The sequence below is a fragment of the Nocardia sp. NPDC004123 genome (assembly GCF_053603795.1).
In genome coordinates this window covers 337,509-395,179 of record NZ_JBSGGG010000001.1, presented here as the reverse complement: position 1 = coordinate 395,179, position 57,671 = coordinate 337,509, and the positions used below count along the sequence as shown (strand labels likewise).

At 67.6% G+C, this 57,671-nt stretch carries 44 protein-coding genes and 2 pseudogenes (2 of these 46 cut by a window edge); 32 read left to right on the top strand and 14 right to left on the bottom strand.

Annotation, left to right across the window (positions count from 1 at the left end):
* The 3 genes from ACWEQQ_RS01765 to ACWEQQ_RS01755 form a co-directional block, all read left to right on the top strand.
* On the top strand, window positions 1-26 hold the end of the coding sequence (locus ACWEQQ_RS01765; RefSeq protein ID WP_452346797.1) for an MFS transporter. Its footprint begins 1,342 nt before the window's first position; the window shows 26 of its 1,368 coding nt (coding positions 1,343-1,368); its start codon lies off the left edge, out of view; its stop codon occupies window positions 24-26.
* A 181-nt stretch (window positions 27-207) separates the two neighbouring features.
* Window positions 208-1,140, top strand: coding sequence for a DMT family transporter (locus ACWEQQ_RS01760; protein WP_452346872.1), 933 nt, complete (start codon window positions 208-210; stop codon window positions 1,138-1,140).
* 56 nt (window positions 1,141-1,196) lie between these two features.
* Window positions 1,197-1,850 carry a MauE/DoxX family redox-associated membrane protein gene (locus ACWEQQ_RS01755; RefSeq protein WP_452346796.1) on the top strand — a complete coding sequence of 218 codons (654 nt, stop codon included), beginning with the start codon at window positions 1,197-1,199 and terminating at the stop codon, window positions 1,848-1,850.
* 48 nt (window positions 1,851-1,898) lie between these two features.
* Here the strand turns inward: ACWEQQ_RS01755 and ACWEQQ_RS01750 are convergent, their stop codons facing one another.
* Complete coding sequence (locus ACWEQQ_RS01750) at window positions 1,899-3,443, bottom strand: Rieske 2Fe-2S domain-containing protein (protein ID WP_452346871.1); 1,545 nt, start codon at window positions 3,441-3,443, stop codon at window positions 1,899-1,901.
* A gap of 45 nt (window positions 3,444-3,488) precedes the next feature.
* Window positions 3,489-4,331, bottom strand: a complete 843-nt coding sequence (locus tag ACWEQQ_RS01745) for a hypothetical protein (protein ID WP_452346795.1) — start codon at window positions 4,329-4,331, stop codon at window positions 3,489-3,491.
* Window positions 4,332-4,430: 99 nt separating this feature from the next.
* On the opposite strand from ACWEQQ_RS01745, the gene ACWEQQ_RS01740 reads away from it, so the two are divergent.
* Window positions 4,431-5,177, top strand: a complete 747-nt coding sequence (locus tag ACWEQQ_RS01740; RefSeq protein WP_452339284.1) for a lysophospholipid acyltransferase family protein — start codon at window positions 4,431-4,433, stop codon at window positions 5,175-5,177.
* A gap of 64 nt (window positions 5,178-5,241) precedes the next feature.
* On the opposite strand, the gene ACWEQQ_RS01735 is transcribed toward ACWEQQ_RS01740, so the two are convergent.
* On the bottom strand, window positions 5,242-5,490 hold the full coding sequence (locus tag ACWEQQ_RS01735; protein ID WP_452339283.1) for a hypothetical protein: 249 nt from the start codon (window positions 5,488-5,490) through the stop codon (window positions 5,242-5,244).
* On the bottom strand, window positions 5,487-5,723 hold the full coding sequence (locus tag ACWEQQ_RS01730) for a hypothetical protein (RefSeq protein ID WP_452346794.1): 237 nt from the start codon (window positions 5,721-5,723) through the stop codon (window positions 5,487-5,489). The genes ACWEQQ_RS01735 and ACWEQQ_RS01730 overlap by 4 nt, the downstream gene beginning before the upstream one ends.
* A 482-nt stretch (window positions 5,724-6,205) precedes the next feature.
* Between ACWEQQ_RS01730 and ACWEQQ_RS01725 the strand changes: the two genes are divergently transcribed.
* Both ACWEQQ_RS01725 and ACWEQQ_RS01720 read left to right on the top strand, forming a co-directional pair.
* Window positions 6,206-7,051 (top strand): helix-turn-helix domain-containing protein, encoded by an 846-nt coding sequence (locus ACWEQQ_RS01725; RefSeq protein WP_452346793.1) that lies wholly within the window; start codon window positions 6,206-6,208, stop codon window positions 7,049-7,051.
* A gap of 6 nt (window positions 7,052-7,057) precedes the next feature.
* Window positions 7,058-7,282: a DUF397 domain-containing protein gene (locus tag ACWEQQ_RS01720; RefSeq protein ID WP_452346792.1), complete on the top strand. Its 225-nt coding sequence runs from the start codon at window positions 7,058-7,060 to the stop codon at window positions 7,280-7,282.
* Between the two features lie 9 nt (window positions 7,283-7,291).
* Here ACWEQQ_RS01720 and ACWEQQ_RS01715 read toward each other — a convergent pair whose 3' ends face one another.
* The 5 genes from ACWEQQ_RS01715 to ACWEQQ_RS01695 are packed head-to-tail and all read right to left on the bottom strand — an operon-like array spanning window position 7,292 to window position 13,458.
* Entirely contained in the window at window positions 7,292-7,948 is a 657-nt protein-coding gene (locus ACWEQQ_RS01715; RefSeq protein WP_452346791.1) for a hypothetical protein, read from the bottom strand.
* On the bottom strand, window positions 7,945-9,627 hold the full coding sequence (locus ACWEQQ_RS01710) for an ABC transporter family substrate-binding protein (RefSeq protein WP_452346790.1): 1,683 nt from the start codon (window positions 9,625-9,627) through the stop codon (window positions 7,945-7,947). Before ACWEQQ_RS01710 ends, ACWEQQ_RS01715 begins: the two co-directional genes overlap by 4 nt.
* A 44-nt stretch (window positions 9,628-9,671) precedes the next feature.
* Window positions 9,672-11,531 carry an ABC transporter ATP-binding protein gene (locus ACWEQQ_RS01705; protein ID WP_452346789.1) on the bottom strand — a complete coding sequence of 620 codons (1,860 nt, stop codon included), beginning with the start codon at window positions 11,529-11,531 and terminating at the stop codon, window positions 9,672-9,674.
* On the bottom strand, window positions 11,528-12,481 hold the full coding sequence (locus ACWEQQ_RS01700) for an ABC transporter permease (protein WP_452346788.1): 954 nt from the start codon (window positions 12,479-12,481) through the stop codon (window positions 11,528-11,530). Before ACWEQQ_RS01700 ends, ACWEQQ_RS01705 begins: the two co-directional genes overlap by 4 nt.
* Window positions 12,481-13,458: an ABC transporter permease gene (locus ACWEQQ_RS01695; RefSeq protein ID WP_452346787.1), complete on the bottom strand. Its 978-nt coding sequence runs from the start codon at window positions 13,456-13,458 to the stop codon at window positions 12,481-12,483. The genes ACWEQQ_RS01700 and ACWEQQ_RS01695 overlap by 1 nt, the downstream gene beginning before the upstream one ends.
* Before the next feature lie 260 nt (window positions 13,459-13,718).
* Between ACWEQQ_RS01695 and ACWEQQ_RS01690 the strand changes: the two genes are divergently transcribed.
* The gene (locus ACWEQQ_RS01690) at window positions 13,719-14,519 is read left to right on the top strand and encodes an HAD family hydrolase (RefSeq protein ID WP_452346870.1); all 801 of its coding nucleotides are present in this window, start codon (window positions 13,719-13,721) and stop codon (window positions 14,517-14,519) included.
* A 4-nt stretch (window positions 14,520-14,523) separates the two neighbouring features.
* Here ACWEQQ_RS01690 and ACWEQQ_RS01685 read toward each other — a convergent pair whose 3' ends face one another.
* Window positions 14,524-16,719: an N-acetylmuramoyl-L-alanine amidase gene (locus ACWEQQ_RS01685; RefSeq protein ID WP_452346786.1), complete on the bottom strand. Its 2,196-nt coding sequence runs from the start codon at window positions 16,717-16,719 to the stop codon at window positions 14,524-14,526.
* A gap of 166 nt (window positions 16,720-16,885) precedes the next feature.
* On the opposite strand from ACWEQQ_RS01685, the gene ACWEQQ_RS01680 reads away from it, so the two are divergent.
* Window positions 16,886-18,310, top strand: a complete 1,425-nt coding sequence (locus tag ACWEQQ_RS01680) for a SpoIID/LytB domain-containing protein (RefSeq protein ID WP_452346785.1) — start codon at window positions 16,886-16,888, stop codon at window positions 18,308-18,310.
* 17 nt (window positions 18,311-18,327) lie between these two features.
* On the opposite strand, the gene ACWEQQ_RS01675 is transcribed toward ACWEQQ_RS01680, so the two are convergent.
* A complete protein-coding gene (locus ACWEQQ_RS01675; protein ID WP_452346784.1) occupies window positions 18,328-18,828 on the bottom strand; it encodes a MarR family winged helix-turn-helix transcriptional regulator in 501 nt (166 codons plus the stop codon).
* A 107-nt stretch (window positions 18,829-18,935) separates the two neighbouring features.
* Here ACWEQQ_RS01675 and ACWEQQ_RS01670 point away from each other — a divergent pair, with 107 nt between their 5' ends.
* Both ACWEQQ_RS01670 and ACWEQQ_RS01665 read left to right on the top strand, forming a co-directional pair.
* Complete coding sequence (locus ACWEQQ_RS01670; RefSeq protein WP_452339272.1) at window positions 18,936-19,874, top strand: EamA family transporter; 939 nt, start codon at window positions 18,936-18,938, stop codon at window positions 19,872-19,874.
* A gap of 29 nt (window positions 19,875-19,903) precedes the next feature.
* Complete coding sequence (locus ACWEQQ_RS01665; protein WP_452346783.1) at window positions 19,904-20,542, top strand: NAD(P)-dependent oxidoreductase; 639 nt, start codon at window positions 19,904-19,906, stop codon at window positions 20,540-20,542.
* Between the two features lie 116 nt (window positions 20,543-20,658).
* Here the strand turns inward: ACWEQQ_RS01665 and ACWEQQ_RS01660 are convergent, their stop codons facing one another.
* Complete coding sequence (locus ACWEQQ_RS01660; RefSeq protein WP_452339270.1) at window positions 20,659-21,390, bottom strand: S1 family peptidase; 732 nt, start codon at window positions 21,388-21,390, stop codon at window positions 20,659-20,661.
* Between the two features lie 285 nt (window positions 21,391-21,675).
* On the opposite strand from ACWEQQ_RS01660, the gene ACWEQQ_RS01655 reads away from it, so the two are divergent.
* Together ACWEQQ_RS01655 and ACWEQQ_RS01650 are read left to right on the top strand one after the other, a co-directional pair.
* The gene (locus ACWEQQ_RS01655) at window positions 21,676-22,128 is read left to right on the top strand and encodes a DUF4189 domain-containing protein (protein ID WP_452346782.1); all 453 of its coding nucleotides are present in this window, start codon (window positions 21,676-21,678) and stop codon (window positions 22,126-22,128) included.
* A gap of 113 nt (window positions 22,129-22,241) precedes the next feature.
* A complete protein-coding gene (locus ACWEQQ_RS01650; protein ID WP_452339268.1) occupies window positions 22,242-22,997 on the top strand; it encodes a MerR family transcriptional regulator in 756 nt (251 codons plus the stop codon).
* Between the two features lie 206 nt (window positions 22,998-23,203).
* Here the strand turns inward: ACWEQQ_RS01650 and ACWEQQ_RS01645 are convergent, their stop codons facing one another.
* Window positions 23,204-24,436 carry a hypothetical protein gene (locus ACWEQQ_RS01645; protein ID WP_452346781.1) on the bottom strand — a complete coding sequence of 411 codons (1,233 nt, stop codon included), beginning with the start codon at window positions 24,434-24,436 and terminating at the stop codon, window positions 23,204-23,206.
* A 376-nt stretch (window positions 24,437-24,812) separates the two neighbouring features.
* Here ACWEQQ_RS01645 and glf point away from each other — a divergent pair, with 376 nt between their 5' ends.
* The 20 genes and pseudogenes from glf (at window position 24,813) to ACWEQQ_RS01545 (ending at window position 55,141) form a co-directional block, all read left to right on the top strand.
* Complete coding sequence (gene glf / locus ACWEQQ_RS01640) at window positions 24,813-26,009, top strand: UDP-galactopyranose mutase (RefSeq protein ID WP_452346780.1); 1,197 nt, start codon at window positions 24,813-24,815, stop codon at window positions 26,007-26,009.
* Window positions 26,006-27,952: a glycosyltransferase gene (locus tag ACWEQQ_RS01635; RefSeq protein WP_452346779.1), complete on the top strand. Its 1,947-nt coding sequence runs from the start codon at window positions 26,006-26,008 to the stop codon at window positions 27,950-27,952. The genes glf and ACWEQQ_RS01635 overlap by 4 nt, the downstream gene beginning before the upstream one ends.
* On the top strand, window positions 27,949-28,533 hold the full coding sequence (locus ACWEQQ_RS01630) for a phosphatase PAP2 family protein (RefSeq protein WP_379393091.1): 585 nt from the start codon (window positions 27,949-27,951) through the stop codon (window positions 28,531-28,533). Before ACWEQQ_RS01635 ends, ACWEQQ_RS01630 begins: the two co-directional genes overlap by 4 nt.
* Window positions 28,534-28,559: 26 nt before the next feature.
* Entirely contained in the window at window positions 28,560-29,507 is a 948-nt protein-coding gene (locus ACWEQQ_RS01625) for a decaprenyl-phosphate phosphoribosyltransferase (RefSeq protein WP_379387520.1), read from the top strand.
* Window position 29,508: 1 nt separating this feature from the next.
* A complete protein-coding gene (zomB, locus tag ACWEQQ_RS01620; protein ID WP_452346778.1) occupies window positions 29,509-31,494 on the top strand; it encodes a flagellar motor control protein ZomB in 1,986 nt (661 codons plus the stop codon).
* 271 nt (window positions 31,495-31,765) lie between these two features.
* On the top strand, window positions 31,766-32,809 hold the full coding sequence (locus tag ACWEQQ_RS01615) for an alpha/beta hydrolase (RefSeq protein WP_452346777.1): 1,044 nt from the start codon (window positions 31,766-31,768) through the stop codon (window positions 32,807-32,809).
* A 336-nt stretch (window positions 32,810-33,145) separates the two neighbouring features.
* Window positions 33,146-34,234 (top strand): alpha/beta hydrolase, encoded by a 1,089-nt coding sequence (locus tag ACWEQQ_RS01610; RefSeq protein WP_452339260.1) that lies wholly within the window; start codon window positions 33,146-33,148, stop codon window positions 34,232-34,234.
* 289 nt (window positions 34,235-34,523) lie between these two features.
* Complete coding sequence (locus ACWEQQ_RS01605) at window positions 34,524-35,570, top strand: alpha/beta hydrolase (protein ID WP_452346776.1); 1,047 nt, start codon at window positions 34,524-34,526, stop codon at window positions 35,568-35,570.
* Between the two features lie 204 nt (window positions 35,571-35,774).
* A complete protein-coding gene (locus ACWEQQ_RS01600; RefSeq protein ID WP_452346775.1) occupies window positions 35,775-36,779 on the top strand; it encodes an alpha/beta hydrolase in 1,005 nt (334 codons plus the stop codon).
* 355 nt (window positions 36,780-37,134) lie between these two features.
* Entirely contained in the window at window positions 37,135-38,178 is a 1,044-nt protein-coding gene (locus tag ACWEQQ_RS01595) for an alpha/beta hydrolase (RefSeq protein WP_452339257.1), read from the top strand.
* A gap of 118 nt (window positions 38,179-38,296) precedes the next feature.
* Window positions 38,297-39,649, top strand: a pseudogene (locus ACWEQQ_RS01590) (alpha/beta hydrolase-fold protein); the annotation flags it as partial.
* A 193-nt stretch (window positions 39,650-39,842) separates the two neighbouring features.
* On the top strand, window positions 39,843-40,820 hold the full coding sequence (locus ACWEQQ_RS01585; RefSeq protein ID WP_452346774.1) for an alpha/beta hydrolase: 978 nt from the start codon (window positions 39,843-39,845) through the stop codon (window positions 40,818-40,820).
* 273 nt (window positions 40,821-41,093) lie between these two features.
* A pseudogene (locus tag ACWEQQ_RS01580) lies at window positions 41,094-42,881 on the top strand (alpha/beta hydrolase-fold protein); the annotation flags it as partial.
* Between the two features lie 511 nt (window positions 42,882-43,392).
* Window positions 43,393-43,929, top strand: coding sequence for a DUF732 domain-containing protein (locus tag ACWEQQ_RS01575; protein ID WP_452339255.1), 537 nt, complete (start codon window positions 43,393-43,395; stop codon window positions 43,927-43,929).
* Window positions 43,930-43,967: 38 nt separating this feature from the next.
* The gene (locus ACWEQQ_RS01570) at window positions 43,968-44,909 is read left to right on the top strand and encodes a cutinase family protein (protein ID WP_452339254.1); all 942 of its coding nucleotides are present in this window, start codon (window positions 43,968-43,970) and stop codon (window positions 44,907-44,909) included.
* Window positions 44,910-45,381: 472 nt separating this feature from the next.
* Window positions 45,382-47,304 (top strand): long-chain-fatty-acid--AMP ligase FadD32, encoded by a 1,923-nt coding sequence (fadD32, locus tag ACWEQQ_RS01565; protein ID WP_452339253.1) that lies wholly within the window; start codon window positions 45,382-45,384, stop codon window positions 47,302-47,304.
* A 168-nt stretch (window positions 47,305-47,472) separates the two neighbouring features.
* The gene (gene pks13 / locus ACWEQQ_RS01560) at window positions 47,473-52,614 is read left to right on the top strand and encodes a polyketide synthase Pks13 (protein WP_452346773.1); all 5,142 of its coding nucleotides are present in this window, start codon (window positions 47,473-47,475) and stop codon (window positions 52,612-52,614) included.
* Window positions 52,615-52,668: 54 nt separating this feature from the next.
* Entirely contained in the window at window positions 52,669-54,213 is a 1,545-nt protein-coding gene (locus ACWEQQ_RS01555) for an acyl-CoA carboxylase subunit beta (RefSeq protein ID WP_452346772.1), read from the top strand.
* Between the two features lie 127 nt (window positions 54,214-54,340).
* Window positions 54,341-54,817, top strand: a complete 477-nt coding sequence (locus ACWEQQ_RS01550; protein WP_452339250.1) for a hypothetical protein — start codon at window positions 54,341-54,343, stop codon at window positions 54,815-54,817.
* A gap of 117 nt (window positions 54,818-54,934) precedes the next feature.
* Entirely contained in the window at window positions 54,935-55,141 is a 207-nt protein-coding gene (locus ACWEQQ_RS01545; RefSeq protein ID WP_354851037.1) for a DUF5988 family protein, read from the top strand.
* A gap of 81 nt (window positions 55,142-55,222) precedes the next feature.
* Here ACWEQQ_RS01545 and ACWEQQ_RS01540 read toward each other — a convergent pair whose 3' ends face one another.
* Window positions 55,223-57,671: the 3' portion of an arabinosyltransferase domain-containing protein gene (locus ACWEQQ_RS01540; RefSeq protein WP_452346771.1), read on the bottom strand. It continues 911 nt past the right edge of the window; 2,449 of the gene's 3,360 nt are visible here — the last part of the coding sequence; the start codon falls outside the window, past its right edge; its stop codon occupies window positions 55,223-55,225.

Genomic DNA, 57,671 nt, shown 5'->3' with positions numbered 1-57,671 from the left:
CTGCACGGGATTCGGAGCAGCCCTGATCCGGAGCGGCAGGGCGGCGGAGGTCATCGGACGCTCGGGGTTGGCCCGACATGGTTGCGGGTCGTCCTGTGCCGGAACGGGATCCGAGCCCAGTGCGGTGCGGTGTGTCGGAGCGACGCGCGACATGATCCGGTTGGTCGGTGCGGTGCCGGGGAAGGCGGGGACAATCGGGCGGTGGCAATGCGGCAGTGGGCGGGGTTGGGGTTCGGGGGGTCCATCGGCGCGGCCGTGGCCGTTCAGGCGCGGATCAATGGGGAGCTGGGGCAGCGGCTGGGCGATGGGATTGCGGCGGCCACCATCAGTTTCGGGAGTGGATTGCTGATCCTGGCCGTCGTGTACGCGGGCAGCGGGCGCTTGCGGGCGGGGGTCGGGCGGGTGCGGGCCGCGCTCGGTACCGGGGAGTTGCGATGGTGGCAGCTGCTGGGTGGGCTGTCGGGCGCGTATTTCGTTGCATGTCAGGGGCTCACGGTGGCGACCATCGGGGTGACGGCGTTCACGGTGGCCGCGGTGGCCGGGCAGTTGGTGAGCAGCCTGGTGGTGGATCGGCTGGGTTTGGGCCCGGGCGGACCGACGCCGGTGACGGCCGGGCGGATCGGTGCGGCGGTGCTGGGGCTGGTCGCCGTGCTGCTCGCGGTGCTCGGCCGGAGCGGCACCGGCCCGGTCGCCGGGCATTCGACGGCCTCGATGCTGCTGGTGGCGTTACCGCTGGTCGCCGGCCTGCTGGTGGCTTGGCAGCAGGCGGTGAACGGCCGGGTCGGTGCGGTCGGCGGACCGCTCTCGGCGACGCTGGGCAACTTCGCGACCGGCACGGCGGCGCTGGTGGTCATCGAGGCGGGCGTACTGGTCCGGCGCGGTGGTCTCGGGCCGCTGCCGAGCGAACCGTGGCTGTATCTCGGTGGCCTGATCGGCATTTCGTTCGTGGCGCTGGCGGTGCTGGTGGTCCGCTGGATCGGGGTGCTGCTGCTGGGCCTGACCTCGGTGGCGGGCCAGCTGCTGGCGTCGCTGGTGCTGGACGTGGTGGCGCCGACCGGGATCGGGCTCTCGGTGTCGGCGATCATCGGCTGCGTGCTGACCTTCGTGGCGGTCGCCGTGGCCGCCCGATCGCGCGGATGAAATCTGTTCCCCGGATTCGTAATTCGCTGTCCACATGAGTGTGCGATGGTGCGATCATGGCTATCGACTACGTGGTGTGGGTCGCGCGTCTGGTGCTGGCCGTGGTGTTCGGCCTGTCGGCGTGGGGAAAGCTCGCCGATGGGCCCGGCACCCGGAAGGCGGTGGGGGAGTTCGGGATCCCGCTTGCCTGGACACCCGCGGTGGCCTGGGCGCTCCCGGCGGTGGAGGCCGTGGTGGCGGTGGCGCTGCTGCCGCCGTGGACCGCGGCCGGTGCGGCGCTGGTGGCGATACTGCTGCTGGGAATGTTCACCGGTGCGGTGGTGCGCCTGCTGCGCCAGGGAAAACGCCCTGTCTGTTCATGTTTCGGGGCCGCCAGCGCCGCCCCGATCGGGCGAGGCACGGTGGCACGCAATATCGTGCTGATCGTCCTGGCCGGCGTGACGGCCGTGGCGACGCTGGCGGAGCCGCAGGTGCCGGGCGGTCTGCCGGTGGACCATGTGGTCGCGATGGGGGTGGCGGCCGGATTCGGTGCCGTGCTGGTATCCCTCTGGGGTGAGCTGCGAGCCCTGCGCCGCCGCCTGGACGAGAAGGGGCTGCCGCCGGGTGCGGGCGCGCCGGAATTCGAGGTGCTGAAGACCGCGGGCGCCCGGGCCGGAGACCGCGCTGCGGTATCGCGTGCGCGGGACTCCCTCAGGCGTCCGCAGCACTGAGCAGGCCGGTGGCGGCCGATGCACCGGGCATCGGCCGCGATCACCGCATCAGACCAGTTTCTTCGAGCGCAGCTCGTGGCCCTTGGAGGTCTTGCAGCGGCCCGATTCCAGATCCCACTGCCAGCCGTGCAGGTTGCAGGTGAGCGTATTGCCCTCGACCACACCGAATTTCGACAGGTCGGCCTTGAGGTGGGGGCAGCGGCGCTGCACTTCCCAGCCGCTGAGCGCGGTGGAGGCGGAATCGTCGTGTGCCTCGGCGAACCAGCCGTCGGCGTAGGCGATGCGCTCGTCGGTGAGGCACTTGAAGAAGGTGTAGAGGAATTCGTTGTAGCCGCCGATGCGCCAGGTGGTGAAGCGCGTCGACAGGAAGATGGTGTTCACCCAGTCCGGCTCGTCGTCGCGCAGCACGGTGCGCACCAGCTGCGGGTCGATGCGGAATCCGTAGCGGTACTTGCCTTCTCCCTCGATGGGCTCGCGCACCACCCGTTTGGGGAAGTCGAGCACCACGGTCTCGCCGCCCATGACCAGGCCGACCGGGTAGCCGATGCCGTCGCAGATGAGGTCGCTCTGCGCCATGATCGGCTCGAACTTGGCCTTGAGCGCGGGCAGCAGCGGCTCGCCCTCGGCCGGGGCCCAGGTGGCCTTCTCGGCGGCCAGCACCGGCGCCATGCGCTGGGCCATGGCCTCGATGTAGGCGGCCTTGTCGCCGTAGATGGTGTCCGGGTCGACCGGGTGGGTGAGCGAATTCAGTTCCTTGCCACACAGATCCGCGGTCGAGCCGGGGATCATGAGCAGCCCGCCCTCGTTGCCGTGGATCTTCATCTGGTCCAGGAAGACGATCTGGTCGGGGAAGATATTGCCCTCGTCGCCGCGGTCGTCGTTGAGGTAGCGCAGCTCGTCGTCGAGGAAGACCGGCGGGCCGGCCGACGGGACGACCCAGGTGGCCCCGACCTGTTCGATGTAGGAGCGGCAGCGGTCCATGCCGCGCTGGCGCTTCTGCTTGCCGAAGTTGGCCTTGGTCTTGGTCGGAATGTCGTACACCATCGGGTACCAGATGGCGCCGGAGTACTGCAGCAGGTGGATGTCCACGTGCCCGAAGGCGTCGTGCAGCATGTCCATGTCGACGGGCCGGGCGTCGTTCATGTTGAAGCACACGGTTTCCCCGTCGGCGACGACCAGGGCGGAGTCGCCGATCGGGCCGTCGGCGGGCGCGCGCAACGCGATGATCATGATGTCCAGGTCGCCGCCTCGACCGGTGACGGTGGTTTTGACCGAGTCCTCGGTCTCCACGAACTTGGTGAAGCCGAGCTTCTCGAGCTCCCGCTTCAGGTCCGGCACCGGGTAGTCGGGCAGCAGGACGGTGGCGTCCTTGTTGACCTTGTCGGCCAGGTGCTTGGCGTCCCAGTGGTCACGGTGCAGGTGCGAGACATAGAGGAAATCGCAGTTGCCGAGCTCGTCCCAGTCCAGCTGGGTGTTGTCGGGGAACGGGAACCACGATCCGAAATAGGCCGGATTGACCCACGGATCGCAGAGGATCGTTCCGGCAGCGGTTCGAATGTGGAATCCGGCGTGTCCGACGCTGGTGATCTGCACGAGCTTCATTCCTCCCTGACCGTTACCAGCCACCCAGAGTACTGGCTAGCCGGAGACGTCGCCGATGCAGTAACCCTCGGAGCCCGACTTCAAGGTGTATATCTGCTTTGTCTGGTCCCCGGCGGCGGTGGTGACGGGGACCGACACCGTGATGTACCCGCCGCGCGGCCACTCCGACTTGATGGACTGGTCCACGAAGGTCCTTACCGCCCCCGGCTTCGACGGGTTCACCGCCAGCGGCGCGGTGGCCGGTTTCCCGGTGCCGTCCGGATCCCAGGTCCGGCCCGCGGCGCAGACCAGTGGATACGCGTCCTCCCGGTCAGTGGGATGCAGCGGCCGGCCCATGGAGCGAGACAAGAAGCGCCGCACCGTGTGTCGCGCGTCGGCGTCATTGAAGCCGAGTTCGCCCCCGGTCGGGTAGACGTGCGGGCAGGCATAGCCGGTGGCGATGTCGCGGTCCTGCGCGGTCACCGTGACCTCGGCGTTCTGCCAGGTCACGGACTGGCCGCTGGACACGCCCGGTCCGGCGAGCGCATCGATGATGGTCTGCGGCTCGGCGTACATGCTCCGAATATTGGGTGGCGCCATGGTCCAGCAGCGGTCGGCCAGTTCGTCCAGCCCCCTTCCCTGCAGGTCGGCCGCCCAGCGCGCGACGGCCGGCGCCGCATTCGGTTTCCCGGGCGCCGCCCCGACGCCGCCGCTCACCGCCGCGACGGGGCTGGGGCTACTGCTGGTTTCACTGGACATATCCAGGTCGGCCCCGAAATCCGTGCCCTCGATTCCGGCTTTCGAATCGCAGCCGCCGGCAAGGCAGGCCGCGCCGACTATCAGCGTCCCGAGCAACCCCTTGTGGATTTGTGCACGCAACGCTGTCCGGCCGTTTTCCACTCGTGCGAACCTCTTTCAGTGTCGAGAAGTCACATCAATTGAATTGCTGTTACCGGGATCACTGGATGCCGCGCGGGCAGCGACTAGGCTAGCGGAACTGTGGAACCCGTCTATTACCCCGTCATCGGCCTGGCCCGCACGATCTTCGCGCTGCAGGGCCTGAAGTTCACCGTCAAGGGCGACGAAAACATTCCGGCGACCGGTGGCGCGGTGATCGCGATCAACCACACCGGGTACATGGACTTCACGTACGCCGGTCTGCCCGCGCGCACCACCGGGCGGTACGTCCGCTTCATGGCCAAGAAGGAAGTCTTCGACAGCTCCGTCTCGGGGCCGATCATGCGTGCCCTCAAGCACATTCCGGTGGATCGTGCGGCGGGAGCGGAGTCCTACCACGAGGCCGTGAAGCGGCTGCGCGCCGGCGAACTGGTCGGCGTCTACCCCGAGGCCACCATCAGCCGCAGCTTCGAACTCAAGGAGTTCAAGTCCGGCGCGGCCCGCATGGCCATCGAGGCCGGCGTCCCCATCATCCCCATCGTCATCTGGGGCGCCCAGCGCGTATGGACCAAGGGCTTCCCGAAGCGCCTGGGCCGCACCAACACCCCCATCTCCATCGCGGTCGGCAAGCCCATCTCCCCCTTCGAGCCCGCCGCGGCCCTGACCGAGCAGCTACACAAGACCATGTCGGAAATGCTCCTGGACCTGCAGAAAGACTACGTCCATGAGCCCGGCGCGTACTGGGTGCCCGCGCGCCTGGGCGGCAGCGCCCCCACCCTCGAGGAGGCCAACGCCATGGACGCCGCCGAGGCTGCCGAAAAAGCAGCCCGCCGCGCTCAGACCGAATAGCTCTCTCGAAACCGGAAACGGCCCGTCGCGGGGTGGAGCACCCCCGTGACGGGCCGTGTCCCGTTCAGCGATCGCTCGCGCGGAACAACGGCCGTACGGTCTTCCTACTGCGTGCGCGGGCATCGAATTTCTCGAAATAGCTTGTGTCGTCGGTCTTTCCCCGACGCAGATGCGCGATCATGAACCGCTCGCCGTTCGACAGGGTGATTCCGTGGTCGGTGGCCCGATCGACTCGGCATTCGACTGCCTCTCGTCCGGTCACTCGAAAGCGAACAACCGCAGTTGGTTCGGCCCACGATGGCAGTTTGTTCACGGCCGGGAATCCTCCTTCCGGCCTCGCCCGCACTCGTCGAGCAGGTACAGCCGCAGCGCACAGCCCGCCCGTCGGCAGGCGTCGTTGTCGTGCGCTTGTAGGAGGGCCTCGATGTCGCGGTCCGAGAGCGCCACGTGTGCCGACGGTTTCGCATGCCAGGCCGGGTGGCGGCGAATCGATTCCTCGGGATCCCGCCTCGGGAAGTTTCCAGGGGCCACATAAGGATTCGTCATCTCATCACCCGGCCCGATGCCTGCCGTGCACCCGATGCCGATTCTCTAGCGGCACCCGACGCAGCTCGAAGCCACCGGCCACGAGCACCGGATCACCCGTCTTCGCCGGAGCGGGGAGGCGGTCGTCGCCGACGCTCCAGCGCACACCTGCGACGAGAACGACGCAGGAAGCCACAACGAGAAGAAAAGTCCATGTGTCCAAAGGCATTTCGACATACCTCGAGTCAGCTGGTTGAGATTTTCGGATGAGATTCAGAGCGTCCAGGCGGTCGAAGGACGGCTACTCCAGACGCACCTCAAGGAGACGCCTCGCGCAAGAAAGTGGCAATGGCATTGCGGCAAACCCACGAGCTTCACCCAAAAGCCCTGGAACATTGCCAGAATGGCTGTACGCGGTTGCCATTATTCATACGCATGAGGGGGTAGTAGTCGTGGTAAATGCGAACCAAGCGCCAACCTCGGTCGCACGTAAGCAGGTCGGTATGCAGCTGCGCGAAGCGCGCGAGAGAGCCAACCTGGACCTCAAGGATGTCGTTGATGAGATCGGACCCGGGTGGAGCGTCAGCAAGCTCGGTCGCATCGAGCGTGGTGAGTCCGGCCGAATCAGTCTCCCCGAAGTGGACCACCTCGCGAAGATCCTCGACATGGATGAGGACGCCCATACGAATCTGACCGCCCTGGTCAAGCAGGCTGCCTCGAAATCCTGGTGGTACAAGTACCGCGACGTCGTTCACAGCGGCTTCCGGATCTACGCCGACATGGAGGCCTGTGCACAACGACTCACGATGTACAACAGCAATATCGTGCCCGGTCTGCTCCAGATCCCCGAGTACGCTCGCGCATTGGACCGTATCTACTTCAGGAACGATCCGGAGACCGTCCTCAACCGTCGGCTCCAGCTCAAGCTGGAACGCCAAACCTTCGTCACCAGAAGAACCAAACCGGTTGCGGTGCAAGCCATCCTGCACGAGTCGGCGATACATACACGGGTCGGCGGACCGGCCGTGATGGAATCCCAGATCGAGCATCTCGTGGAAATGAGCAAGCGAACCAACATCGACCTGCGAGTCGTGCCCTTCAGCGCTGGACACCCGCTGGGAACGGCTGTCGGTTCGTTCACACTCATCGAGATGAAGCCTTCCGGCGGCGTCGAACAGCAGCCGGTCGTGTACTTCGATTCACTTGTCGGGGCCGCGTGCCTCGAGGATCCTGACAGCATCGCAACACACACTGCGGCAATCGGTTCGCTCCGGGCGGCCGCGCTGGATGAAGTCAGTACCCGCACCCTACTGCGGCGAATCGGCAAGAACGCAAGACCGAAGGGATAGCGCACGATGTACAACCTGTCCGGCACAGACACCCGGGTTCGTAATGCCCACTTCCGCAAGAGCAGCAAAAGTGGCAACGGACCCGACTGTGTCGAGGTTGCCTTCCTGGCCGACGGCGCTGTCGCCGTACGCCACTCGAAAGCCAGAGACGGTCATGTCCTCGTTTACACGCCCGGCGAATGGGATGCCTTCACCGCGGGCGTCCGGAACGGCGAGTTCGAGCGGCCGTAATCGGCGTGGTCAGCTCGGATCGGAGCCGCGAACGGCCGAAAGCCAGGTAGCCGTGGCCGCCGCCACCAGGGTGGCGGCCACGAAGGCCATCGATCCGCCGCCCGCCACGTACACCCACAACAGACCCGCGAACGGTCCGACGACAGCGGACTGCGCGTCCAGCAATATCCTGCGCCCCGGCCCGGTCCGGCCGATCGCCTCGGGATCCGGCCGCGTCGGATTGTCGATCAGCCGCCCCACCGGCTCCGAATTCCGCAGTCGCCCAGAGGGATACACCCGCAGTTGGCCGACACGCACTGTTCGCCCGGCCAATTCGGCCGTGTCCGGTGGGAGCGTCACCAGCCCCGGGTCGAAATACACCGGCAGCCACAAGTTCTTCCCGCCGATCGTGAACTCCAGCCACGACCGGCTCACCAGCCGATGCTGCTGCCGCACCCGCCGTACCGCGACCTCGCGACCGTCCTTGATGGTGGTCAACCCGGCGGGCAGGTACCCGACCGCGACGGCGAACCGGATCCCGGTGTAGCCCAGAATGATCGCGGCCACCGTGCCCAGCATGGCCACCTGCTCCGAATCGGCGAACGGGACCCAGGCGAGGGTGATCGCCAGGGTCCCGATCGTCACGAGTGCCGGATAGGCCAGGGGGTGGCCCGTCCGGGAATTCACTTCAGGAAGCCGATTTTGGTGTAGTCGAGGCTGGCCAGACCGGCCGCGCCGTAGTTGGCGAGGTTGGCGCGAACGGCGAGATTGCCGGGCGACTGCATGAGCGGCATCGAATGGCCTTCGGCGAACACCTGCTTGTCGACCTGGTTCGCCAGGTCGATCGCCTTGTCGGGATCGAGTTCGGAGACGGTCTTCTCGATCAGGTCGTTGAGCTCGGGCGAGCCGACTCGGCCGTAGTTGCCCTGGATGTTATCGGGGTGGTAGCCCCAGATCTGGTCGATGCTGCCGAGCGGGAACAGGTCGCCGACCCAGCTCCAAAAAGCGATATCGAAATCGCCGGGCTGAATGACCTTGGTGAAGAAGTCCTGGCCGGGCTTGGTGTCGATGGTGAGCTTCACACCGATCGCGGACAGATTCTGCTGCATGATCTGCGCCATCTGCACCCAGGTGTCGTCGTTGTACATGACGTCGCGGATCTCGAGCTTGCGCCCGTCCTTCTCCCGGGTGCCGCCGCCGGCGGGCACCTTCCAGCCGAGATCGTCGAGCTCCTTGGCGGCCTCGGTGGGGTCGAAGGCGGGCGCGTTGTCCTGGTAACCCTTCTGCCCGGCCATGTAGATGTGGTTGTTCAGCGGCTTCGGGTCGTTCACCAGACCGCTCTGGATCGCGGTCGCGATGCCCTGCCGGTCGACGGCCTTGCTGATGGCCACGCGCAGCTTGGGGTCGGCGAGAATCGATCCGGGCGCGCCGTTGAAGGTGAAGTGCGACCACTGGTTGCCGGGTGCGCGGCGGATGGCAATGCCATCGGTGCTCTGCGCGGTCTTGAGATCGTCTCGGCTGCCGATGCCGACGGCGTCGATCTCATTGTTCTGCAGGGCCGGAATCAGCGCCTGGCTGTTGAGGACGCTGAACGTGATGGTGTCCAACTTCGGCGTCGCGCCCCACCACTTCGGGTTGTGGCCCAGGACGATTCGGCCCTGGCCGCGGTCGGTGGACTGCACGACGAACGGGCCGGCGGTCGTCGTGATGGCGTCGACCAGGCTCTTGTTGAAGGCCTCCGGCGTGCTGGTCACGGACTTGGGGTAGAGGAAGGAGTTGCCCGCGAACTGGCCCTTCCACTCCGCGAAGTGCTTGTCGAAGGTGATGACGGCCTGCCGGTCGTCAACCCCGCGCTCGACCTTCCCGACGCGGTCGAAGCCCTGGTTGTTGGCGATCAGGAAGTCCTTGTTCTTGCCGCTGAGCGCATTGGCCTGGGAGGCGATGTCCTCCCAGATGATCGGCGACCCGTCGGACCAGACGGCCTTCGGATTGATCGTGTACGTGACCTGCTGCGGATTCGTATTCGTCAGCTGGACATCGGTGAAGTAATTGGTGTCGACGGACAGATTGCCCGCCGCGTCGGACACGAACGCGCGCGGCATCATCGACCGCTCCACGCCGGTGATCTCGATTTCATTGCCGTCGATGTTCAGCGTGTTCCAGTTCGCCGGATACGCCGAAATGGCCAGCCGCAGATTGCCGCCGTCCTTCAGGTCCGCGACATCGTGCGGGTTGATATCGCTGGTGGTGCCGAGTTCGGCCTTGCCCTGCGGGGAGGTGTTGTCACCGCCACCGCATCCGGTCGCCACCATTGCCACGGCGACCAGTGGGACCGCGAGCCTCGAGCCGATCGAGCGAATCCTCACCGGTTGCTCCTTCCGTCGGAGTATTGCTGGAACACTGTGCGCCCCTATCCCGAAACGACCGGGACCGGGACAGCGTCGATGAGGGCGCGGGTGTACTCGTGCCGAGGATCGCCGAAAACCTGCTCGGCCGCGCCGTATTCGACGATCCGACCGCCATACATGACCGCGATGTCGTGCGCCAGATTGCGCACCACCGACAGATCGTGTGACACGAACAGATACGACAGTCCGCGCTCGGCCTGCAGGTCGCGCAACAGGTTCAGCACTCCGGCCTGGATCGAGACATCGAGCGAGGACACCGGCTCGTCGAGCACCAGGATCTCCGGATCCAGGGCGAGCGCCCGCGCGATATTGATGCGCTGCTTCTGCCCGCCGGAGAAGTCGGCGGGATAACGGTCGGCGTGCTCGGGGCGCAGGCCGACCAGATTCAGCAATTCCCGTACCCGGCGCTGGATTTCGTCGCGCGAACGGCCGTCGATGCGCAGCGGCTGGGCGAGCGCGTCGAAGATCGGCAGCCGCGGGTCCAGCGAGGCCGACGGATCCTGGAACACGATCTGGAGCTTGCGCCGGATTTCGCGGCGGCGGGTCTTGGTGAGGGTGGCGACATCGCTGCCGAGCACCTCGATGCGACCGCTCTCCGGTGCGACGAGCTCCATGATCTGGGTCAGCGTCGTCGATTTCCCGGAACCGGATTCGCCGACCAGTGCGAGCGTGCGGCCCGACTTGATCTCGAAGCTGACACCATCGACCGCCCTCACCTCACCGGTCCGGCGTTTGAACACCACACCGGAGGTGATCGGGAAGGTCTTCTTCAACTCCGAAACCCGCAGGACCACTTGCTCATCGGTGGGGACCGGGACTTCGGCGGGCGGCACCTCGCGGCGATACGCCGTGAACAGGTCCGCGGATCCGACCTCGGCCACCCGGATGCAGGCGGCGCGATGGCCGGGTTCGGTGTCCTGCAGGGGCGGTTCGGCCGCCCGGCAGTCCTCGACCGCGACCGGGCACCGCGGTGCGAAGGGGCACCCCGGCGGCAGCGCGTGCATGGCCGGTGGTGCGCCGACGATGGGCACCAGCGGTACCCGCGCCGGTCCGTCCAGCCGTGGGATGGAACCCAGCAGGCCGACCGTGTACGGCATCCGAGGTGCGCTGAAAAGCTCTGTGGTGCGGGCGGTTTCGACGATCCGTCCCGCGTACATAACCGCGACCCGGTCGGCGAGCGTGGCCGCGATACCCATGTCATGGGTGATGAAGACGACGCCGGCGCCGGTGATGTCGCGCGCCTTCCGCAACAGATTCAGGATCTGCTTCTGCACCGTGACATCCAGTGCGGTGGTGGGCTCGTCGCAGATGATGAGCTCGGGATCATTGGCGATGGCCATGGCGATCACCACGCGCTGCCGCATACCGCCGGAGAACTCGTGCGGAAAAGCCTTGGCGCGCACGGCCGCATCGGGGATGCCGACCAGGTCGAGCAGTTCCACCGCCTTCTCGGCGGCCTCGTGCTTGCTCATCTTCCCATGTGCCAGCAGCGCTTCGGCGATCTGGTCACCGACCCGGTACACCGGCGTCAACGCCGAGAGCGGGTCCTGGAACACCATGGAGATCTTGCTGCCGCGCAGTGTGGACAACTGCCGGTCATCCATGCCGAGCAGTTCCTGCCCGCGCAGCCGGATAGACCCCTGCACCCGCGCCTGATCGGGCAGCAGGCCCATGATCGCTAGTGACGACACCGATTTTCCGGAGCCGGATTCACCGACGATGGCCAGTACCTCGCCGTCCTGCACGGTGTAGCTGACACCGCGCACGGCGTCGATGCGGCCTTCCTCACCGGGAAAGCTCACGCGCAGATCGGAGACCTCGAGCAGCGGGGCGGTGGTGGTGCGAACCGTCTTGTCCGTCATGCCTGGGCCTTTCCGGCGTTCTCGGCCTTGCTCGCGCGATCCTTGCGGCGCGAGCGCGCCCGCTTCGCGGTCGGGTCGAAAGCGTCGCGCAGACCGTCACCGACCAGGTTGGCGCACAACACGATCGTGATCAGGAACGCGCCCGGGAACATGAACAGCCACGGATAGGTCAATGCCGACTTGGTGCCCGCAGCGATCAGGGTGCCCAGCGAGACGTCGGGCGGCTGCACGCCGAAGTTCAGGTAGCTGAGTCCGGATTCGCCGAGGATCGCGGCACCCACGGCGAGGGTGGTGTCGATGATCAGGATGGAGGCGATATTGGGCAGGATGTGCGTGGTGATGATCGTCCGGGTGGACGCGCCCATATACCGTGCGGCCCGGACGAATTCGCGATCCCGCAGGCTCAGTGTGAGCCCGCGTATCAGGCGCGCGCTGATCATCCAGCTGAACACGGACAGCAGCAGAATCAGCAGCAGGATGGATCCACTGCCCTTCATGCGCGGCGCGAACAGGGCCACCATGATGAAACTCGGCATCACCAGCATCAGGTCGACCAGCCACATGATGGCGGTGTCGGTCCATCCGCCGAGTAGTCCGGCCACCGATCCCAGCACGGCCGCGATGGTGCTGGAGATCAATGCGACCGAGAAGCCGATGATCAGCGACTTCTGCAGTCCGCGCAACGTCTGCGCGAGAATGTCCTGACCGATCTGATTGGTGCCGAACGGATGTCGCGAACTGGGTGGCTTCAGCAGGGCCGTGTAATCGAGCTGCTGGTAGTCGTATTTGAGCAGTGGCGGTAGCGCGTAGCAGAGGATCAGCATCAGCAGCAGGACCGCTAGAGCGATCACCGACACCTTGTTGCGGAGGAAGCGCCGAACCACAAGTTTGCGGCGGCCCGCCGCCATGGGTTCGGGCGTGCCCGCGACGATGATTTCGGTTTCGGTCATCAGGCACGCACCCTGGGGTCGAGAATCGCGTAGACGATGTCGGAGAGCAGGCCCGACAACAGGATCACCAGGGCAGCGAACGCGGTGATGGTCACCACCGGGTACAGGTCCTGCGCGGTGATCGAATCCACCAGCCATTCACCGACGCCGTGCCAGCCGAAGATCTTCTCGGTGAAGACGGCGCCGGTGACGAGTCCGCCGAATCCGTAGGCGAACAGCGTTGCCATGGGGATGAGCGCGGTTCGCAAGCCGTGCTTGAACAGGGCACGGGTGCGGGTGAGGCCCTTGGCGCGGGCGGTCCGGATGAAATCGCTCTGGAGCACGTCCAGCATGGCGTTGCGCTGATAACGGCTATAGCTGGCAGCCGCGCCGAGGATCAGGCCCAGCGTTGGAATCACCAGATGCTGGAGGCGATCCACGAACTGGTTCCATGCGCCGTGCACCGCGTTCGCGGAGGTCTCACCGGTGTAATAGAAGACCTGTGTCCCGGTCAGCGTGTTGGTCTCCAGCGCACCGTATTTCAAGAACGTCGCCAGCAGGAATACCGGAGTGCTCAGCAGCAGCAGGGAAAACACGGTGGTGACGTAATCGCTGAGTTTGTATTGCCGGATCGCGCCCGCCGCACCGATCAGCACACCCAGCAGGGTGCCCAGCACGGATCCGATGATCAGCAGCCGCAGGCTCACCCCGATGCGGCGGGGCAGCTCCTCGCTCACAGGCTGTCCGGCCATGGTCTTGCCGAAATCGCCGTGTGCCACGATGCCGCCGACCCACTCCGCGTAGCGCTTCGGGATCGGCACATCCAGTTTCAGCTCATCGCGTTTGGCGTCGATCACGGACTGCGGCGGCCGGGGGTTGCGATGCTCGAGACTGTCGAGTGGGCGAAAGGTGAGGGACGCGAGACTGAAGGTCAGGAACGACGCCAGTACCAGCAGCACGACATAGTTCAGCGCACGTCGCAGCAGAAAACCGGCCATCATTCCCTTTCGGGGTCGAGTTCTGACCCAGATCATAGGGAGTGAGAACCGTAAACGCGGGGTACGGACCGCGGACGGCACGGCAATCCGTGTGTTATTGCGCGCGTCCTGGTGGCTGTGGGGGTTGGCGGGGTGGCGTGGTGCGGAGCGATGTCCGAAAGGTCTCTTTTGTACGGCGAGGTCCGGAATCCACGGGCGCACCGGTCGTGGCTCGAGGCAGGATGGAGTAGGTGACGCTCTTTCACCTGCCCAAACCCAAGATGGTCGCCTCCGATGTGGACGGCACGCTCATCGACCACCGTGAGCAGGTGAGCGCCCGCACCAAGGCGGCGATCAACGCCCTCCTCGCGGACGGGGTGCCGTTCGTGCTCGCCACCGGAAGGCCGCCGCGCTGGATCGATCCGGTCGTCGATGGGCTCGGCTTCTCGCCGCTGTGCGTGTGCGGCAACGGTGCGGTCATCTACGACAGCGCCGCGGATCGGGTGCTGGACACCCGCACCCTGGATATCGAAACCCTCACCTGGGCCGCCGATCTGGCCGAGCGCCTGCTGCCGGGCTGCGGGTTGGCCGCGGAACGGGTCGGTTCCAGCGCGCACGACGCGGCCACACCGCAGTTCGTCAGTTCGCCCGAATACGAGCACGCCTGGCTGAATCCGGACGACACCCAGGTCTCCCGCGAAGAAGTCATCTCCGCGCCCGCGATCAAGATGCTGATCCGCCTACCCGGTGCGTCCAGTGCGGACATGCGCGCCGTACTGGACCCGCACCTGGCCGGCCGTGCCGACCTCACCTACTCGACGGACAACGGCCTGATCGAACTGTCCGCCCCCGGCGTGACGAAGGCCACCGGCCTCGCGACCATCGCACAGCGCCTGGGCGTCCAGCACAGCTCCCTCATCGCCTTCGGCGACATGCCCAACGACGTCCCCATGCTCCTCATGGCCGGTCACGGCGTCGCCATGGCCAATGCCCACCCCGAGGCCATCGCCGCCGCCGACGAGGTGGCCCCCTCCAATATCGAGGACGGCGTCGCCCGCACCCTCGAACGCTGGTGGTCCTGACCGTCTAGTTCGGCGCGGCCGCGGGGATGGGGGCGGCCTGGGCGGGGATGGACTTGCCGGGGATGGGGTCCTGGACGGCGCCGTAGTTCTTCAGGATGGTGGTGACGATTCCGGTGATCTTGTTGAAGATCAGGGCGCCGTTCTGGAAGTCGGTGCGGAAGCCGTCCTGGACCGGATATTCATTGCTGGTGGGCAGGCCGAGAAGGCCTGTGCCCGCGCCCAATTGCAGGAAGCGCTCCAGAATCTTGCCGACCACCGTGAAGATCTGACCGGTCGGCGAGGAATACACGTAGCCATTGGTGAATTGGCCGTACTGGCCGCCGTCGGCCAAGGCGATCGGTTCCGCTTTCGGTTGTCCCAGTGGGCCGTTCGCGCCGCCCTGATCGTTCCAGTAACGGGCCACCGGGCTGCGGTCGAGCATGTTCAGGATCTTCTGGGTGAGATCGGCCAGGGCGGCCAGATCCGCCTGGCCGTCGGCGTCGGGAGCGGGGGCGGGTTGCGGATTGCCCGCGTTCTGGCCGGGACGGACCCGCGTCGGACTCGGATCCTCGGGCGCGTTCGTGCCGGCCGCCACGTCCTCGGCGATCTGCCGGATCTTGTCCATCAGCGCGTAGGCGGCGTCACCCGGGCAGGTGGTGTTGCCGACATCGCGGTGCGCGAAGATGTTCGGCAGCTTGACCGCCTGTCCCAGAGCGTATTTCGTGTAGTCACTGCCCTCGGAGTACATGGTGGTCTGACCCTCGGGATCGATGCCCGCCACCTTGGCCCGCCAGCCGATGTACTTGCCGATCGCCTGGAGGGACACGTCCGTCGGAGTCTCGTCCTCGTAGTCGCCCATCAGCGCGACGCCCGCGGTATTGATATTGAAGCCGCCCGCGTGCGCGCCCTCGACCGGCTTGTCCAGGCCGCCGTAGCGGCCCTCGAAGATCTGCCCGTACTTGTCGACCAGGGCGTTGTAGCCGATGTCGCACCAGCCGAGCGTCTTCGCGTGATACGAGTAGATGGCGCGCACGATGCCCGCGGACTCGGCCTTGGTGTAGTCGTTGCGACCCGCGGTGTGGTGCACCGTGATCGCGGAGACGCCGTCGTCGTAGGTGGGTTCCTCGCAGCGCAGCGATTCGTCCGCGCCCCACTGCGCGCGGGTGATCACCTTGGGCCCGCCGCCGGGCAGCGGCGCCGCCACCGTCTGCAGGTTCTCGTCGATGCTGCCGCGGCCCGGATCGATCAGCACCGCGGCCAGCTTCTCCAGATTGATCTGCGCCGGATCGGCCGAACCGTCGTCCAGCGGTTTGGGGTCGGCGGGCGCGGCGGCCGGGTTGCGGGTCACCAGCATCTGCACGGTCTTGGTATTGCCGACGTAGATCGGCTCGGTGCCGGTGCGCTTGCCCGGCGCGGGATGGTCCCTGCCGTTCTCGGTTTCGGCGTCGTACCAGGGCCCCCAGGTGCCGTCGGGACGCTGGGCGCGGAGCTTGGTGGTGGTGCCGGCCAGGTCCGCCGCGGTGAGCGCGACCATGCTGAACGGGGTGTCCCGGGTCAGCTCCTTGACCTGTGCGCCGACCTTGTCGATCAGATCGGTGGGCACCGCACCCGCGTTCAGGGCGGGGGTGCGCAGGTCACCGGTGAGGCCGGGCACGGGATGCGGGCCGGGGGCGGCCGGGTTGTCGGCGGTCGGGATCGGCGGCCCGGGGACCTCGGGCCCGGGTTCGGCGATGAAGCCGGGCGCGCCCGCGGCCGGGCCGGTCGGCCGGGCGGAACCGGGGGTGACGATGGTGGCGTTGGGGAGCGAGCCCGGGAGGGTGGGGCGGGTGACGTGCGGCCCGTTGTCGGACGCGGGCCCGACGGGCTGCTGCGGCGATTCGCTCAGCCGCGGTAGTGGAATCTCGCTGGGTAGTTGGACGCCCGGAATGAGATTCGGCGGGATCGGAATCGATTTGGGCAGCGGCAGCATTCGCAGATCGGACAGCCGCAGGTCGGGCAGGTCCAGCCCGGTGAGCTCGCGCAGCGGCAGCACGATGTCGGGCGCCGAGTCCAGGGCGACTTCCGCCATTTGTGCAGGTATTGCTGCCCAATTGCTTTCATCGGCGTTCCGGACATCTCGGGAATCGCTCAGCGCCAGAATGCCGACGGGAGCGGACAGCGCGAGGACGGTGATGACCGGGAGCGCATACGCGGGTTTCGGTCTGTGATAAGGCACAAGCATCTCCCATTCAGGTAAATCCGTCTAACCGCGCCCGGAGCACAAGCTTGCTACTTGGCGCATCAACGATCACACTAGTCCCTACTGTCACATTCCCTGAACGTATGGTTGAGGCTTAGTTTCGGGGTAACTCGAATGTAGCTTCGCCTCTCGACAGAACGGGTATGACATGCCGAACGGGTACCTAGCCAAGCGCCGTAGACGGCGCGGTCTGCTCACCCTCTCCCTCGCCGTCGCGGCCACCACCGGCGGCACCGCAGTACTGGTCTGGGCCTGGCCCGACAATGCCTTCCTCTTCACCGCCGGCGCCGGTCACGGGCGCGGCCTGAGCCAGAACGGCGCCTTCGACAAGGCCGTCGCGGGCTGGAACGCCGACCGCATCCTGGCCACCTATTACGCCGGAGCCGATCTCGCCGACGTCGGCCGGGCCACGGTCCGGGTCCGCCTCATGGAGCAGGACGACAAGAGCCTCGACCTCGCCTCCGACTCCGTCTTCTACGTCGCCGGCCGCCGCGTCATCCCCGGCCAGGCCGCGCATCTGACGCCCACCGCCACCGGCGCCGACGTCACCATCACCCAGGGCTGCGACGGAAACGCCCTCTGGGCGGGCAGCACCGACGACCCGTGGGCCTACCCCGTCACCGACGGCACCGACCGCCCCGCCAACGAGCAACTCGAGATCTGCGGCGGCAACGCCTACCGCGGCGTCCTCGGCGTCGCCCTCGACAACGGCTCCCCCCGCACCGTCAACGAGGTCGACCTCGACGACTACCTCAAGGGCGTCGTCCCCGCCGAAATGGTCCCCGGCTGGGCCGACCAGGGCGGCGCCGAGGCCCTGCGCGCCCAGGCCATCGCCGCCCGCTCCTACGCCCTCGCCGAAGACCGCTACTCCTACGCCCAGACCTGCGACACCACCGACTGCCAGATGTACCTCGGCACCGACAAGGAAGACTCCCGCACCACCAGCGCCGTCGAGGTCACCTCCGGCCGAGTCCTGGTGCGCGACAACCACATCCTGCGCGCCGAATACTCCGCCGCCCCCGACGGCGGCCTCCCCACCCCCGCCTCCGCCATGGAGGTCGGCCCCGCCCTCACCGACTTCCCCGCCGCCGCAACCCCCGCCGACCCCAACCTCCCCGACCCCCAGTCCCCCCAAACCCAGCCCACCCCAACAGAATCCGACCCCGCCGCCCCCGCAACCCCGGACGCCACCACCACGAACCCCGTCACCCCGGGTGCTGCGACCCCGGACGCAACGGTCCCGACCTACCCCGACCCGGCCAACACCGTCCCCGGCGCCCGAACCCCCGTCACCCCGGGCAATGTCCCCCCGGCGATCCCGCAGCGCCCCACCCCCGACGACCGCTCACGGATCACCATCCCCCTGCCGTCCCCCGGCAGCGCCGACCCCAACTCCACGCCCTCCAACCCCCGCACCGCCCCGGCCCCAGCGAGCTCGGGCCCGGCCAATCTGGTGATCCGGACCGCGACTCCGGCCCCCCGGCCCGCCTCCACCCCCAACCCGCCATCCTCGTCGGACCCAGTCCCGGCCAACGCTCCGGCGCAACCGATCCCTCCTGCCTTGGCGCACTAGCGGTTTCGTCCAGTAGTTCAGTCCAGGGTGAGGTCGCCGAGGGATTCGGCGAACTTGCGGAGTAGGGGGATGAGGGTTTCGCGGTCGGCCGGGGAGAGGTCGGCCAGGAGGCGTTGTTCGTTTTCCATGTGTAAAGGGAGGATTCGGTCGATCAGGGCTCGGCCGGAGTCGGTCAGGTGGACTTGGATGGCTCGGCGGTCCTTGGGGTCGGGGACGCGTTCGACCCAGCCTTTGGCGGTGAGGCGGTCGATGCGGTTGGTGATGGCGCCGGAGGTGATCATCGCGGCCTTGTTGAGGGCGCCTGCGCTGAGGCCGGATTCGTTGCCGGAGCGGCGGAGGGTGGCGAGGACGTCGAATTCCCAGCGTTCCAGGCCGTGGGTGCGGAAGAAGTCGGAGAGCTCGCGGTCGACGATGCGGCCCAGGCGGGCGAGGCGGCCGAAGATCTCCATGGGGGAGGTGTCGACGTCGGGGCGCTGCTGACGCCAGGCGGCGGTGATCTGGTCGACGGCGTCGGGCACCGGCGGTCTCCTCTCGGGGCGGAATAAATCTCAACATTGAGATACTTGACGGTGAGGTATCTAGATGATGTTATCTCAACGTTGAGATTATCAATGAGGAGCTATCGATGACCACCGCACGCGCCGGAGCCGCCGGACTCGCCGGGACGCTCGCCCTGACCGGGCTCGCGCCACTGGTCTGGGGGTCGACCTACGCCGTCACCACGACGTTCCTGCCGCCCGAGCGGCCCATGTTCACCGCGCTCATGCGGGTGCTGCCGGCGGGACTGCTGTTGCTCGCCATCACGCGGAAACTGCCGCACGGGCAATGGATTCCACGCGCGCTCGTGCTGGGCGGGCTGAACATCGGAGTATTCACCGCGCTGTTGTTCGTGGCCGCCTATCGGCTGCCGGGCGGGGTGGCGGCGGTGCTCGCCGCGGCCGCGCCGCTGTTCGCGGTCGGTTTCGCCGCCCTCGGCCTCAATGAGCGGCTCACCGTGCGCAAGGTGGCGGCGGCGCTGATCGGGCTGGCCGGCGTGGCACTCGTAGTACTCAGGGCCACAGCCACTCTCGACACGCTCGGCATCATCGCCGGGCTGGTGGCCGCCATCGCCATGGCGGGGGGCACGGTGCTGACCAAGCGCTGGGGACGGCCCGAGGGCATCGGCCCGCTGGCCATGACGGGCTGGCAGCTCACCGCCGGCGGACTCCTGCTGCTACCGGTCGCCGCCATCGCCGAGGGCGCGCCGCCCGCGCTGGACGGCCGGGCCATCGGCGGCTACCTCTACCTCGGCCTGATCGGCACCGCCGCCGCGTACGCGCTGTGGTTCCGCGGCATCGCCAAGGCCAATGCCACCTCGGTGGCCTTCCTCGGCCTGCTCAGCCCGCTGTCGGCGGCTGTCATCGGCTGGGCCGCGCTCGGTCAGGCGCTGGCCCCGCTGCAGATCCTGGGCATGGCCATCGCGCTGGGCGGCACCCTGCTCGGCCAGACCGGATCCGCGCCCCGCACAACGGAACCCGCGCCGCAGACCGATGACGACACTCCCAAGAACCGCGTCGCGGCGTGATTCGAACCCTCGATAAGGAGCGAAAGACCATGCAGATCACAGTGTTCGGAGCGAGTGGAGATGCCGGGAGCCGGGTCGTGGCCGAGGCGCTGAGCCGGGGCCACCGGGTGCGGGCGGTCGCGCGCACCGCCGAGCGGCTGCGGGAGCTGCCCGCAGAGGTCGAGGTGTGGACCGGCAATGCCGCCGATCCCGCCGATGTCGAGAAGGCGGCGGCCGGCAGCGATGTCGTGGTCAGTGCGACCCGCCCGGCCCCGGGCCGCGAGCACGAACTGGCCGAGGCCGCCGCCGCGCTGCTGGAGGGCCTGGCGGACAGCGGGATTCGGCTGCTGGTGATCGGCGGCGCGGGCAGCCTCACCGTCGCGGGGACCGGCAAGACCGTCACCGAGCAGCCGGGCTTCCCGGCCGAGCTGGTGCCCATCGCCGAGGGCGGCAGCCGCCAGCTCGAGGTGTTCCGGACGACCCCGCACGCGGTCAACTGGGCCTACGTCAGCCCGGCCGCACTGTTCGAACCCGGCGAGCGCACCGGCGCCTACCGCCTCGGCCGGGACGACCTGCTCACCGACGACCAGGGCAATTCCTCGATCTCCATGGAGGACATGGCCATCGCCGTGCTCGACGAGATCGAGCAGCCCGCGCACCACCGGACCCGGTTCACCGTCGGCTACTGAAGATTCACCGTCCGCTACCGAAAAACCGCACGGCACAACCGAATACCTGTCGAATGCGCCGCGGGGCGTGACCGGAGGACCCGGTCACGCCCCGCGGCGTAGAACTGTCTCGGAGATCAGGCGACGTGGAAGCCCGCGCCCGCTCCGCCGTGCCGGTCGATATCCGCCAGCACGGTGCTGATGTTGGTGGCCAGCTCCGGCTCGTGGATCAGGTTGCCGCCGCCGGTGCACAGCGGCAGCTCGATGCTGACCGGCCCGGCGTCGAAGTCGGTGCCCGCCACCACCATGCCGATCAGCTGGTCGCCGCGCAGCACCGGCGCGCCGGAGTCACCGTGGTTGGCGCACACCTGGCTGCGGAAGTAGGTGGACTTGGTCTCCCAGACCGGGCCGCAGGTGAAGCCGGTGGTGCGGCCGTTCTTGCAGACGTTCTCACCGATCTGCGGCGGCGCGCCGACCGAATTGATGACCGACTGCGCGACCTGACGGGTCGGGTTCACCCGGTCCGGGTTGAACACGATGATGCCCCAGTCCATCTCCTCGCTCTTCTCGGCGACGACGCCGATGCCCCCGGAGCGGGTGTACTCGGCCGCGACGCGCGCGCCGACCTCGCCGCAGTGGCCGGCGGTCAGGCCCACGAGCTGGTTCTTGTTGTCGTAGCCGATGGCGGTGATGGTGCAGTCGTTGACCGAGCTGGAGTCGGTGAGGTCCTCGACATAGACGCCGGAACCACCGCCGAGCACCACCGGTGCGGCCGCGTCCGCGGGCCCGGCGAGCAGGAGCGTGGAGCTCACGGCGGTGGCGGCCACGGCCGCCCAGGACAGAACTCGGGCGCGGCCCGCAGACAACATTGGGTTTTCCTCATCCCCCGAATATCGAAATTCGTGCGCGCGCGGAAATCGGGAGTCCGGTAGCGCGCGCGTGGAGCATGTCACGCCCGCCTACCCGGCGCAAGTCACGTCCGGACCGACCGATTCGATGGCCTATTCGGAACGCTTTGCGCGGCAGCCGGTTCCGGCGCGAAACCGACTTGGCCGTGTCGGTGGCCCGTGATAGAACTCCGGCAGTGGTGATCGCACCACGGGAGTGCAACCGGAGCGGCCATTTTCGCCGCTGCCGAATGGGGAGAATTTCCAATGGCTTTTTCGGGCAAACTCGCCCTGACCATGTTCGTTTCCGCTGCCGCGGTGCTGGTTTCGACGGTGGGGGCCGGCACCGCGAGCGCGGAGCGCGGACCGGACGGCTCGCTGTACGGCTCGCTCGCGATGAGCACCGACGGCGGCACCTTCTACGGCGCGGCCTGGAACTACCCGAGCTGGGGCGGCTCCGACGCCGACGCGCTGGGCCAGTGCGGGCACCGCGGCTGCAAGATCATGGTGCAGTTCCGGGACGGCTGCGGCGCCATCGCCGAGAGCGACGATCACACCTACTACTACGGCGGTTCGGGCAGCAACCGCGCCGACGCCGAGCGGGATGCCATGACCCGGCTGACCAACTGGATGCCCTCGCCGCCGGCCATGTTCGGCAGCTCGGCCCCGCCGAAGCAGTCCGTGCACATCCGCTACAGCCAGTGCACCGACGGCGCGTAGCCCGTCGTCCGCGCCCCGGACGGGCGCATACTGGTCGAGGCTTGACCTTGACGCAACGTCAACTTGCATCCTGAATTCGTCGAGGAGAACGAGGGGAAACGAAAGGCCCGAACGTGGCAGCCGAATGGTCCATCCAGGAATTGGCCAAAGTGGCCCGAACCACCAGCCGCACCCTGCGGCATTACGGTGACCTCGGGCTGCTGCCGCCCAGCCGGATCGGATCCAACGGCTATCGCTATTACGACCAGGAATCCCTCGTACGGTTGCAGCGCATCCTTTTGCTCCGGGAACTCGGCCTGGGCCTGCCGGCCATCGCCGAAGTCCTCGCCGGGCAAAAGGACACCGCTGCCGCCCTGCGCACCCATCTGGAATTGCTGAAACACGAGCAGGACCGGATCGCGCGGCAAATCACCTCGGTGCAAACCACATTGCGCAAAACGGAAGCAGGTGAGCAACTGATGGCGAACGAGGTATTCGAAGGATTCGACCACGCCCAGTACCGGGACGAGGTCATCGAACGCTGGGGCAAGGACGCCTGGGAGAGTGGCAACCGCTGGTGGAACTCCATGAGCGAGGCCGAAAAGAAGGCCCACCTTCAGACCCACGTGGATATCGCCGCCGACTATGGCCGCGCCCACTCGGACGGAATCCCGGTCGACAGCGACGAGGTACAGGCGATCGTGCAGCGCCACTACGACTGGCTCGGTACGACTCCGACGGGCGGACCGGTCAGCGCCCAGTACTTCAACGGTCTCGGTGACATGTACGTAGCCGACCCGCGATTCGCGAAGAACTACGACAAGCACGGCGAGGGAACCGCCGAGTACGTCCGCGACGCGATGCGGGTGTACGCCGACACTCGGCTGTAGCCGGAAAACCCGCCGCCGCAGCTCCGCGAATCGCGGTGCAGCATCGCGCCGGTCGTACTCGCGTGCCTCTCCGACGTCATGCGCGTGTCTACGTCCCACGCCGGACGCGGGCGGTCAGCCGACGCGCCGACGTGTGCAGCGACCGACTCGGAAAGCGAACAGCCGCACGGTCGTTCGGCCGGGCGGCTGTTCGTGCTGTCGGTGGATCAGGCCGCGCACACGGACTGCATGACACCGCGCAGGATCGGCGCCCCGTAGGTGGCGGGCGCGAAGGCGATGGTCTGGGCGATGCCCAGCGGAGTCGTGATGGTCGAGGCCACACCGGTGAATCCGGCGATCGTGTTGCCGACGGTGAGCAGCAGGCCGGTGGTGTCGAGCGCGAAGGTGATGAGCGCGAAGACGTTCTCCACCTTCACATCCGCCAGGGGCACGGTGTTGAGGGCGCGGCCCTCGTAGATGTCGAAGCCCAGGTTGGCCAGGAAGGTGAGCGGGCCGTAGTCCAGCGCGTCCACGATCGGTCCGAGCTGCTCGGTACGGCGCAGCATCATCACGTCGGCGACCCGGTTGCTCTGCAGGAAGCCTTGCAGCGCATCGGCATTGGCGTTCACGGCGGCCGGGTCGACGGGCAGCCCGGCGGCGGTGGTGAGGAAGTTGCGGGTGCGCTCGACCAGTTCGGAGGTCTTCAGCTCGGCCAGCGGGGTGCAGCTGCCGTCGGCCTTGACCAGCTGGTTTGCCAGGTCGATGAGCGGCTGCGGCACGTCCACGTGCTCATCGGGCAGATCGAGTCGCAGCTTCTGGTAGACGCCGTTGGCTCCGCAGCCCACCGACAGCTGCGACTGCACCGCCCGCGCCAGCGACTTCACGCCGTTGAACAGCGCACCCACGACGGGCTTGAGCACGAAGCCGACGGTCGGCACCAGGCTGGCGGCGAACTGGGCCGGGATCTTCACGATCCGGGTGGCCAGGATGAAGACCTCGACCACGTCGCGCACCTTCAGCTGCGAGAGCGCGATGGTCTGGTGCACCTGCCCGGTCCTGAGGGCGTCGAGGTTGTTGACGATGTAGGTGACGATCGGGTCGTCGAGGAACTGGGTGCGATCGTTCACCTCGTCGGGGCTCAGCGGCAGGAATCCGTGGCGGTGCACGTGGATCGCGGCGACGCTCTGCCGGAAGTCGTCGACGGACCGGTCGTAGGCGGTCTGCTGCTCGGCCGGGACCACCGTGCGGATGGCGGTGGCCGCCGCGGTGATGACGTCGTCGAAGGTGGCCGCGCCGGGCTTGCCGCAGACATCGCCGGCGTCGGCGATCTCGGCGGCGGCCAGGGTGCTGTCGCCGTCGTCGGCGCGGGCGGGAGCGGCGGCGGGGATCAGGGCGGCGGTGCCCAGCAGGGCGGTGATGGTCAGCGCGCCCACGAGTGGGGCGAGGCGTGCGAGGCGCATGTACGTGGTCTTCCGGGTCGAGCGAACGGCACGCGCGCGAAGCACACGGCATGGAACTGGTCAGTCGTTCAATTTCGAGTCGATATGTAATACAGCTCCCGTGACGCCGCTGTCTGCGCTTTCGTGAACGCTGCGCGAAAACCTTGCGACCTTTCGCGCTCGCTGGAATGACGCACGCCACTGCACCGAGCCCACCGCACAACAGCCCACAGAGGGGCAAAAGCCCAAAGAAGGGCAAAACTGACGGTTCGCGGCCCGGCTCGGTCTGGACCGACGGAGCGGGGGAGCGAAGCGGAGGAGGGAAGACCGAGCTCGCAGGGCCGCCAACCGCCCGGAGCGAAGCGGAGGGCAATTGGACCCAGTAGTCTGGGCACCCGTGACCGTCGCATCCCCGTTCGATCTCATCGTCGTCGGCTCCGGCTTCTTCGGGCTGACCATCGCAGAACGCACCGCCAAGCTGCTGGGCAAGCGCGTATTGGTGGTGGAACGTCGCTATCACCTGGGCGGCAACGCCTACTCGGAAGCCGACCCGGAAACCGGCATCGAGATCCACAAGTACGGGGCGCACCTCTTCCACACCTCCAACAAGCGGGTGTGGGACTACGTCAACGAGTTCACCGAGTTCACCAACTACCAGCACCGGGTCTTCGGACTGCACAAGGGCCAGGCGTACCCGCTGCCCATGGGGCTGGGCATGATCTCGCAGTTCTTCGGCCGCTACTACACCCCGGACGAGGCGCGGGCGCTCATCGCCGAGCAGTCGGCGGAGATCGACAGCAAGGACGTGACCAACCTCGAGGAGAAGGGCATCTCGCTGATCGGCCGCCCGCTCTACGAGGCGTTCATCCGCGACTACACGGCCAAGCAGTGGCAGACCGATCCCAGGGAACTGCCGTCGAGCATCATCACCCGGCTGCCGGTCCGCTACACCTTCGACAACCGCTACTTCAACGACACCTACGAGGGTCTGCCCAAGGACGGCTACACCGCGTGGCTGTCGAAGATGGCCGAGCACCCGAACATCGAGGTGCGCCTGAACACCGACTGGTTCGACGTGCGCGACGAGGTCCGCGCCCAGAACCCGGACGCCCCGGTCGTCTACACCGGCCCGCTGGACCACTACTTCGACTACAGCGAGGGCGAACTCGGCTGGCGCACCATCGATTTCGAGACCGAGGTGCTCGAAACCGGTGACTTCCAGGGCATCCCGGTGATGAACTACAACGACGCGGACGTGCCGTTCACCCGCATCATCGAGCCGCGCCACTTCCACCCCGAGCGCGACTACCCGACCGACAAGACGGTCATCATGCGCGAGTTCTCGCGCTTCGCCCAGACCGGCGACGAACCGTACTACCCGATCAACACCCCCGACGACCGCGCCAAGCTGCTGGCCTACCGGGAGCGCGCCAAGACCGAGACCACCGAGGCCAATGTGCTGTTCGGTGGCCGCCTGGGCACCTACCAGTACCTGGACATGCACATGGCCATCGGCGCCGCGCTCAGCATGTTCGACAATGTGCTGCGCCCGCACCTGGAATCCGGTGCGCCGCTGGTGGACGTCGCCGAATGACCGCCCAACTCACGCGGGAAGACATGACCACCGAGACTCGCGCCGTATCCCTGCTCCAGCGCATCATCCTGCCCCGCCCGGGTGAACCGCTGGACGTGCGCAAGCTGTACCTCGAGGAATCCGAGACCAATTCCCGTCGCGCGCATGCCATTACGCGCACCGCGCTGGCCATCGGCGCGGAGTCGGAGGTCTCCTTCTGCACCTACTTCAATGCGGTCCCGGCCAGCTACTGGCGGCGCTGGAGCGTGCTGAAGTCGGTGGTGCTGAAACTGGAGCTGTCCGGCCACGGTCGCGTGGACGTCTACCGCTCCAAGGCCGACGGTTCGCGAATCCACGTGCAGGGCAACGAGTTCAGCACGCCCGGTGACGGCGCGGCGGCCGCCGCCTTCGTGGAGTTCGAGGTGGATCTGGGCCCGTTCGAGGACGGCGGCTGGATCTGGTTCGACATCACCACCGACAGCCATGTCGAAATGCGCAGCGGCGGTTGGTACGCGCCGATCGAGGCGCCGGGTGAGGGCAGCATCGCCGTCGGCATGCCGACCTTCAACCGCCCCACCGACGCGGTGAAAACCCTGACCGCCCTCGGCTCCGACCCGCTGGTGCTGGCGAAGATCAAGGCCGTCATCATTCCCGACCAGGGCACCCGCAAGGTGGTCGACGAGCCCGGCTTCACCGAGGCCGCGGCCCGCCTGGCCGGCCGGCTGGCCATCCACGACCAGCCCAACCTGGGCGGTTCCGGCGGATACAGCCGGGTCATGTACGAGGCGCTCGAGACCACCGACGCCGAATACATCGTCTACATGGACGACGACATCGAGATCGAGCCGGACTGCATCCTGCGCGCGCTGGCCTTCTCGCGATTCGCCAAGTCGCCCATCCTGACCGGTGGCCAGATGCTCAACCTGCAGGAGCGTTCGCACCTGCACGTCATGGGCGAGGTGGTGGACCGCTCCATCTTCATGTGGACCGCGGCCCCGAACGTGGAGTACGACCACGACTTCGCCAAGAACCCGCTGCGCGACCGCGACAACTCCAAGCTGCTGCACCGGCGCATCGACGTCGACTTCAACGGCTGGTGGACCTGCGTCATCCCGCGGCAGGTGGCCGAGGAGATCGGGCAGCCGCTGCCGCTGTTCCTCAAGTGGGACGACGCCGAATACGGTTTGCGCGCACGCGAACACGGCTACCCGACCGTCACCCTGCCGGGTGCGGCGGTGTGGCACATGGCCTGGTCCGACAAGGACGACGCCATCGATTGGCAGGCCTACTTCCACCTGCGCAACCGCCTGGTGGTGGCGTCGCTGCACCTGCCCAACGACGGCCGGCCGATGGTGGTCAACACCATCAAGGCCACGCTGAAACACCTGTTGTGCCTGGAGTATTCGACCGTCGCCATCCAGAACGAGGCGATCCGCGACTACCTGGCCGGACCGGACAAGCTGTTCGAGCTGCTGCCGACCGCGCTGGGCAAGGTGCACGCCATGCGCAAGGAGTACCCGGACGCGGTGGTCGTGCCGTCCTCCACCGAACTGCCGCTGGCCTCGCACGCCGAGGTGGGCGCGGTCGGCGAGCCGGGCAATCCGATCGCCAAAGTGGCCCGGCTGGGCAAGGGCGTGCTGCACAACTTCCGCAAGGCCAACCCGAAGCACCATGAGACCCCGCAGCTGAACGTGCCCACGCTGGACGCGCGCTGGTTCCTGCTCTCGCAGGTGGACGGTGTCACCGTTACCACTGCCGACGGCCGCGGCGTCGTCTACCGTAAGCGGGATCCGCGAAAGGCCATGGAGCTGTTCAAGGAAGCGATGCGCCTGCGCAAGGAGCTGGCCGAGCGCTTCCCGGAGGTGCGCGAGCAGTACCGTCGCGCGCACGCGCAGCTCACGAGCAAGGCCGCGTGGGAGAACGTCTTCGGTATCGATACTGAATCAGGAAACGAACCCAAATGACCGCTGCTCACACTGCTTCCGGCCCGGACCGCGGCCTGCACGTGGTCCCGGACGCGCCGGCGGCCCCGGTCGCGTCCCCGGCCGAGGTCAAGATCATCAACCTGGTGCAGGGCACCATCGGGCAGCATCCGGCGGTCGTCAAGGCCGCGCGCGGTATGTCGCATTTCGGTGAGCACTCGCTGGGCTGGCTGGGCATCGCCGCGGCCGGAGCGCTGCTCGACAAGCCGCGCCGCCGCCAGTGGGCGGGCGTGGCGGTCGGCGCGTTCGGCGCGCACGCGGCCTCGGTGGTCATCAAGCGCATCGTCCGCCGACCCCGCCCGCACGATCCGTCCGTGCAGGTCAACGTGTCGACGCCGTCGAAGCTCAGCTTCCCGTCCTCGCACGCCACCTCCACCACGGCGGCGGCTGTGTTGCTGGGCAGGCTCACCGGGCTACCCTTGCCTGCGGTGCTCGTCCCGCCGATGCTGCTCTCCCGGGTCGTCCTCGGCGTGCATTACCCCTCCGACGTGCTCGCGGGTTCCGCGCTGGGCGCAGCATCAGCCGCAGCCGTGCTCGCCGCCGAAAAGAGACTCGCCAAGTGACAGCCCAGGAAAGAGCCACCGTTGACATGAGCGAAGAGCCGACCACCACCGACCTGGCAGAGGCGGTCATCAAGGGACCGCCGAAGACGTTGGGCGGCGGCTTGATCAAGGCCATGCGCCCCCGGCAGTGGATCAAGAACGTGCTGGTGCTCGCCGCGCCGCTGGCCGCCGGGAAGACCGCCGGCGGCACGCTCGTGATCACCGACCTGTCGGTGCTCGGGCACGTCGCCATCGCCTTCGTGGTGTTCTGCATGGCCGCCTCGGGCATCTACCTGGTCAACGACGCGCTCGACGTGGAGGCCGACCGGGCGCACCCGACCAAGCGTTTCCGGCCCATCGCGGCCGGCGTGGTGCCGGTGAACCTGGCCTACGGGCTATCGGCGGTGCTGCTGCTCGGCTCGATCCTGTTGTCCTTCACCGCGAACTGGCATCTGGCCGTGGTGATGGCGGTGTACATCGGCATCCAGCTGGCCTACTGCTTCGGTCTCAAGCACCAGGCGGTGCTGGACATCTGCATCGTGTCCTCGGGCTTCCTGCTGCGCGCGGTCGCCGGTGGCGTCTCCTCGGATATCCGTCTGTCCCAGTGGTTCCTGCTGATCATGGCGTTCGGCTCGCTGTTCATGGCGGCCGGAAAGCGTTACGCCGAGCTGAAGATCGCGCTCGACACCGGCGCCAAGATCCGGAAGTCGCTGGAGTACTACACGCCGACCTACCTGCGTTTCGTCTGGACCCTGTCGGCCACCGCTGTCGTCGTGTTCTACGGTCTGTGGGCGTTCGAGCAGGATCGCGCCAAGGACACCATCTGGTTCGCCATTTCCATGATTCCGTTCGTCATCGCCATCATGCGGTACGCGGTGGACGTCGACGGCGGCGAAGCGGGTGAGCCGGAAGAGATCGCCCTGGGGGACCGTGTCCTCCAGTTCCTCGCAGTCGCCTTGATCGGAGCCCTGGGTGTCGCTGTCTATCTCACCTGACGTGGTAGAGGGAGAAGAGCGAGAGACGGGCGCGCCGACGGCACAATTGCCGGTCGGTCGCGCCCGTCGGCGTGCGGATGCCTCCGCACGCTTCTCGCGACTATCCCGCGCCACGTTCATCGGTGGGATCGTGCTGACCGCGACACTGTTCGCGGCCGGCGCGTGGCAGCGGCGCTGGATCGCCGACGACGGCCTGATCGTCCTGCGCACGGTGCGAAACCTGATGGCGGGCAACGGTCCGGTCTTCAATCCGGGCGAACGCGTCGAGACCAATACCAGCGCGGCCTGGACCTACGTCGTCTGGTTCTTCAGCTGGCTCACGCACATGCGGCTGGAGTACGTGGTGCTCGGCATCACGCTCACGCTCTCGGTGCTGGCCATGGTGTTCGCCATGCTGGGCGCGGCCCGGCTGTGGGGCGGCACCCGGTCCGCGCTGCTGGTGCCCGCGGGCGCGCTGGTCTACATCGCGCTGCCCCCGGCCCGCGACTACGCCACCTCCGGACTGGAGAACTGCCTGGTCATCTTCTGGCTGGCGGTGCTCTGGTGGGGGCTGATTCGCTGGAGTCAGGCCGAACAGGTCCGTCCCGCAGGGTTTTTCGGCCTGGTGTTCTTCGCCGGGCTGGCGCCGCTGGTGCGGCCGGAGATGACGGTGGTCGGCGGCCCGGCGCTGCTGATCCTGTTCTGCGCGCCGGTGCCGCAAACCCGGCTGCGGCCCTGGGTTTTCCGCTGCCTGGTGGTGGCGGTGGCCGGCCTGGTGCCGCTGGGATACCAGATCTGGCGGATGGGCTACTACGGCCTGCCCTATCCGAATACCGCCGTGGCCAAGGACGCCGGTGGCGCGAAGTGGCACCAGGGCGTCATCTACCTGTGGGACCTGGTGGGTCCGTACTGGTTGTGGCTGCCGCTGCTGGTGCTGGCGATCGCCGCGATCGTGCTGGTCCGGCAGCACCGGGCCGAGCATCCGGCCGCCGCGGACGCGACCGCCGGCGCCGGAGACGAGAACTGGCGCACGCGGATTCACCGCTTCAGCGGGTGGCTGCGCACCCCCGCCGCGATCGTGACGCTCATGGTCGGCAGCGGTGTGCTGCTCACCGTCTACGAGGTTCGCGTCGGCGGCGACTTCATGCACGGCCGCATGCTGCTGCCGCAGCTGTTCCTGCTGCTCCTGCCGGTGTCGGTGCTGCCGCTGCGGCCCGCGCGGGGCTTCGGCCGGGGTGAGTCCGGAATGCGTGGCCTGGACTGGGCTTTCGTACTGGTGGCGGCCGCCTTCGTGGGCACGGCGGGCTGGGCGCTGTTCGCGGCGAACACCACCGCCATCACCACCGGGACCAAGATCCGCGCCAACGGCATTGTGGACGAGCGCATCTACTACGTGCTCAATACCGGGCACGACCACCCGATCCGCGCCGAGGACTACCTGGACTATCCGCGCATGCGCGCCATGGTCCGGGACATCGCCAACTCGCCGGACGGGGCACTGCTGCTCAACTCGCCGTCGTTCATGAACTGGTATCTGGTGCCCGCGCCGGTGCCGGAGGGCAATGGCGAGCACGTGGTCTTCTTCCTGAATCTGGGCATGACCAGCATGAACGTTCCGCTGGACGTGCGTGTCATCGACCAGATGGGTCTGGCGTATCCGCTTGCCTCGCATACCGATCGGCTCACCGACGGCCGCATCGGGCACGACAAGAACCTCTACCCCGACTGGGTGGTCGTGGACACCGGCATGGTGGACCGGCACCCGTGGATGCCGTGGTTCCTGGACGAGAAGTGGAGCGACCAGGCCCGAACGGCGCTGTCCTGCCCGGATACTCAGGCGATGCTGGCCTCCTCGCGGGCGCCGCTGACCTTCGACCGCTGGCGGCACAACCTGATGCAGGCGTTCGACTTCGCGAAGTACCGCATCGACCGGGTGCCGAAGTACGAGATCCAGCGCTGCCATCTGGAGGATCCGACGCAGCCGGCGCCGCCCGCGCCGCCGAGGTGATCCGCGCGCTGCCCGTATGACAAGACCCCGCATCCGGTCCGGATGCGGGGTCTTCGCTTGTCCGTGAGGGGGTTTGACCGAAACGTCACGTTCAGGGGTGTGAGTTGTGGTTAGCTATCTCGATTTGGTAACACCCCGGCGCGGGTTTCGCGATAAGCTCCGCGAGTACTCCCGGCGCCGACCAGAAACCTGCTGTGCGGCAACGGTTGTCGCAATACGAACCTGGGCGGGCGGACAGGGAGGCCCGGGGCGCACGGACGGAAGGCCGAATATGCGGGGCGTGACGGTTCAGGGTGGGGCGCGGAGCTGGTTGCGAAAGTCGGTGCTGGCCTTGGCATTGGCGACCATGGTGCCGATGGGGGTATCGGTCCTGGGCGCGCCCGCCGCGCAGGCCGCCTTCGGTCCGGACGGGATGGACTTCTACGTCGATTCCAGCATGGGCCCGATCAAGTCACGCGTCTTCCGCGCGGCAGACGGCAATACCAACCGGGTTGTCTACGCGCTGGACGGTGAACGCGCGCGCGAGGACGACAACGGCTGGGAGATCAATACCGATGTCGCGCACGCGCTGACGGCCGCCAATATCAATGTCGTCATGCCGGTCGGCGGCCAATCCAGCTGGTACGCCGACTGGAACTCGCCGAGCACCTTCCTCGGCATGCCGGCGGGCACCGCCTCCGTGCAGTCCGGATCCGGTGCCACCCAGGTACTTTCCGGCGGTCCCGGCAAGTCCTACACCTACAGGTGGGAAACCTTCCTCACCACCGATCTGCCCAACGCGCTACAGGATCGGCTGGGCTTCAGCACGACTCGCAACGGCATCTTCGGCCTGTCCATGAGTGGCGGTTCCGCGCTGATGATGGCGGCCTTCCACCCGAACCAATTCGCCTACGCCGGTTCGCTGTCCGGTGCGCTGGACCTGTCGCTGCCCGAAATGCGCACCGCCGTCCGGCTGGCCATGGTGGACGCCGGCGGCTACAACATCGACGCGCTGGCCGGGCCGAAGGACCTGAAGTGGCAGCACCTGGATCCGTTCCAGTTCGCGCCCAAGCTGAAGGCCAACGGCACCAAGATGTTCATCTCGGCGGGCAGCGGCCTGCCCGCGTCCACCGACGCCATCAATGCCTCGACCATCGAGGCCATGGGCATCGAAGCGGTGGCGCTGGTCGGCACCAAGGCCTTCCAGGCCCGCTGGGCGGCGCTGGGTGGCGGCAATGTCGTCTACGACTTCCCGGCCGTCGGCGTGCACAACTGGCGCAATTGGGAAGCCGAGCTGAATCGGATGCTCCCGGACCTGTCCGCGAACATCGGGTGAGCCGGGGCGGTCGGCGGTGAATTCTCTGAGAATTTCGAGAGACGCAGCGCGCCTTGGATATTCGCCTTGCGTTATCGGGGATGCTGAAGTTGCGCAGTGTGATTCGCGCAGTATGGAGTGATAGTTGATGTGCATGAGTCTGCGGGGGCGGAATTCGACTCTCGAGTCGCAAGCTGGCGCTGATGTGCGCCACATTCCTCATCGACAGTGGCGCTCGTCACTTTTGTCACGATCGGATAACGTCTCGTTGGCCCGGGCACGATAGGGTCGCCGAGACCTCAAACGTGGTTACGAGCACACGGTGAGACCGAACGACCGGAAAGGCCGGACAAATAAATGCGAGGCGATAGACGTCACAGATCCCGCGGTTGGCTCAAGAATTCCGTGGTCGGATTGGCGCTGGCGATTGCACTGCCGTTCGGGGTGTCGGCGGTCGGCGTCGGCACAGCGAACGCGGCACTGGACCCCGACGGGTTCGACTTCTACGTCGACTCGGCGTCCATGGGCCCGGTCAAGTCGCGCGTCTTCCGCGCGGCCGACGGCAATACCTCCCGCGTCGTCTATGCCCTCGACGGCATGCGCGCCCAGCAGGACCTGAGCGGCTGGGAGATCAACACCGACATCGCGCACGCGCTGACCGCGGCGAACATCAATGTGGTGATGCCGATCGGCGGCCAGTCCAGCTTCTACGCCGACTGGAACGCGCCCAGCAGCGTGCTCGGCGTGGGTGACGGCGCCGGCTCGTCCTCCGGCTCCGCCAAGCTGGGCTCCGGCTCGGCCTCGGGCTCGTCGTCGGGCTCGGGCGCCCTCCAGATCCTGGGCGGCGGCCCCGGCAAGAGCTACCGCTACACCTGGGAGACCTTCCTGTCCCAGGACCTGCCCAGCGCGCTGCAGAGCCGGCTCGGCTTCAGCCGCACTCGCAATGGCGTCTTCGGTCTCTCCATGGGTGGTTCCGGCGCGCTGACCCTGGCCGCCTACCACCCGGATCAGTTCAGCTTCGCGGGCTCGTACTCCGGCTACCTGAACATCTCCGCGCCCGGCATGCGTGAGGCCATCCGCCTGGCCATGATCGACGCCGGCGGCTACAACGTCGACTCCATGGCTCCGCCGTGGGGCCCGCAGTGGCTGCACATGGACCCGTTCGTCTTTGCGCCGCGCCTGAAGGACAACAACACTCGCCTGTGGATCTCGGCCGCGAGCGCGATTCCCGGCGCGGGTGATGTCTCGGGCGTGATGTCGGTGATCCAGGGCATGCCGCTCGAGGCTCTCGCCCTGGCGAACACCCGTGCCTTCCAGGCTCGGATGGCGTCCCTGGGCGCCGGCAACGTCACCTACGACTTCCCGGGGACCGGTGTCCACAACTGGAACAACTGGAACGCCGAGGTCTACCGGATGCTGCCGGATCTCTCGGCCAATATCGGCTGACAGCGCCGGGTCTCCACGCTGCAGAAAGCCCCCGCCTGCTCAGGCGGGGGCTTTTCGCATGTCTCGCCACCCTGTCCTGGATCGCCAGGGATACGCGGCGGAAATGGCAGGGAGGCCTGCGCGTGGCTCTGGATCGTTGAGGGCGCGGTACCGAATCGTTGAGGATCGATTCGCGACTCGCCGTAGCGACCGCACGGGACACGCCCAGTTGGGCATCCGATACTCAGTTTGTAGCGAAGATCTGTTCTGCGTGATCAATGTTCTGCTCAAACCGAGAAGGGCTGGGTCGATGCGGGTTCGAGGCTTCACACGGAAGGTATTGGGCGTCGCCGCTGCCGCCCTGCTGGTTCCCCTGATGGCGGTGATCGAATCGCCACCGGCCACCGCGGCGTTCGACCCGGCCATCTTCGATTTCTGGGTCGATTCGCCGAGCATGGGCCCGATCAAGACCCGTGTCCTGCGCGCTCGCGACGGCAATACTCAGCGCGTCGCCTACGTCCTGGACGGGATGCGCGCCCAGCAGGATCTGAGCGGCTGGGAGATCAACACCAATGTCGCCGAGGTGATGGCGGATCAGAACATCAATGTGGTGATGCCGATCGGCGGCGAGTCCAGCTTCTACGCCGACTGGGATGCGCCCAGCTCGTTCTTCGGCGCCGCGCCGGGCACCGGATCGGCGGCCTACAGCACCGGGTCGGGCGTCACCGAGTCCATGGGCGGCGGCCCGGGCAAGAGCTACCGCTACACCTGGGAGGACTTCCTCACCAACCATCTGCGCTGGGAGCTGCAGAACCGCCTGGGCTTCAATCCCTATCGCAACGGCGTGTTCGGGTTGTCGATGGGCGGCAGCGCCGCGCTCAGCCTGGCCGCGTACCACCCCGACTTCTTCAGCTACGCCGGTTCGTACTCCGGCTACCTGAACATCTCGGCGCCCGGTATGCGCGAGGCCATCCGGGGCGCCATGCTCGACGCGGGCGGCTACAACGTGGACTCCATGGCTCCGCCGTGGGGGCCCCAGTGGCTGCGCATGGACCCGTTCGTCTTCGCGCCCACCCTGATCGCCAACAACACCCGGATGTGGATCTCCGCCGGCAGTGGCGCGCCCAGGCCCGACGATCTGAACATCCCGCTCGGCGTGGCGGCCGACCGGCTGATCCGCGGCGCGCCGCTGGAAACGTTGGCGCTGGCCAATACTCGCGCTTTCCAGGTCCGCATGCTCAGCCTGGGCGCGCAGAACATTGTCTGGGACTTTCCGGCCACCGGGCTGCACGCCTGGACGAACTGGCAGGACGACGCCTATCGAATGATCCCGGATATGTCCGCGCACATCGGATAGACCCGACTCCCGGAAGCGGCCGCCGTCCTCGTGGACGGCGGCCGTCGTGTGTTCCGCACCGGGGTGGTGCTCCATCACGGTTTGGTCGCGGGGGGTGTTTCGCTGCCCGGCGACTCCGAATATGCGCCTAAGAAAGATCCTGCGACAACAGCTTCTGCATTTCGGATGTGGTCATCGGAGACCACGCTCGTGAAAGGCGAGTCGATGCGGTCTGTTCGGGTACGCGAGTGGGTGCAGCGGTCAATGGCCGGTTCGGTCCGGGCGTTCTTGGCGGTTTTGGCTGTGGCGGTGACGGTTCCGCTGGCTGGGACAATCTGGGGGATGACGCCTGCGCATGCGTCATTCGATCCGGGCGGTTACGACTTCTGGGTCGATTCCGACATGGGCCCGATCAAGTCGCGCATCTTCCGCGCCCATGACGGCAATACCCGCCGCGTGGTGTACGCGCTGGACGGATTGCGCGCCCGCAACGACCTTTCCGGCTGGGAGATCAACACCGATATCGAGCGGGCGCTCACCGCGTGGAACATCAATGTGGTGATGCCGGTGGGCGGCCAGTCCAGCTTCTATTCGGATTGGGTGGCCCCGTCCGATACCAATGGCCAGACCGTGCCGTATGCCTGGGAGACCTTCCTGACCCGGGACCTGCGCCGGGCGCTGGCCGCCCGGCTGGGCTTCAATCCGCGCGGGAACGGGGTGTTCGGGCTGTCCATGGGCGGCAGTGCGGCGCTGGTGCTGGCGGCCTATCATCCGGATCAGTTCCGTTATGCCGGATCGTATTCCGGCTATTTGAACATATCGGGCCCGGGCATGCGGGAGGCCCTGCGGGCCGCGCTGCTGGACGCGGGCGGCTTCAACATCGACGACATGTGGGGGCCGCCCTGGAGCGAATTGTGGCTGCGCAACGATCCTTTCGAAATCGCGCCGATGTTGCGGGACAACGGCACCAGGATGTGGATCTCCAGCGGCAGCGGTGTTCCGGGCGCGCGGGATGTCGTGCAAACCCCGCTGGACGCGTACAACGTGACGGTCGGGATGGGTCTGGAATCCATAGCGCTTACGAATACTCGCGCGTTCCAGGCGCGCATGGACTCCCTGGGTCCCAGCAATGCGGTGTTCGACTACACCGCCGAGGGTGTGCACGCGTGGCCCTACTGGTCGGATCAGGTCTACAAGATGCTGCCGGACCTGAGCGCCAACCTCGGCTGAGCGAAACCGCCAAGCTTCCTTGCGGCGTAAGGGATTTGCACGTTGCCGCGACATCACGAGGGATTCGCGATATGGTCACCGCACCATTACGGTCGTATGCGATAGTGACTGAGTTGATTCACTGAACCAGCCACTCATTAGCGTGGCCTTGCCAACCGCTCGGAGCGTCGAATACCCTCCAGCGAGCAAGTGTTGACCAACCCGTGGTAGCGCTTCACTCACAGGGAAGTGTCGGGATTCGCTGTGAGCGGTGATTGCGCATGTCCGCGCATGGCTTTGTCATGCCGGGGGTACGCGATTGACAACTTAAGACACCGCAGCAGCGCAGTGCTGCGGTAGAGAAGGAGCAATATCCATGCGTTTCGGCAGGTCTGCCGTGCCGGGAGGAGTTTCGTCGCGACGCCGTGCGCAGAGTGCTTGGCGCACACGGCTTGTCGCGGCCACCGTAACCGCGGCGGCGCTCGCAGTCCCGACCACCTCCCTGGCCGTCCCGTCCATCGCCTCGGCCGCCCCGGCGTTCGGCCCGATGCACCGCGGTATTCCGGGCAGCTTCGAAGAGCTGATGGTGCCGTCCAGCATGGGTCCGATCAAGGTCCAGGTGCAGTGGGCCAAGAACGGTGGCAGCTCCGCGGTCTACATGCTCGACGGCATGCGCGCCCGCGATGATCGCAATGCGTGGGCCAATGCCGATGAGGGCGACGCCCCCGGCATCTTCGCCAACGACGACGTGAACGTCATCATGCCGGTCGGTGGTCAGTCCAGCTTCTACGCCGACTGGGTGTCGCCGTCCAACACCAACGGCCAGAAGTACACCTACAAATGGGAGACCTTCCTGACCAGGGAGCTCCCCGATTTCCTTTCCGGCTACGGTGTTTCGCGCAACAACACCGCCATCGCGGGTCTGTCCATGGGTGGTTCGGCCGCCCTCATGATGGCCGCCTACCACCGCGACATGTTCAAGCAGGCCACCTCGATGTCGGGCTACCTGAACCTGTCCGCGCCGGGCATGCGTGAGGCCATCCGCCTGGCCATGCTGGACGCCGGCCGCTTCAATGTCGACTCGATGGCCGCGCCGTGGAGCCCGGCCTGGCTGCGCATGGACCCGTTCGTGTTCGCGCCGCAGCTCAAGGGTCTGCCGATGTACATCTCGTCCGGTAACGGCATCCCCGGCCCGTACGACGGCGTCGGTTCCGCCGCAGACGTTTTCAACACCGGTAACGCCATCGCGCTGGAGGCGCTGGCGAGCGTGAACACCCGTGCCTTCCAGGCGCGGCTGGGGCAGATCAACGTTCCGGCCCAGTTCGACTTCACCGCGACCGGTACCCACAAGTGGCGCTACTGGCACGACGAGCTGGTGAAGGCCCGCCCGCAGATGCTGAGCGCGCTGGGTCTCGCCTAGTAGGAACAACCGCTGCTCGCCCCGGGCGATAGCGTGAACGAATGAACCGGCCATCCGACAGGATGGCCGGTTCTTTTATGCCTCCCCATCATTCGCCGCGACGCGGTAGAAACCTACTGTGACAGCTGTGGCAATTGGTAGATGGGGGAGCGGCGGCCGCAGAGGGGTGGTCGCGCTCGCGGTAGCCACGACGGCCTTGCTGACGGGTGGGGTTGCCGGTGGGGGCGCAACGGCATTCGCGGAACCGGGGGGCGCTCCACCAGCGGGTGAACCCGCGAAACCCACCAAGCCCGATATTCGAAATGTGGTGTGGCTGAGCGACAGACGTGTCGCCCTGTGGGTGGATTCTCCCGCCATGGGCACCCAGATCCAGGTGCAACTGCTGCTGGCCAGAGACTGGAAAGCCAAGCCGGACAGCAAATTTCCCGTGCTCTACCTGCTCGACGGTCTGCGCGCGGGTGACGATCAGAGCGGGTGGACCAAAGACGCTGGGGCGGAAGGCTTCTACGCCGACAAGAACATCACGGTGGTGCTGCCCGTCGGCGGCGCGGCCAGCTTCTATTCCGATTGGAAGCAGCCCGACAACGGCAAGACCTACAAGTGGGAAAGCTTCCTCACCAGGGAATTACCGCCGCTGCTGGACCGCGACTGGCGCACCACGAATGTGCGCGGCCTGACCGGGCTCTCCATGGGCGGCACCGCGGCCATGGCGCTGGCGTCCCGCAATCCCGGATTCGTGCGCTACGCCGCGTCCTTCTCCGGCTTCCTCACACTGACGAGTCTCGGTATGCCGCAGGCGATCGCGTACGCCATGCGGGACGCGGGCGGCTACAACGCCGACGCCATGTACGGCCCGCCCACCGACGCGGAATGGGAATCGCACGATCCCTACGCGCTCGCGGAAAAATTGAAGGGCCTCAGCCTGTATGTGTCCAGCGGCAGCGGCCTGGCGGGCGTCCACGATATTCCGGCCGGGGTTCCGGGCGTGAGCACCAACTGGGTCGGCATGGCGCTGGAAGTGCTGTCGCGCTTCTCTTCTCAGCAGTTCGTGGCCAAGCTGGACAAGCTCAGCATTCCGGTGCAGGTGAACTACCGGCCCTCCGGCACGCATTCCTGGCCGTACTGGGATTTCGAGATGCGGCAGTCCTGGCCGCAGGCGGCCGCCGCGCTGGGCGTGGAGGCGACCAAGCCGGACTGCGCCGCCGCGGGCGCGATTGCGCCTGTGGCGCTGGCGAAGTCGTGGCTGGGCGACTGCCTGACCACGGAGTATCCGGTGGCCGGTGGTGCGGCGCAGGACTTCCGGGGCGGGCGGGTGGTGTGGTCGGCGGCCACCGGCGCGCATCCGGTGGGTGGCATGATCGGCGGCGCGTACGCGGGGGCGGCGGGACCCGCTGGCGCACTCGGCTTTCCCACCTCCGATGAAACGCCCATACCGGGCGGAGCACAGCAGGCTTTCCAGCACGGCACCATCGTTTTCCACGACGGCAGGGCCGAGATACACGCCAGCTGAACCGGATACCCGCCGATTACCTCCGGATCGACGGTAGAGTGCACCGTTGTCCGTGACTCCCGTCACGTCGGTGTGGTTCCCCCTGCGGTTCAGGAGATCGATCTCTATGGCAGTACAGGGCGCTTCGTCATGCCCGCAGCACGGTTCGATTCGGATGTCCGGACGCGCCCGCGTCAGACGCGGCTGGCGGCGCGCCCTCGCGGTCGTCGCGGCCGTGCTGGCGCTCCCGGCGCTGGCGGCGCCCGCCCTCGCCATGCCCGCGCATCCTCAGCACCGCGCCCGCGAGGGCGGCTTCGAGGAGCTGATGGTGCCCTCCAGCATGGGCCCGATCAAGGTGCAGGTGCAGTGGGCCGCGCACGGCGGCGGCGCGGCGCTGTACCTGCTCGACGGCCTGCGCGCCCGCGACGACTCCAATGCCTGGAGCTTCGAGACCAATGCCCTGCAGCAATTCGCCAATGACAATGTCACCCTGGTGATGCCGGTCGGCGGGCAGTCCAGCTTCTATACCGACTGGCGATCGCCTTCGAACACCAACGGGCAGAAGTTCACCTACCGGTGGGAGACCTTCCTGACCGACGAGCTGCCCGCCTTCCTCGAGGGCTACGGCGTCTCCCGGACCAACAATGCGGTGGCCGGACTGTCCATGGGCGGGTCGGCGGCCCTGGCGCTGGCCGCTTATCACCGCGACCAGTTCAAGCACGCCTCCTCGTTCTCGGGCTACCTGAACATCTCCGCGCCCGGCATGCGCGAGGCCATCCGCATCGCCATGCTCGATGCCGGCCGTTTCAATGTCGATTCGATGGCCTGGCCGTGGAGCCCGCAGTGGCTGCGCATGGACCCGTTCGTCTTCGCACCGCAGCTCCGCAACCTGCCCATGTTCATCTCCGCGTCGTGGGGCGTGCTCGGCCCGCACGACCACCCGGACTCCCCCGTCGGCATCTTCAACACCGCGAATGCCGTTGCGCTGGAGGCCCTGTCGATGGTGAACACCCTCTCGTTCGTCGGCCGGATGACCCAGCTCGGCATCGGCGCCCACTACAACCTCCAGGTCCAGGGCACCCACTCCTGGCCCTACTGGCAGGACCAGCTGGCCACCGCCCGCCCCGACATCCTCGCCGCCCTGGGGGTTTGATTCCGGACGGATGCCGACGTGGCAGCTGATTTCGTGGCGGTCGGGGTAACTCCGGGGTGCGAAATCGGTTTGCCATCTGACCGCCGGAACGCGTGCGGGACGCCGACGGCTCGCGGCTGTGCGCTGAAGATGTGGGGAGGCGGGTCGACAACTGGACGTTTGCTGTGGAACTGTCCGTTTCCGTGTGTCCTGCCGGGGCTCGCGCGCTTGCGGAGGTACAACACTTGTGTGGCTAGAGTTGTCCGTGGGATCAAAAGCAGGCGCGTGCGCTGGATGGCATGTGCTGTAGCGGCGCTGTTTCCGCTGGCCGCGGGCACTTTCGCGCAGTGCGGACCAGCAAGCGCCGCGCCGGATGCGCCCGCCGTACCCGCGGCGTCCATCCAGAAGATGTCGTGGCTCAACGACCACCGGGTCGCCCTGTGGGTGAATTCGCCGGCCACCGGCGCACCCGTCGAAGTCCAGTTGCTGCTGCCGCGTGACTGGAACGCCAAGCCGGATGCCAGGTTCCCCGTCGTCTACATGCTCGACGGTCTGCGGGCCACCGACGACGAGAACGGCTGGACCAAGGAGGCGGGCGCGGCCGGCTTCTACGCCGACAAGAATGCCCTGGTGGTGCTGCCGATCGGCGGCCAGTCCAGCTTCTACGCCGACTGGCTGGCCCCCGACAACGGCCACAACTACCAGTGGGAGACCTTCCTGGTGAAGGAGCTCCCGCCGTTGCTGGAGAGCCAGTTCCGCGCCACCGATGCGCGTGCGGTGGAGGGACTCTCGATGGGCGGCACCGCGGCCATGATGCTGGCCGCCCGCAATCCCGGCTGGGTCCGCTCGGCCGCCTCCTACTCCGGCTTTCTCACCCTGACCTCGCTCGGTATGCCCCAGGCGGTCGACTTCGCCATGCACGACGCGGGCGGCTTCGACTCGGCGAAGATGTTCGGCCCGCCGGGCAGCCCGGCCTGGAAGGAACACGACCCCTACGAGCTGGCCGACAAGCTCAAGGGCGTGGCCCTCTACGTCTCCAGCGGCAACGGCGTCGCGGGCACGACCGACCCGCTCTCCGACGTTCCGGGCATCACAAGCAATTACGCGGGCCTGGGCCTCGAGGTGCTGTCCCGGCTGAGCAGCCAGAACTTCGTGGCCAAACTCGACAAGCTGAACATCCCCGTCTCGGTGAACTACCGCCCGTCCGGCACCCACACCTGGCCGTACTGGGATTTCGAGATGCGCCAGGCCTGGCCGCAGACGGCCACCGCGCTGGGCGTGGACGCGACCCCCGTCGACTGCAGGACCGGTGGCGCGATCGCGCCGGTGGCGCAGGGCAACTCCTGGCTCGGTGACTGCCTCACCGCGGAGTACCCGCTGTCCGGCGGCGTGGCCCAGGACTTCCGCGGCGGCAAGGTGTTCTACTCGCCGGCCACCGGCGCCCAGCCGGTCGCGGGTGCGATCGGCGGCAGCTATGGCGGACTGGGCGCGGCGGCAAGCGCTCTGGGCTTCCCGATCGCGGGCGAGGGCGGCCTGCCCGACGGCCGCGGCCGACTGCAGCCGTTCCAGCACGGGTCGATCTACTGGACCCCGCAGACCGGTGCGCAGGCGGTGCGCGGGGCCATCCTCGACGAATGGGCCAGGCAGGGCTATGAGCGTGGCCCGGCCGGGTACCCCACCGGCCAGGAGGCCCGGACGCCCCAGAAGGACGGCGCGGTACAGGGTTTCGAGAACGGGCCCATGTACTTCAGCGCCAGGACCGGCGCGCACCTGGTGCAGGGCCTGATCCTGGGCAAGTACGCGCAGCTCGGATTCGAGAACAGCCCTTACGGTTTCCCGACCTCGGGTGAGCAGCCGGTGCGCGACTTCGGCCGCTGGTCCGGGTTCGAGGGCGGCAATATCTACTGGAGCCCGCTCTCGGGCGCCTGGGGCGTGCGGGCCGGTCCGATCATGGACGCCTGGGGCGCAACCGGATTCGAGAACGGACCGCTCGGCTACCCGATCTCCGACGAGAGCCCGACCCCGGGCGGCGCCCAGCAGACCTTCCAGGGCGGCACCATCACTATCCGCGACGGCCGGGCCGCGGCGGCCACCCTCGACGGCCGCCCGATCGCCATCCCCGGCGCCGAGCAACCCAAGCCGGACCCGGCCCGGCCGGCCGCCCAGCAGCCCGCACTCCCGCTGCCGGGTCTGCCCGCCCTGCCGCTGCCGCCGGCCCTCGCCCCCGAGGTCCCGGTCCCGGTGCCGGCGACCCCGGCCGCCGCCCCCGCCACTCCTGCCGCGCCGGCCGCGACCCTCGCACCTGCTCCGGCACCCGCACCCGCCGCGGCTCCGGCACCTGCGCCTGCCGCGGCTCCGGCGCCTGCCGCGGCTCCGGCCCCGGCACCCGAGCCCCCACCTGCCGATCCCGCGCAGCCCGCGCCCATTCCGGCGCTGGGTCCGGAGGTCCGTCCCAACTGAGACTTTCCGGCCGAACCGCCCTAATCGGCCCTAAGAAGTGGATGTGGTTCCGTTGTGGCCCGGGACTCCGTCCCGGGTTGCGGCTAGCCTGGGGACGACCTCTTGCCCCTGGACAGATATAGGAAGCAAATTGATGCACGGTACCCGTGGAAAGGTATTCGGCGTGGTGGCCGCCCTCGCCGCCGCTGGACTGCTCGCCGCCTGCGGTAGCAACGACTCGACCGCCAAGAGCACGCCCACGCTCACCACGACCAAGACCACGGCCGCCGCGCCCGCCACCCCGGGCGACGCCGCGCCGTCCACGGACCAGCAGGCTCCGCAGGCCGCGCCGGATGCCGGGACTCCCAGCTCCACGGCCGAGCGCCCGGCGCCGGTGCCGAGCCAGTTCATCACCACCCCGAACGGCTCCCCGGCGCTGTCGGACAAGGAGAAGAGCTTCCTCGACGACCTGAAGAAGGCCGGTATCACCCCGGGTTCCCCGGACATCGCCGTCACCGCGGCCAACCTGGTGTGCCAGGGTAAGTCGGAGAACGCCCCGCAGGATCAGATCATCACCTACGTGACCGCGATCGCCGGTTCCGATCCGTCCTTCGATCCGTCCAAGATGACGGTCGAGCAGGCCGGCAAGATCTACTACGACGTCGCCTCGAAGAGCTACTGCAACAAGTGACGACGCGACGCCGAATCGGACAAACCCGGTCGCGACCAGTGGGTTGCCTGCTGCTCGCCATCGCCGCGATCGTGATCGTGGTCGTGGTGGCGCTGCTGCTGTGGTACCTGCTGGCCGGGCGGTTGCGGCTGCCCGGCCCCAAGCCGCCGGCCCCGCCCCGTCCGAGTTCGCAGCCGGCCACCTGCCCGGACGTGCTCATGCTGTCCGTACCGGGCACCTGGGAGTCGAACAGCCACGACGACCCCTACAGCCCGGCCGCGAACCCGGCGTCGCTGATGTTGAACATCTCCAACCCGATTCGGGCCAAGTTCCCCGATGAGCGGGTCGAGGTCTACACCGTCCCGTACGTGGCGCAGTTCTCCAATCCGGTCGCCATTCCGCCGGACGGGCAGTCCTCCTACAACAACAGTCGTTCCGAGGGCGCCAAGCGGGCCACCGACAAGCTCGCGCAGACCGCCGCCCAATGCCCGCTCACCACTTACGTTCTGGCGGGTTTCTCGCAGGGCGCGGTGATCGTCGGTGACATCGCCACGCAGATCGGCGCGGGCAAGGGCCCGGTGGCCGAGGATCTGGTGCTGGGCGTGACGACCATCGCCGACGGCCGCCGCGATGTCGGCGATCCGGGCGAGGCCATCGAGATCGGCCCGACCCCGCCCGGCGTGGGCGCGGAGGTGGCGCTCAAGGGCCTGAACGTCCCCGGTATCACCATGACCGGACCGCGCGGCGGCTACGGCAAGCTCACCGGCCGCACCTTCACCATCTGTGCCGCAGGCGATTTGATCTGTGATTCCCCTCGGCAGGCGCTGAGCCCGAACAATATCCTCGGCAGCCTGAACATCCTGGTCCGCGCCGCGGGCAATCCGGTCCACAGCCTCTACAACGGATACCAGGTGGACGACAACGGCACCACCGCCACCGAGTGGACGGTGAACTGGGCGTCGGGTCTCATCGAAAACGCTCCGCACCCTGCACATATGTAAGCCGTTGCGCAGCGAACCTTATGCGTTCGGGCGCACCCTGGTCGATGGGTACTTCACCGGCGGTGTGACCCCCACCGACCGACCCCCCAGTTTCGGGGTCACCCGGTAAAGTGCTCCGGGTTGCGACACTGCCGAGACCCGGTGCGTGCGGCAACTCACATCCAGTCCTAGTTGTGTCCTATGTGGGGCGCTCCCCACCCATTTGGAGGCATTCGCGCCGGTGAAGCACTAGTCCAGAGGTGTGAGCTGGGGGATGTTCGGCCGCTCCGAAGCATGGCCGGGCGGCTCCTCTGTAACATGTCCCTGGTTTGAGAACATCTAGCCATTAGACGGTCACCGCGCAGACCGCAACACAATTCTGCAGGTTGGCTCTCGCATGGAGCTCCCGCGGGCGAAGAGAGTCGGGGCCTCACAGGTAACAGCGGCAATGCATGCCGTCTCATGCCGCGTGTGCCTCGGAGGAGAAGAAGGAATGGACGAGACTTTCGACGATTACCTCGACGAAACGGGGAACATCACGATTCCCGAGGGACGCACCCTCGTCGACTACGTCGAGAAGCACACTCACGGTAACGACGCCAATGACTTGGCCTACCGCTACATCGATTACTCACGCGAGCGCGACGGTGAGTACCAGGACCTCACTTGGAGTCAGTTCGGTACGCGGCTGCGCGCGGTGGCCGCCCGACTGCAGCAGGTGACCAAGCGGGGCGATCGGGTCGCGATCCTGGCTCCGCAGGGCCTGGATTACGTCATCTCCTTCTTCGCCGCCATCTACGCGGGCACCATCTCCGTGCCGCTGTTCGATCCGGACGAGCCGGGCCACACCGATCGCCTGCACGCGGTCCTCGGTGACTGCACGCCCGCCGCGATCCTGACGGCGAGCTCCTCCGCCGCCGGTGTCCGCCAGTTCTTCCGGTCGCTGCCCGCGGCCCAGCGCCCGCGCATCATCGCCGTCGACGCGATTCCCGACAGCGTCGGGGAGTCCTGGATCCGCCCCGACATCGTGGTCGACGACATCGCCTACCTGCAGTACACCTCCGGCTCCACCCGGGTGCCCGCCGGTGTCGAGATCACCCACCGCGGTGTCGGCACCAATGTGCTGCAGATGGTGAACGCGCTTGATCTGAACGAGAATTCGCGCGGCGTGACCTGGCTGCCGCTGTACCACGACATGGGTCTGCTGACGGTGATCCTGCCCGCCGTGGGCGGCAAGTACATCACCATCATGTCCCCGGCCTCGTTCGTGCGCCGGCCCTCGCGCTGGATCAACGAACTGGCCGCGGTGTCCGACGGCGCCGGAACCTTCGCCGCCGCACCGAACTTCGCCTTCGAGCACGCCGCCGTGCGCGGCCTGCCCAAGCCGGGCGAGTCGCTGGACCTGTCGAACGTGCTCGGCCTGATCAACGGCTCCGAGCCGGTGACCACCACCTCGATGAAGAAGTTCAACGAGGCGTTCGCCCCGTACGGCCTGCCCAAGACCGCCATCAAGCCGTGCTATGGCATGGCCGAGGCCACCCTGTTCGTGTCGGCCACCCGGCACGAGGACGAGGCCAAGGTCATCTACGTGGACCGGGTGGAGCTCAATGCCGGTCGGGTGAAGAAGGTCGAGCAGGGCGCGGAGAACTCCATCGCCCAGGTGTCCTGCGGTTACATCGCGCTGTCGCAGTGGGCGACCATCGTGGACGGCGACTCCATCGACTCGCCCGAGGGCGCGCGTGAGCTGCCCGACGGGCAGGTCGGCGAGATCTGGCTGCACGGCAACAACATCGGCATCGGCTACTGGGGCCGCGCCGAGGAGACCCAGAAGACCTTCCGTAACCAGCTCGCGCATCGACTGCCCGAGCACAGCCACGCGGAGGGCGTGCCGGCCGACGGCATCTGGCTGCGCACCGGTGACTACGGCGTCTACGTGGACGGCGAGCTCTACATCACCGGCCGCGTCAAGGACCTGGTCATCGTGGACGGCCGCAACCACTACCCGCAGGATCTCGAGTACTCCGCCCAGGAGGCCTCGACCATGCTGCGTCCCGGTTTCATCGCCGCCTTCGCGGTGCCCGCCAACCAGCTGCCCGCCGAAGTCTTTGCGCAGGACAGCCATTCCGGCCTGAAGTACGACGCCGACGATGCCAGCGAGCAGCTGGTCATCGTGGCCGAGCGCGGCCCGGGCGCGGGCAAGGCCGACCCGGGGCCCATCGCGGATGCGGTCCGCGCGGCCATCTCGTCCCGGCACGGTGTCACCGCGCGTGACATCCTCCTCGTTCCGGCCGGTTCGATCCCGCGTACCTCCAGCGGCAAGATCGCTCGTCGTGCCTGCAAGGCGGAGTACATCGGCGGCACGCTGCGTGGTGGTTACACGCAGCAGGCCTTCCCCGATGCACCGGACGAGGAGTGAGACGACCGTCTCGAAGTTGGATGGCGCGAGCCCGTTCGGTTCGCGCCATTCATGCATGAAAGGCAGTGCCGTTCCGGCACGCGAAGACAGAGCCGTTCGGGCAGGGAGCGGCGAGAGTCTCGATAACAACGCCGCGCACCGTGAGCAGACAGGTAGCTTGAGGAACTGATGGCTGAGAACGAGGGCACGGACCCCACCCAGACGACCGAGAACGCACCGGCGGCCGAAGGTGCGGCCACGCAGAAACCTGCCGCGGCCGACATGTCGGTGGCCGACCTGCGGGAATGGCTGCGCCGCTGGGTCGCCGACGCGACCGGGCAGCCGATCGAGAACATCACCGTGGACCGGCCGATGGAGGAGTTCGGCCTGGCCTCGCGCGATGCCCTCGCACTCGGTGGCGATATCGAGGAGCTGACGGGGGTCCTGCTGAACGCGACCATCGTCTACCAGCACCCGACCATCGCCTCGCTGGCCGAGCGAATCATCAATGGGGAGCCCGACCTTCCGGCCGACGTGGCCGACGACTCGTTCTACACCCGGGGCTTCCAGCCGGGCGAGGCGCACGATGTCGCCATCGTCGGTCTGTCCACCCGGCTGCCGGGTGCGGGCGATACGCCCGAATCCACCTGGGACTTCCTGATCAACCGCGGTGACGCGATCCGCGACCTACCCGAGTGCCGCTGGTCGGAGTTCCTCGACGATCCGCGCTTGGTAGAGCAGATCGCCAAGTCCAACACCAAGGGCGGCTACCTCGACCAGGACGTCCTCAAGAGCTTCGACGCCGAGTTCTTCGCCATCTCCCCGGTCGAGGTGGAGCGCATGGACCCGCAGCAGCGGATGGCGCTCGAGCTGACCTGGGAAGCGCTGGAGCACGCCAGGATTCCCGCCAACACCCTCAAGGGTGAGCAGGTCGGCGTCTTCATCGGTTCGACCAGCACCGAGTTCATGATCATCGCGGGCATGGCGGTCGGGAACACCGATCCGGGCACGCCGCTCTCGGCCGAGGGCTACGGCATCATGGGCAGCGTTTCGGCCATCATCCCCAACCGGGTCTCGTACTTCTACGACTTCCGCGGCCCATCGGTGGCCGTCGACACCGCGTGCTCGTCCTCGCTGGTAGCGGTGCACCAGGCCGTTCGGGCGCTGCGCAACGGCGAAGCCGATCTGGCGCTGGCCGGTGGCACGAACGTGCTGCTGTCCCCGGCCGCGACGCTGGCCTTCGACGCCAATGGCGGTGTGTCGAAGGACGGTCACATCAAGGCGTTCTCGTCGGACGCCGACGGCATGGTCCGCTCCGAGGGCGGCGGTCTGGTCGTGCTCAAGCGGCTGGCCGACGCCGAGCGTGACGGCGACACCATCTACGCGGTCGTCAAGGGCTCCGCGGTCAACAGCGACGGCCGGTCCAACGGCCTGCTGGCCCCGAACCCGGACGCGCAGGCCGATGTGCTGCGCAGCGCCTACCGGGACGCCGGAATCCCGCCGTCCCAGGTCGACTACATCGAGGCACACGGCACCGGCACCCCCATCGGCGACCCGATCGAGGCGGATGCGCTCGGCCGCGTCATCGGCCGGGGCCGTGAGGCCGACAAGCCCGCCCTGCTGGGTTCGGCCAAGACCAATTTCGGTCACCTGGAGGCCGCGGCCGGCGCCGCGGCTCTCGCGAAGGTCATCATGGCGTTGCAGCACAACGTCATTCCGCCGCACCTCAACTACGCGGGTCCCAGCCCCTTCATCCCGTTCGACCAGGCGCACCTGAAGGTCACCGACCAGCCCACCGAATTCCCGCGCTACAGCGGCAAGGCCACCATCGGCGTCTCCGGCTTCGGCTTCGGCGGCACCAATGCGCACGTGGTCATCCAGGAGTACGTGCCGGCCCTCGCCGCAGCGGAGGTTTCCGAGACCACCGGCCTCGACAACGAGACCACCGACGTGGTCGCCGAGGCCGAGGCCATCACCGAAACCGTTGTGCCGGAACCGGAGTGGGGCAATCGCGAAGAGCCGATGCCGCTGATCCTCCCGGTGTCGGGTTACCTGCCGTCGCGGCGCAAGCGCGCCGCCAAGGATCTGGCCGACTGGCTGGAATCCGAAGCGGGACAGGCGACTCCGCTCGTGGACGTGGCCCGCACCCTGGCGAAGCGCAACCACGGCCGCTCGCGCGGCGTGGTCGTGGCCAAGACCCATGACGAGGCCATCGCGGGCCTGCGGGCCATCGCCGAGGGCAAGCCGGGCAATGGCGTCTGGACCGCCGATTCCCCCGCCGCCAAGGGCGCGCTGTGGGTGATGGCCGGTTTCGGTGCGCAGCACCGCAAGATGGGCAAGCAGCTCTACACCGAGAACTCGATCTTCCGTAAGGCCGTCGATCAGGTCGACGAGCTGGCCATGGACGAGGCCGGGTACTCGGTCAAGGAGATGATCCTCGACGACTCCATGGACTGGGACATCGGCACCGGCCAGGTCGGCACCTTCACCATCCAGGTGGGTCTGGCCTCGATCCTGCGCGCGCACGGCGCCGAGCCCGAGGGCGTGGTCGGCCACTCCCAGGGTGAGGTTGCGGGAGCGTACATTTCGGGCGGTCTGCCGCTCGAGGACGCGGTCCGGGTGATCTGCGCGCGCTCGCGGCTGATGGCCGAGGGCGAGGCCATGCTCACCGACGACCAGGTCCGCAATATGGCGCTGCTGGAGTACTCCGCCGAGGAGATCGCCAAGCTCGTCGAGACCGAGTTCCCCGAGATCGAGGTCGCGGTGTACGCCGCGCCCAACAACACGGTGATCGGCGGCATGCCGGACCAGGTGCACGCGATCGTGGCGCGCGCCGAGGCCGAGGGCAAGTTCGCCCGCGTGCTGCAGACCCGCGGCGCGGGCCACACCTCGCAGATGGACATGCTGCTGGGCGAACTCGCCGCCGAGCTGGCCGGCATCGAGCCCACCAAGCTCAAGCGCGACCTCTACTCGACCGTCCACAAGGACACCGTCTACCGCGCCGGGCACGCGCCCGTGCAGGACGTGGACTACTGGGTCATGAACATGCGCGGCTCGGTGTACTTCACCAACGCCATCCGGCAGGCCGTCGACACCGGTATCACCACCTTCCTGGAACTCGCGCCGAATTCCGTTGCGCTCATGCAGGTCCTGGGCACCACCTTCGCGGCGGGCGTGCACAATGCGGCACTCATCCCGACCCTCAAGCGCAAGGAGGACGAGGCCGCGGGCGTCATCTCCGCGCTGGCGCAGCTGTACGTGCACGGCCACAAGGTGGACCTGCCCTCACTGCTGCCCGCCGGTGACTACGCCGCCGCGCCGCGCACCGCGTTCCTGCGCAAGCAGCACTGGCCCAAGGTGACCGGCGGTTTCGGCGGCGGCGCGGGCAATGCTCGTGTCCCGGGCGCGCACGTCGCGCTGCCGGACGGCCGCCACGTCTGGGAGGTGCAGGCCCCGGCCGTCACCGACCTGGCCGCACTGGTGAATGCCGCTGCCGCGCAGGTGCTCTCGGATGTCACCGTCGGCGCCTCCATCGCGCACGGCGCGGTCCCTGCCACGGGCACGCTGACCACCACGCTCACCCCCCACCCGGGCGGCGCGTCGGTGTCGGTGCACGCCAAGGAGGGCAATGCCTTCCGCCCGCTCTTCGACGCCGTCGTCACTGCGTCTCTCCCCACCCACGGACTCCTGGCCGCACCGCTGCCGGAATCGGCTGTGGCGCAGCCGGTCGCGGCCGTCCAGGCGGCTCCCGCTGCCGAGGTGGTCGAGGCGGCCCCCGGCGAGCGCTGGGATCCCAAGGGCACGCAGACCATCGAGCAGCGCCTGGCCATCATCGTGGCCGAGTCCATGGGCTACGCGGTCGAGGATCTCCCGATGGAGATTCCACTGATGGAGCTGGGTCTGGACTCGCTGATGGCCATGCGCATCAAGAACCGCGTGGAATACGAGTTCGACATTCCGCAGCTGCAGATCCAGGCCGTGCGCGATGCCAGCCTGCTCGAAGTCGGCAAGGTGCTGCGCTACGCCATCGAGCACCGCGATCAGCTCGACGACATCGCCGCGCGGCAGGCCGCCGGTGAGGACATCGCCGTCGACGCCGATTTCATCTCCGCCGCGCGGGCCGCCATGGCCGCCGGCGAGGATCCGGCCGCGCTGCTGCCCAAGGCCGAGACCACCGATGTGGTGGCCGAGGCCGAGGAGATCGTCGCGAAGCACGAGTCCGCCGCGCCGATCGCCGAGACCGACGCCGACAATGTGCCCCCGCGCAACGGCGAGGAGCGACTCGCCTTCGCCACCTGGGCGCTGGTGACCGGCAAGACGGCGGGCGGCATCTTCAACCCGCTGCCCGAGATCGACGACACCACGCTGGAGAAGCTGGTGGCCCGGCTGTCGGAGCGGGTCAAGGCCGAGGTCGATCCGGCCGACGTGCGGGCCTGCAAGACCATCGAGCAGCTGTCCGAGGTCGTTGTCCGCTATCAGGGCAAGAGCTCCGATCTGGAGGGCTTCGTGCGCACGCTGCGCCCGAAGGAGGCCGGTTCGAATGCGGTGCCGGTCTTCGTGTTCCACGCTTCGGGCGGCAACACCCTGGTGTACGAGCCGCTGCTGAACCGGCTCCCGGCCGGGACTCCGATGTACGGCCTGGAGCGGGTCGAGGGCACCATCGAAGAGCGTGCGCACCAGTACATTTCGGAGATCCGCAAGCGGCAGCCGGAGGGCCCGTACGTGTTCTACGGCTGGTCGCTGGGCGCGGTGTTCGCGCTCAAGGTCGCCGAGATCATGCGTGCCGAGGGCGCCGATGTCCGGCAGGTCGGCCTGATCGACCTGGCGCTGCCCGTCGAGCCGTTCAGCGACGCTCCCGAGGAGCGGGTGGAGCGGATCCGGCGCTACCAGGCGTTCGCGCAGAAGACCTACGGCTTCAATGGCGAACTCGATCAGGAGCAGCTCGAGGAACTGGCCGCGGCGTCCGACGCGGAGCAGATCGACATCATCATGGAGCTGCTGAAGTTCGCCGGGGTCGACATCCCGGGCGGCGTGATCGAGCATCAGCGCACCTCGTGGATCGACAGCAAGGAGCTGCAGAAGATCGAGCCGTTGAAGTACGACGGCGCCGTCACCCTGTACCTCGCCGATCGCTACCACGACGGAATGATCGAGCTGGAACCGCGTTTCGCCGACCGGCGGCCGAACGGCGGCTGGCAGGAACACATTCCGAATCTGGAGATCATCCACATTCCGGGTGATCACATCCAGATCATCGACGAGCCGCGGATCGCCACCATCGGCGCCGATCTCACCAAGAGATTGTCGGAGATCGACTCCACAACGAAATAGCACCACGGCGACACGAATTCTGCGAAAGTAGGTTTTTGCTGAGAGGAGTGTCCAGTGAGCACCGCCGCCGACAAACTCGCCGACCTTCGACACAAGCTCGACATCGCGAGGGAACCGGCGGGAGATGCGGGAATCGCCAAGCGGGCCAGGAAGGGAATTCCCTCGGCCCGCGACCGCATCGAGATGCTGCTGGATGCCGGCACTTTCGTGGAAGTCGGTGCGCTGGTGCGCAATCCGGGCGACGAGGCCGCTCTCTTCGGGGATGGCGTGGTCACCGGCCACGGCCTGGTGGAGGGCCGCCCGGTGGCCGTCTTCTCGCACGACCAGACCGTCTACGGCGGTTCGGTCGGCGAGATGTTCGGCCGCAAGGTCGCGGGCATCCTGGAATTCGCGGCCAAGATGGGCTGCCCGGTGGTCGGCATCAACGACTCCGGCGGCGCCCGCGTGCAGGAGGCGGTGACCTCCCTGGCCTGGTACGCCGAGCTGGGCCGGCGTCAGGAACCGTTGTCCGGCTTGGTGCCTCAGATCTCCATGATCCTGGGCAGCTGTGCGGGCGGCGCGGTCTACGCGCCCATCAATACCGACGTGGTGGTGGCCACCGAAGCGGCCTACATGTTCGTCACCGGGCCCAAGGTGATTCGCGAGGTCACCGGTGAGGACGTCAGCCTCGAGGAGCTCGGCGGCGCGAAATCCCAAGCCCAGTACGGCAATATCCACCACGTGGCCCCGGACGAGGCCGCCGCCTTCGAGTGGGTGCGCGAGTACCTCGGCTATCTGCCGTCGAGCTGCACGGAGCTGCCGCCGGTGGTGAATCCCGGGCTGGAGCCGGAGATCACCGACACCGATCTGGAACTCAACGGCATCGTGCCCGATGCCGACAATGCCGGCTACGACATGCACGAGATCCTGCTCCGGATCTTCGACGACGGCGGGTTCCACGAATTCGGTGAGGCGGCGGGCAAGAACGTCATCTGCGGCTTCAGTCGCGTGGACGGCCGCACGGTCGGCGTCGTGGCCAATCAGCCCCTGGTCTCCGCCGGTGCGCTCGATGCCCGCGCCTCGGACAAGGCCGCCCATTTCGTGCGGCTCTGCGACGCCTTCGAAATCCCGCTGGTCTTCGTCGTCGACACCCCGGGCTTCCTGCCCGGGGTGGAGCAGGAGAAGATCGGCGTCATCAAGCGCGGCGGCCGGTTCATCTTCTCCTTCGTGGAGGCCACCGTCCCGAAGGTCACCGTGGTCATCCGCAAGTCCTACGGCGGCGGTTATGCCGTCATGGGGTCCAAGCAGCTGGGCGCGGACGTGAATCTGGCCTGGCCCACCGCCCGGATCGCGGTCATGGGCGCGGAGAGCGCGGTGTCGCTCATCGGCGCCAAGACCCTGGCGGCGGCCCCGGAGCCGGAGCGCGCGGCCATGCGCAAGCAGATGATCGAGTTCTACAACGCCACCGTCGCGACGCCGTGGGTGGCGGCCGAACGCGGCTATATCGACGCGGTCATCGAGCCCGCCACCACCCGCCTGGAAATTCGGCGCGCCCTGCACCTGTTGCGCGACAAGAAGACTCCGGGCAATCCCCGTAAACACCATCTGCTGCCGTTGTAGCCGCGCCTGTTCCGGCGGGTCCGGCGCGCGCCATTGCGGGATTCGGCGCCGGCCATTGCGACGTGACCTCGCGTGTGAAAACATCTCATTTCAATTTCGAAAATGAGAGCTTGGGAGCGAAGCAGAAATGGCTACCCTTCGAATTCGGCACACGATCATCGGCGGCGCGGCCACCGCCGCGACCGCCCTGGCGGTCCTCTCCGCCGCACCGGCCGCCTCCGCTCAGGTCACCGGGCTGTGGGCCGGGACCGGGCTGGCGCACATCAATACGACCTACACCCTCACCGCCTCCGTCGGCGGCTCGAACGCGGGCACCCAGGTGGGCTTCTGGATCACAAACCCGTCCGGCGGCGCAGCCGTGTACATGGGCGCCTCTCCGGTGGATTCCACCGGGCACGCGACTTACCAGTGGACCCCGACCACCGTGGGTTCGTACACGCTCATCGCGAGTGACGACGGCAGCAGCACCAGCAGCAACGCCCAGACCATGGGAATCAGCGTCACCGCGGTTCCGGTGGGCGGCATGGGCACCGGCAGCGCCTCGAAGATTCCAATCATCGGCGGCCTGCTGAGCAGCCTGCTGAGCCAGTTCGGCCTCGCCTGACACCGATTCGCTCCGTCCGAAACCGGCTTCGCCCCGCTCACGGGCGGCTTGTTCGGGCGGCTCGCCGATTGCGCTGAATCTATCGGGTGACCCGTACAGATGTGAGAGCCTTCAGCTATGAGTACCTCACCTTTGGCGCTACTCGAAGGCGGGCCGGATGGCCTCGAAACGCGGATCGTCCCGATCACGCCACCGGGCGTCGAGCTGCGGGTGGCGTTCGGGGACGGGTACGAGCGCTACAAAGTGACGTCACGCTGGCAGGACACTCCGGAGGGGAGTCTGCCCGTCTACGAGTGGGTGGCACACGTGGACGTCAAGAAATAGCAACTGGAATTCGATAGGACCCGAAAGCGCAGTGGCCGCCCGCGACGTCGCGGGCGGCCACCGATCATCACGTGTCCCGGGTCAGAAGACGCGCATCTTCCCCGGTGACCAGAACCCGGAGCGGGTCACCACGTGGGTGTCGACCTGCGCGGGCTTGGGGAACTTGGCCTTGGCCGGGTCGGACGGATCCGGATAGAACGGCTCGTACTGCTCCAGGGAGCCCCAGTCGCGGGCGTAGTTGTCCTTCAGATAGGTCGGCACCGTCTTGGAGGCCGACAGCATCTCCGCCCAGCCCAGCGGACCGCCGAATTCCTCGGCCTGCCAGGTATTGGTGGAGCTGATGGCCAGCGGCCGGTCGGGCAGGATGCGGTACTTGGGCGCCGCGTCCACCACGCCGTTGCGGTGATCGAACTGGTGCTGGCACGGGAACTGCAGGCCCACGGCCCAGTCCAGCAGGATGGGCTGGGTGGAGCCCAGATAGCTGTTGAGCGACACCAGCTTCGGCACCCGCGGCGGGGTGAAGGCCAGCCACTGATCGCCGATCAGGATCGGGTCGCGGGCGTAGATGCGGACCGCGTCGGCATTGTCGGGCAGCGCCGAGCGCGGGATGCGCAGGTTGCGCCAGGACGGGGCCGGGCCGACGTCGAGCGGGCGGTACTTGTCGAGGAAGGTGACGGTGCCGTCCGGGTTGTGGTGGCCGTACTCCAGGAAGATGTCCTGGCCGTAGGTCATATTGCCGGTGTCGTCGAACGACATCACCCGCCCGGCCGCCGAAATCACGATCAGCGGTGAGTCGTCCGAGCGCGGCGGGAGCTGGTACCAGCTGGAGGTGAGCTCGGCGGGCTGCTGCACGCCGTCCTGGTAGCTGCCCATGACCGGGGTGGTGGCCGGGTCCAGGCCGAAAGGCAGGGCCACGGTGGACCCGTTCACGCCCTGCGCGCCCTTGCCGCCGCCGGTGCCCGCGTTCTGGCCCTTCTCGAAGGCCGGGCCGACGGTCTGGGTGGAGGTGTTGCCGGTGCCCGGCTTCACCTCGACGCCGTCGGCGTCCAGCTTGTCGGCGACGCCGTTGGGGGAGAAGCCGACCGGGCTCTCACCGGCCAGCGGATCGCCGTTCTGCGGCGGGTGGGCCGGATCGATGAGGGGGGTCAGGTTGCCGCTGTTGACATTTCCCTCGACCAGCACGTCATTGGCGAGCCCGCAGGTGTTGCCGGTGACCGCGTCGATGTTCGAGCGCGCCAGCGAGTACGCCGGGTACTGCTGCACCGCGCCCTTGAGCAGCGACGCCACCTCGAACAGCACCATGAGCGCGGCGACCACGGTGAGCGGGATGGCGGCGAACTTGCGGATCCGCCGGCCGCGCTTGGTCTTCCCGTTCGCCATCGGCTTGGCGTAGCCCTCGCGCAGCGACTGCCAGGCCACCACGGCCAGCGCCAGCCCGAACAGCACCAGCATCAGGGTGTTGGACTGGAAGCCGTGCAGGGAGACGGTCTTGTCGAACCACGGCACGCCGTAGCTGGAGACGTACCAGTAGCCGTTGATGCCGGAGAAGGCGACGGCGAGGGTGAACAGCAGCCCGGCCAGGAACACCGACCGGTTCTTCCGGGAGCGAAGTGCGGTGGCGGACACGGCGACCGCCGTCACCGCCGCCAGCGAACCCGCGATGCCCGCGTACGAACCGAAGTGGTGGGTCCACTTGGTCGGGTTGAACATCATGAAGAAGATGGTTCCGAAGACCACGCCCATGAGCCGCCAGGTCGGCGCGCTCGCGATGCCCGGCACCTGCCGCCGGCGCAGCAGCACCAGCATGGTGGTGATCAGGCACAGGATCATGAGCAGGAACGCGAAGCGCCGCGCCAGCGAGCCGTCCACGGTCTCGACGAACAGGTAGTAGTAGCGCAGGTAGTCCTCGTACCAGGCCAGATTCGGCCCGGTCACCTGCCGCACCCGGTTCGCCTCCATGATTCCGGCGAAGGTCTGATCGGCGAAAACCGCCACCAGCACCAGGAATCCGGCCGCCGCGATGGGGGCGAGCAGGGCCAGATCGCCGAACTGCTTGCGCCGCCGCACCACGATCCGCACCAGCGGCCGGATGCCCGCGAGCAGCGCCGCCACACACATCAGTCCGGTCGGCGCCGCCGCCAGCGTGAACGCCGCCACCAGCACCGCGACCGCGGCGGGCAGCAGGCGCGAGGTGGCGATGGCCCGCTCGATGGACACCCAGGTCAGCAGCGCGCCGAGGGCCACGATCGGCTCCGAGCGCAGGCCGTTGTCGTAGGGCAGCCAGAAGGCCAGGAACACCAGACCGCCGGTCCACAGCGCGACCTGGGACTTCGCCACCGCGTTGCCCAGTCGCGGCACCACCTCGCGGCTGATCACCAGCCAGCACAGGATTCCGCAGAGCAGCGCGGGAATTCGCACCCAGGGGCTGGCGGTGGAGACCTCGGCGAATGCCTGGATGACATAGTAGTACCAGCCGAACGGCGCCTCGGGCACGCCGAACCAGCGGAAGTAGTTGGCCAGGTAGCCCGCG

Bases quoted from the DNA above. Each gene is read 5' to 3' on its own strand.
- ACWEQQ_RS01670 (WP_452339272.1), top strand. From the start codon at position 18,936: ATGACCACCGCACGCGCCGGAGCCGCCGGACTCGCCGGGACGCTCGCC.
- pks13 (WP_452346773.1), top strand. From the start codon at position 47,473: ATGGCTGAGAACGAGGGCACGGACCCCACCCAGACGACCGAGAACGCA.
- ACWEQQ_RS01730 (WP_452346794.1), bottom strand. From the start codon at position 5,723: ATGACGAATCCTTATGTGGCCCCTGGAAACTTCCCGAGGCGGGATCCC.
- ACWEQQ_RS01705 (WP_452346789.1), bottom strand. From the start codon at position 11,531: ATGACGGACAAGACGGTTCGCACCACCACCGCCCCGCTGCTCGAGGTC.
- ACWEQQ_RS01700 (WP_452346788.1), bottom strand. From the start codon at position 12,481: ATGACCGAAACCGAAATCATCGTCGCGGGCACGCCCGAACCCATGGCG.
- ACWEQQ_RS01585 (WP_452346774.1), top strand. From the start codon at position 39,843: ATGTCCGGACGCGCCCGCGTCAGACGCGGCTGGCGGCGCGCCCTCGCG.
- ACWEQQ_RS01755 (WP_452346796.1), top strand. From the start codon at position 1,197: ATGGCTATCGACTACGTGGTGTGGGTCGCGCGTCTGGTGCTGGCCGTG.
- ACWEQQ_RS01695 (WP_452346787.1), bottom strand. From the start codon at position 13,458: ATGGCCGGTTTTCTGCTGCGACGTGCGCTGAACTATGTCGTGCTGCTG.
- ACWEQQ_RS01630 (WP_379393091.1), top strand. From the start codon at position 27,949: ATGACCGCTGCTCACACTGCTTCCGGCCCGGACCGCGGCCTGCACGTG.
- ACWEQQ_RS01605 (WP_452346776.1), top strand. From the start codon at position 34,524: ATGCGGGTTCGAGGCTTCACACGGAAGGTATTGGGCGTCGCCGCTGCC.
- ACWEQQ_RS01690 (WP_452346870.1), top strand. From the start codon at position 13,719: ATGGTCGCCTCCGATGTGGACGGCACGCTCATCGACCACCGTGAGCAG.
- ACWEQQ_RS01545 (WP_354851037.1), top strand. From the start codon at position 54,935: ATGAGTACCTCACCTTTGGCGCTACTCGAAGGCGGGCCGGATGGCCTC.
- ACWEQQ_RS01595 (WP_452339257.1), top strand. From the start codon at position 37,135: ATGCGTTTCGGCAGGTCTGCCGTGCCGGGAGGAGTTTCGTCGCGACGC.
- ACWEQQ_RS01635 (WP_452346779.1), top strand. From the start codon at position 26,006: ATGACCGCCCAACTCACGCGGGAAGACATGACCACCGAGACTCGCGCC.
- ACWEQQ_RS01575 (WP_452339255.1), top strand. From the start codon at position 43,393: ATGCACGGTACCCGTGGAAAGGTATTCGGCGTGGTGGCCGCCCTCGCC.
- ACWEQQ_RS01645 (WP_452346781.1), bottom strand. From the start codon at position 24,436: ATGCGCCTCGCACGCCTCGCCCCACTCGTGGGCGCGCTGACCATCACC.
- ACWEQQ_RS01720 (WP_452346792.1), top strand. From the start codon at position 7,058: ATGTACAACCTGTCCGGCACAGACACCCGGGTTCGTAATGCCCACTTC.
- ACWEQQ_RS01625 (WP_379387520.1), top strand. From the start codon at position 28,560: ATGAGCGAAGAGCCGACCACCACCGACCTGGCAGAGGCGGTCATCAAG.
- ACWEQQ_RS01550 (WP_452339250.1), top strand. From the start codon at position 54,341: ATGGCTACCCTTCGAATTCGGCACACGATCATCGGCGGCGCGGCCACC.
- ACWEQQ_RS01600 (WP_452346775.1), top strand. From the start codon at position 35,775: ATGCGGTCTGTTCGGGTACGCGAGTGGGTGCAGCGGTCAATGGCCGGT.
- ACWEQQ_RS01760 (WP_452346872.1), top strand. From the start codon at position 208: ATGCGGCAGTGGGCGGGGTTGGGGTTCGGGGGGTCCATCGGCGCGGCC.
- ACWEQQ_RS01660 (WP_452339270.1), bottom strand. From the start codon at position 21,390: ATGTTGTCTGCGGGCCGCGCCCGAGTTCTGTCCTGGGCGGCCGTGGCC.
- ACWEQQ_RS01665 (WP_452346783.1), top strand. From the start codon at position 19,904: ATGCAGATCACAGTGTTCGGAGCGAGTGGAGATGCCGGGAGCCGGGTC.
- ACWEQQ_RS01680 (WP_452346785.1), top strand. From the start codon at position 16,886: ATGCCGAACGGGTACCTAGCCAAGCGCCGTAGACGGCGCGGTCTGCTC.
- ACWEQQ_RS01610 (WP_452339260.1), top strand. From the start codon at position 33,146: ATGCGAGGCGATAGACGTCACAGATCCCGCGGTTGGCTCAAGAATTCC.
- fadD32 (WP_452339253.1), top strand. From the start codon at position 45,382: ATGGACGAGACTTTCGACGATTACCTCGACGAAACGGGGAACATCACG.
- ACWEQQ_RS01655 (WP_452346782.1), top strand. From the start codon at position 21,676: ATGGCTTTTTCGGGCAAACTCGCCCTGACCATGTTCGTTTCCGCTGCC.
- ACWEQQ_RS01685 (WP_452346786.1), bottom strand. From the start codon at position 16,719: ATGCTTGTGCCTTATCACAGACCGAAACCCGCGTATGCGCTCCCGGTC.
- ACWEQQ_RS01615 (WP_452346777.1), top strand. From the start codon at position 31,766: ATGCGGGGCGTGACGGTTCAGGGTGGGGCGCGGAGCTGGTTGCGAAAG.
- ACWEQQ_RS01725 (WP_452346793.1), top strand. From the start codon at position 6,206: ATGCAGCTGCGCGAAGCGCGCGAGAGAGCCAACCTGGACCTCAAGGAT.